Origin of the sequence: Sporosarcina gallistercoris (assembly GCF_050459885.1) — a bacterium.
Taxonomy (GTDB): Bacteria; Bacillota; Bacilli; order Bacillales_A; family Planococcaceae; genus Sporosarcina; species Sporosarcina gallistercoris_A.
This window is the reverse complement of record NZ_JBCMNO010000012.1, coordinates 57,672-114,497: the sequence shown is the minus strand read 5'-3', so window position 1 is coordinate 114,497 and position 56,826 is coordinate 57,672. Positions and strand designations below refer to the sequence as shown.

The 56,826-nt window shown below is 44.8% G+C and carries 61 protein-coding genes, 2 pseudogenes and 2 riboswitches (2 of these 65 running past the window's edge); of the genes and pseudogenes, 32 read left to right on the top strand and 31 right to left on the bottom strand.

What is annotated here, in order from left to right; all coding sequences use genetic code 11:
- Positions 1-582 carry the start of a dicarboxylate/amino acid:cation symporter gene (locus ABE021_RS07930; RefSeq protein WP_430287929.1) on the bottom strand. The gene continues 675 nt to the left of window position 1, outside the view, so only the first 582 of its 1,257 coding nucleotides appear in the window; its start codon is at positions 580-582; the stop codon falls past the left edge of the window.
- Positions 583-794: 212 nt separating this feature from the next.
- Here ABE021_RS07930 and pgeF point away from each other — a divergent pair, with 212 nt between their 5' ends.
- Entirely contained in the window at positions 795-1,553 is a 759-nt protein-coding gene (pgeF, locus tag ABE021_RS07925) for a peptidoglycan editing factor PgeF (RefSeq protein WP_430288184.1), read from the top strand.
- A 19-nt stretch (positions 1,554-1,572) separates the two neighbouring features.
- Here pgeF and ABE021_RS07920 read toward each other — a convergent pair whose 3' ends face one another.
- Positions 1,573-2,664 carry a CdaR family transcriptional regulator gene (locus ABE021_RS07920; RefSeq protein ID WP_430287927.1) on the bottom strand — a complete coding sequence of 364 codons (1,092 nt, stop codon included), beginning with the start codon at positions 2,662-2,664 and terminating at the stop codon, positions 1,573-1,575.
- A 129-nt stretch (positions 2,665-2,793) separates the two neighbouring features.
- Between ABE021_RS07920 and ABE021_RS07915 the strand changes: the two genes are divergently transcribed.
- The 3 genes from ABE021_RS07915 (at position 2,794) to ABE021_RS07905 (ending at position 5,783) form a co-directional block, all read left to right on the top strand.
- Entirely contained in the window at positions 2,794-3,933 is a 1,140-nt protein-coding gene (locus ABE021_RS07915; protein WP_430287925.1) for a glycerate kinase, read from the top strand.
- The gene (locus ABE021_RS07910; protein ID WP_430287923.1) at positions 3,934-5,280 is read left to right on the top strand and encodes a GntP family permease; all 1,347 of its coding nucleotides are present in this window, start codon (positions 3,934-3,936) and stop codon (positions 5,278-5,280) included. It abuts the gene before it with no gap.
- 101 nt (positions 5,281-5,381) lie between these two features.
- The gene (locus ABE021_RS07905) at positions 5,382-5,783 is read left to right on the top strand and encodes a hypothetical protein (protein WP_430287922.1); all 402 of its coding nucleotides are present in this window, start codon (positions 5,382-5,384) and stop codon (positions 5,781-5,783) included.
- Between the two features lie 46 nt (positions 5,784-5,829).
- Here the strand turns inward: ABE021_RS07905 and dacB are convergent, their stop codons facing one another.
- Positions 5,830-7,353 (bottom strand): D-alanyl-D-alanine carboxypeptidase/D-alanyl-D-alanine endopeptidase, encoded by a 1,524-nt coding sequence (gene dacB / locus ABE021_RS07900; protein ID WP_430287920.1) that lies wholly within the window; start codon positions 7,351-7,353, stop codon positions 5,830-5,832.
- 162 nt (positions 7,354-7,515) lie between these two features.
- Between dacB and ABE021_RS07895 the strand changes: the two genes are divergently transcribed.
- Both ABE021_RS07895 and ABE021_RS07890 read left to right on the top strand, forming a co-directional pair.
- Complete coding sequence (locus ABE021_RS07895; protein WP_430287919.1) at positions 7,516-7,830, top strand: hypothetical protein; 315 nt, start codon at positions 7,516-7,518, stop codon at positions 7,828-7,830.
- A 172-nt stretch (positions 7,831-8,002) separates the two neighbouring features.
- Positions 8,003-8,266 (top strand): hypothetical protein, encoded by a 264-nt coding sequence (locus ABE021_RS07890; protein WP_430287918.1) that lies wholly within the window; start codon positions 8,003-8,005, stop codon positions 8,264-8,266.
- A 47-nt stretch (positions 8,267-8,313) separates the two neighbouring features.
- Here ABE021_RS07890 and ABE021_RS07885 read toward each other — a convergent pair whose 3' ends face one another.
- A complete protein-coding gene (locus ABE021_RS07885) occupies positions 8,314-9,363 on the bottom strand; it encodes an LLM class flavin-dependent oxidoreductase (RefSeq protein WP_430287917.1) in 1,050 nt (349 codons plus the stop codon).
- Between the two features lie 183 nt (positions 9,364-9,546).
- Here ABE021_RS07885 and ABE021_RS07880 point away from each other — a divergent pair, with 183 nt between their 5' ends.
- The 3 genes from ABE021_RS07880 (at position 9,547) to ABE021_RS07870 (ending at position 11,817) form a co-directional block, all read left to right on the top strand.
- Positions 9,547-10,470 (top strand): ABC transporter ATP-binding protein, encoded by a 924-nt coding sequence (locus ABE021_RS07880; RefSeq protein ID WP_430287916.1) that lies wholly within the window; start codon positions 9,547-9,549, stop codon positions 10,468-10,470.
- Complete coding sequence (locus ABE021_RS07875; RefSeq protein ID WP_430287915.1) at positions 10,448-11,383, top strand: ABC transporter permease; 936 nt, start codon at positions 10,448-10,450, stop codon at positions 11,381-11,383. The genes ABE021_RS07880 and ABE021_RS07875 overlap by 23 nt, the downstream gene beginning before the upstream one ends.
- Before the next feature lie 269 nt (positions 11,384-11,652).
- Positions 11,653-11,817: a hypothetical protein gene (locus tag ABE021_RS07870; RefSeq protein WP_430287914.1), complete on the top strand. Its 165-nt coding sequence runs from the start codon at positions 11,653-11,655 to the stop codon at positions 11,815-11,817.
- A 142-nt stretch (positions 11,818-11,959) separates the two neighbouring features.
- Here the strand turns inward: ABE021_RS07870 and bioB are convergent, their stop codons facing one another.
- Together bioB and ABE021_RS07860 are read right to left on the bottom strand one after the other, a co-directional pair.
- Positions 11,960-12,958, bottom strand: a complete 999-nt coding sequence (gene bioB / locus ABE021_RS07865) for a biotin synthase BioB (protein ID WP_430287913.1) — start codon at positions 12,956-12,958, stop codon at positions 11,960-11,962.
- 200 nt (positions 12,959-13,158) lie between these two features.
- On the bottom strand, positions 13,159-15,252 hold the full coding sequence (locus ABE021_RS07860) for a 5'-nucleotidase C-terminal domain-containing protein (RefSeq protein WP_430287912.1): 2,094 nt from the start codon (positions 15,250-15,252) through the stop codon (positions 13,159-13,161).
- 291 nt (positions 15,253-15,543) lie between these two features.
- Here ABE021_RS07860 and ABE021_RS07855 point away from each other — a divergent pair, with 291 nt between their 5' ends.
- The 5 genes and pseudogenes from ABE021_RS07855 to ABE021_RS07835 all read left to right on the top strand — a co-directional run bounded on the left by ABE021_RS07855 (position 15,544) and on the right by ABE021_RS07835 (position 17,647).
- A complete protein-coding gene (locus tag ABE021_RS07855; RefSeq protein ID WP_430287911.1) occupies positions 15,544-15,948 on the top strand; it encodes a hypothetical protein in 405 nt (134 codons plus the stop codon).
- A gap of 19 nt (positions 15,949-15,967) precedes the next feature.
- A complete protein-coding gene (locus ABE021_RS07850; protein WP_430287910.1) occupies positions 15,968-16,258 on the top strand; it encodes a transposase in 291 nt (96 codons plus the stop codon).
- A 31-nt stretch (positions 16,259-16,289) separates the two neighbouring features.
- Positions 16,290-17,144 (top strand): annotated as a pseudogene (locus ABE021_RS07845) (IS3 family transposase); the annotation flags it as partial.
- A gap of 8 nt (positions 17,145-17,152) precedes the next feature.
- The gene (locus tag ABE021_RS07840) at positions 17,153-17,311 is read left to right on the top strand and encodes a hypothetical protein (RefSeq protein ID WP_430287909.1); all 159 of its coding nucleotides are present in this window, start codon (positions 17,153-17,155) and stop codon (positions 17,309-17,311) included.
- 60 nt (positions 17,312-17,371) lie between these two features.
- On the top strand, positions 17,372-17,647 hold the full coding sequence (locus ABE021_RS07835) for a hypothetical protein (RefSeq protein WP_430287908.1): 276 nt from the start codon (positions 17,372-17,374) through the stop codon (positions 17,645-17,647).
- A 189-nt stretch (positions 17,648-17,836) separates the two neighbouring features.
- On the opposite strand, the gene ABE021_RS07830 is transcribed toward ABE021_RS07835, so the two are convergent.
- Positions 17,837-19,279 (bottom strand): protein adenylyltransferase SelO, encoded by a 1,443-nt coding sequence (locus tag ABE021_RS07830; RefSeq protein ID WP_430287907.1) that lies wholly within the window; start codon positions 19,277-19,279, stop codon positions 17,837-17,839.
- Between the two features lie 150 nt (positions 19,280-19,429).
- Here ABE021_RS07830 and ABE021_RS07825 point away from each other — a divergent pair, with 150 nt between their 5' ends.
- Together ABE021_RS07825 and ABE021_RS07820 are read left to right on the top strand one after the other, a co-directional pair.
- Positions 19,430-19,978, top strand: a complete 549-nt coding sequence (locus tag ABE021_RS07825; RefSeq protein WP_430287906.1) for a sigma-70 family RNA polymerase sigma factor — start codon at positions 19,430-19,432, stop codon at positions 19,976-19,978.
- Positions 19,968-21,059 carry a hypothetical protein gene (locus tag ABE021_RS07820; RefSeq protein WP_430287904.1) on the top strand — a complete coding sequence of 364 codons (1,092 nt, stop codon included), beginning with the start codon at positions 19,968-19,970 and terminating at the stop codon, positions 21,057-21,059. Before ABE021_RS07825 ends, ABE021_RS07820 begins: the two co-directional genes overlap by 11 nt.
- Before the next feature lie 68 nt (positions 21,060-21,127).
- On the opposite strand, the gene ABE021_RS07815 is transcribed toward ABE021_RS07820, so the two are convergent.
- The 7 genes from ABE021_RS07815 to ABE021_RS07785 all read right to left on the bottom strand — a co-directional run bounded on the left by ABE021_RS07815 (position 21,128) and on the right by ABE021_RS07785 (position 26,697).
- Positions 21,128-22,276 carry a hypothetical protein gene (locus ABE021_RS07815; protein ID WP_430287902.1) on the bottom strand — a complete coding sequence of 383 codons (1,149 nt, stop codon included), beginning with the start codon at positions 22,274-22,276 and terminating at the stop codon, positions 21,128-21,130.
- A complete protein-coding gene (locus tag ABE021_RS07810; protein WP_430287901.1) occupies positions 22,269-22,790 on the bottom strand; it encodes a sigma-70 family RNA polymerase sigma factor in 522 nt (173 codons plus the stop codon). The genes ABE021_RS07815 and ABE021_RS07810 overlap by 8 nt, the downstream gene beginning before the upstream one ends.
- Positions 22,791-22,904: 114 nt before the next feature.
- The gene (gene abc-f / locus ABE021_RS07805; protein WP_430287899.1) at positions 22,905-24,566 is read right to left on the bottom strand and encodes a ribosomal protection-like ABC-F family protein; all 1,662 of its coding nucleotides are present in this window, start codon (positions 24,564-24,566) and stop codon (positions 22,905-22,907) included.
- Between the two features lie 425 nt (positions 24,567-24,991).
- A complete protein-coding gene (locus ABE021_RS07800; RefSeq protein ID WP_430287897.1) occupies positions 24,992-25,342 on the bottom strand; it encodes a rhodanese-like domain-containing protein in 351 nt (116 codons plus the stop codon).
- Positions 25,343-25,457: 115 nt separating this feature from the next.
- Positions 25,458-25,613, bottom strand: a complete 156-nt coding sequence (locus ABE021_RS07795; protein ID WP_191688819.1) for a hypothetical protein — start codon at positions 25,611-25,613, stop codon at positions 25,458-25,460.
- Between the two features lie 72 nt (positions 25,614-25,685).
- Positions 25,686-26,369 (bottom strand): DUF1129 family protein, encoded by a 684-nt coding sequence (locus ABE021_RS07790; RefSeq protein ID WP_430287894.1) that lies wholly within the window; start codon positions 26,367-26,369, stop codon positions 25,686-25,688.
- On the bottom strand, positions 26,356-26,697 hold the full coding sequence (locus ABE021_RS07785; RefSeq protein WP_430287892.1) for a PadR family transcriptional regulator: 342 nt from the start codon (positions 26,695-26,697) through the stop codon (positions 26,356-26,358). The genes ABE021_RS07790 and ABE021_RS07785 overlap by 14 nt, the downstream gene beginning before the upstream one ends.
- A 183-nt stretch (positions 26,698-26,880) precedes the next feature.
- Between ABE021_RS07785 and ABE021_RS07780 the strand changes: the two genes are divergently transcribed.
- From ABE021_RS07780 to ABE021_RS07745, 8 genes are all read left to right on the top strand, one after another.
- On the top strand, positions 26,881-27,630 hold the full coding sequence (locus tag ABE021_RS07780) for a GNAT family N-acetyltransferase (protein WP_430287890.1): 750 nt from the start codon (positions 26,881-26,883) through the stop codon (positions 27,628-27,630).
- Between the two features lie 71 nt (positions 27,631-27,701).
- Positions 27,702-28,481: a PAS domain-containing protein gene (locus tag ABE021_RS07775; RefSeq protein ID WP_430287888.1), complete on the top strand. Its 780-nt coding sequence runs from the start codon at positions 27,702-27,704 to the stop codon at positions 28,479-28,481.
- 77 nt (positions 28,482-28,558) lie between these two features.
- A complete protein-coding gene (locus ABE021_RS07770) occupies positions 28,559-29,050 on the top strand; it encodes a hypothetical protein (protein ID WP_430287886.1) in 492 nt (163 codons plus the stop codon).
- A 61-nt stretch (positions 29,051-29,111) separates the two neighbouring features.
- Positions 29,112-29,258: riboswitch (FMN riboswitch) on the top strand.
- Positions 29,259-29,380: 122 nt separating this feature from the next.
- The gene (ribD, locus tag ABE021_RS07765; RefSeq protein WP_430287884.1) at positions 29,381-30,496 is read left to right on the top strand and encodes a bifunctional diaminohydroxyphosphoribosylaminopyrimidine deaminase/5-amino-6-(5-phosphoribosylamino)uracil reductase RibD; all 1,116 of its coding nucleotides are present in this window, start codon (positions 29,381-29,383) and stop codon (positions 30,494-30,496) included.
- On the top strand, positions 30,477-31,124 hold the full coding sequence (ribE, locus tag ABE021_RS07760; protein ID WP_430287883.1) for a riboflavin synthase: 648 nt from the start codon (positions 30,477-30,479) through the stop codon (positions 31,122-31,124). The genes ribD and ribE overlap by 20 nt, the downstream gene beginning before the upstream one ends.
- 17 nt (positions 31,125-31,141) lie before the next feature.
- The gene (locus tag ABE021_RS07755; RefSeq protein ID WP_430287882.1) at positions 31,142-32,335 is read left to right on the top strand and encodes a bifunctional 3,4-dihydroxy-2-butanone-4-phosphate synthase/GTP cyclohydrolase II; all 1,194 of its coding nucleotides are present in this window, start codon (positions 31,142-31,144) and stop codon (positions 32,333-32,335) included.
- Between the two features lie 12 nt (positions 32,336-32,347).
- Complete coding sequence (gene ribH / locus ABE021_RS07750; protein ID WP_430287881.1) at positions 32,348-32,815, top strand: 6,7-dimethyl-8-ribityllumazine synthase; 468 nt, start codon at positions 32,348-32,350, stop codon at positions 32,813-32,815.
- 128 nt (positions 32,816-32,943) lie between these two features.
- Positions 32,944-33,345, top strand: a complete 402-nt coding sequence (locus ABE021_RS07745; RefSeq protein ID WP_430287879.1) for a GNAT family N-acetyltransferase — start codon at positions 32,944-32,946, stop codon at positions 33,343-33,345.
- 48 nt (positions 33,346-33,393) lie between these two features.
- Here the strand turns inward: ABE021_RS07745 and ABE021_RS07740 are convergent, their stop codons facing one another.
- The 4 genes from ABE021_RS07740 to ABE021_RS07725 all read right to left on the bottom strand — a co-directional run bounded on the left by ABE021_RS07740 (position 33,394) and on the right by ABE021_RS07725 (position 35,482).
- On the bottom strand, positions 33,394-33,900 hold the full coding sequence (locus tag ABE021_RS07740; protein ID WP_430287878.1) for a QueT transporter family protein: 507 nt from the start codon (positions 33,898-33,900) through the stop codon (positions 33,394-33,396).
- Between the two features lie 153 nt (positions 33,901-34,053).
- A complete protein-coding gene (locus tag ABE021_RS07735; RefSeq protein WP_430287877.1) occupies positions 34,054-34,809 on the bottom strand; it encodes a 3-oxoacyl-ACP reductase in 756 nt (251 codons plus the stop codon).
- A gap of 55 nt (positions 34,810-34,864) precedes the next feature.
- Positions 34,865-35,086, bottom strand: coding sequence for a DUF2829 domain-containing protein (locus ABE021_RS07730; protein ID WP_430288183.1), 222 nt, complete (start codon positions 35,084-35,086; stop codon positions 34,865-34,867).
- Positions 35,087-35,107: 21 nt separating this feature from the next.
- On the bottom strand, positions 35,108-35,482 hold the full coding sequence (locus ABE021_RS07725) for a winged helix-turn-helix transcriptional regulator (RefSeq protein WP_430287876.1): 375 nt from the start codon (positions 35,480-35,482) through the stop codon (positions 35,108-35,110).
- A gap of 137 nt (positions 35,483-35,619) precedes the next feature.
- On the opposite strand from ABE021_RS07725, the gene ABE021_RS07720 reads away from it, so the two are divergent.
- Positions 35,620-36,246 carry a nitroreductase family protein gene (locus tag ABE021_RS07720; RefSeq protein WP_430287875.1) on the top strand — a complete coding sequence of 209 codons (627 nt, stop codon included), beginning with the start codon at positions 35,620-35,622 and terminating at the stop codon, positions 36,244-36,246.
- 205 nt (positions 36,247-36,451) lie between these two features.
- On the opposite strand, the gene ABE021_RS07715 is transcribed toward ABE021_RS07720, so the two are convergent.
- Complete coding sequence (locus ABE021_RS07715; RefSeq protein WP_430287874.1) at positions 36,452-37,897, bottom strand: NAD(P)H-binding protein; 1,446 nt, start codon at positions 37,895-37,897, stop codon at positions 36,452-36,454.
- Positions 37,898-38,062: 165 nt separating this feature from the next.
- On the opposite strand from ABE021_RS07715, the gene ABE021_RS07710 reads away from it, so the two are divergent.
- Complete coding sequence (locus tag ABE021_RS07710) at positions 38,063-38,923, top strand: GNAT family N-acetyltransferase (protein ID WP_430287873.1); 861 nt, start codon at positions 38,063-38,065, stop codon at positions 38,921-38,923.
- Between the two features lie 48 nt (positions 38,924-38,971).
- On the top strand, positions 38,972-39,811 hold the full coding sequence (locus ABE021_RS07705) for an alpha/beta fold hydrolase (RefSeq protein WP_430288182.1): 840 nt from the start codon (positions 38,972-38,974) through the stop codon (positions 39,809-39,811).
- Positions 39,812-39,819: 8 nt separating this feature from the next.
- On the opposite strand, the gene ABE021_RS07700 is transcribed toward ABE021_RS07705, so the two are convergent.
- The 5 genes from ABE021_RS07700 to ABE021_RS07680 form a co-directional block, all read right to left on the bottom strand.
- Complete coding sequence (locus ABE021_RS07700; RefSeq protein ID WP_430287872.1) at positions 39,820-40,734, bottom strand: aminoglycoside phosphotransferase family protein; 915 nt, start codon at positions 40,732-40,734, stop codon at positions 39,820-39,822.
- Positions 40,735-40,799: 65 nt separating this feature from the next.
- A complete protein-coding gene (locus ABE021_RS07695; RefSeq protein ID WP_430287871.1) occupies positions 40,800-41,114 on the bottom strand; it encodes a DMT family transporter in 315 nt (104 codons plus the stop codon).
- Positions 41,114-41,455, bottom strand: coding sequence for a DMT family transporter (locus ABE021_RS07690; protein WP_430287870.1), 342 nt, complete (start codon positions 41,453-41,455; stop codon positions 41,114-41,116). Before ABE021_RS07690 ends, ABE021_RS07695 begins: the two co-directional genes overlap by 1 nt.
- 61 nt (positions 41,456-41,516) lie before the next feature.
- Positions 41,517-41,613, bottom strand: a riboswitch (guanidine-I (ykkC/yxkD leader).
- A 128-nt stretch (positions 41,614-41,741) separates the two neighbouring features.
- On the bottom strand, positions 41,742-42,464 hold the full coding sequence (locus tag ABE021_RS07685; RefSeq protein ID WP_430287869.1) for a GNAT family N-acetyltransferase: 723 nt from the start codon (positions 42,462-42,464) through the stop codon (positions 41,742-41,744).
- A 36-nt stretch (positions 42,465-42,500) separates the two neighbouring features.
- A complete protein-coding gene (locus ABE021_RS07680; RefSeq protein WP_430287868.1) occupies positions 42,501-43,118 on the bottom strand; it encodes an NUDIX hydrolase in 618 nt (205 codons plus the stop codon).
- A gap of 281 nt (positions 43,119-43,399) precedes the next feature.
- Here ABE021_RS07680 and ABE021_RS07675 point away from each other — a divergent pair, with 281 nt between their 5' ends.
- Positions 43,400-43,801 carry a hypothetical protein gene (locus ABE021_RS07675; protein ID WP_430287867.1) on the top strand — a complete coding sequence of 134 codons (402 nt, stop codon included), beginning with the start codon at positions 43,400-43,402 and terminating at the stop codon, positions 43,799-43,801.
- Positions 43,802-43,831: 30 nt separating this feature from the next.
- Here ABE021_RS07675 and ABE021_RS07670 read toward each other — a convergent pair.
- The 5 genes and pseudogenes from ABE021_RS07670 to ABE021_RS07650 all read right to left on the bottom strand — a co-directional run bounded on the left by ABE021_RS07670 (position 43,832) and on the right by ABE021_RS07650 (position 48,625).
- Positions 43,832-44,487: pseudogene (locus tag ABE021_RS07670) on the bottom strand (AAA family ATPase).
- Between the two features lie 86 nt (positions 44,488-44,573).
- Complete coding sequence (locus ABE021_RS07665) at positions 44,574-45,080, bottom strand: hypothetical protein (RefSeq protein ID WP_430287866.1); 507 nt, start codon at positions 45,078-45,080, stop codon at positions 44,574-44,576.
- Between the two features lie 121 nt (positions 45,081-45,201).
- Positions 45,202-46,830 (bottom strand): hypothetical protein, encoded by a 1,629-nt coding sequence (locus tag ABE021_RS07660; protein WP_430287865.1) that lies wholly within the window; start codon positions 46,828-46,830, stop codon positions 45,202-45,204.
- Positions 46,823-47,617 (bottom strand): ABC transporter ATP-binding protein, encoded by a 795-nt coding sequence (locus tag ABE021_RS07655; protein WP_430287864.1) that lies wholly within the window; start codon positions 47,615-47,617, stop codon positions 46,823-46,825. Before ABE021_RS07655 ends, ABE021_RS07660 begins: the two co-directional genes overlap by 8 nt.
- Positions 47,618-48,118: 501 nt before the next feature.
- On the bottom strand, positions 48,119-48,625 hold the full coding sequence (locus ABE021_RS07650) for a methylated-DNA--[protein]-cysteine S-methyltransferase (protein ID WP_430287863.1): 507 nt from the start codon (positions 48,623-48,625) through the stop codon (positions 48,119-48,121).
- Positions 48,626-48,759: 134 nt separating this feature from the next.
- Here ABE021_RS07650 and ABE021_RS07645 point away from each other — a divergent pair, with 134 nt between their 5' ends.
- Entirely contained in the window at positions 48,760-49,104 is a 345-nt protein-coding gene (locus ABE021_RS07645; protein WP_430288181.1) for a DUF3889 domain-containing protein, read from the top strand.
- Positions 49,105-49,267: 163 nt separating this feature from the next.
- Here the strand turns inward: ABE021_RS07645 and ABE021_RS07640 are convergent, their stop codons facing one another.
- Both ABE021_RS07640 and ABE021_RS07635 read right to left on the bottom strand, forming a co-directional pair.
- Entirely contained in the window at positions 49,268-50,818 is a 1,551-nt protein-coding gene (locus tag ABE021_RS07640) for a malate:quinone oxidoreductase (RefSeq protein ID WP_430287861.1), read from the bottom strand.
- A gap of 266 nt (positions 50,819-51,084) precedes the next feature.
- Positions 51,085-52,824 carry a dipeptide ABC transporter ATP-binding protein gene (locus ABE021_RS07635; protein WP_430287860.1) on the bottom strand — a complete coding sequence of 580 codons (1,740 nt, stop codon included), beginning with the start codon at positions 52,822-52,824 and terminating at the stop codon, positions 51,085-51,087.
- Positions 52,825-53,014: 190 nt separating this feature from the next.
- On the opposite strand from ABE021_RS07635, the gene ABE021_RS07630 reads away from it, so the two are divergent.
- The 3 genes in view from ABE021_RS07630 to ABE021_RS07620 are tightly spaced (at most 30 nt apart) and all read left to right on the top strand, a layout consistent with a single transcriptional unit that may run on beyond the window.
- Positions 53,015-54,367 (top strand): ABC transporter permease, encoded by a 1,353-nt coding sequence (locus ABE021_RS07630; protein ID WP_430288180.1) that lies wholly within the window; start codon positions 53,015-53,017, stop codon positions 54,365-54,367.
- 14 nt (positions 54,368-54,381) lie between these two features.
- Positions 54,382-55,878, top strand: a complete 1,497-nt coding sequence (locus tag ABE021_RS07625) for an ABC transporter permease (RefSeq protein ID WP_430287859.1) — start codon at positions 54,382-54,384, stop codon at positions 55,876-55,878.
- A 30-nt stretch (positions 55,879-55,908) separates the two neighbouring features.
- On the top strand, positions 55,909-56,826 hold the 5' portion of the coding sequence (locus ABE021_RS07620) for an ABC transporter substrate-binding protein (RefSeq protein ID WP_430287858.1). 891 nt of this gene lie beyond the right edge of the window; 918 of the gene's 1,809 nt are visible here — the first part of the coding sequence; the start codon lies at positions 55,909-55,911; its stop codon lies off the right edge, out of view.

Below are 56,826 nucleotides of genomic sequence, written 5' to 3'. Positions count from 1 at the left end.
TAAAATCCCTTTCAGGATGAAAAGCGATGCTTCGTTCAGCGCACTGATCGTTTTCAGCAAATGATTCCCAAGCTCATTCAACCCTTCTGAACCCCGCATGGCAGAAATTGCAATACCAAACACGAGGGCAGTGAAAATGATTCCTAACAAGTTCATCTCTGTGAACGCAGTGACAATATTCGAGGGGACAATGTTGAGTAACACATTGACGAATCCAGGATTATCCGGAACGTCAAATGTTTCACTACCGTCCAACTTCATGCCCGATCCAGGTTGGAAAATCGTAGCAATCGCGAGTCCTACAACAATTGCCACTGCAGAACTGATCGTGTAGTAGATGAAGACTTTACCACCCATTCGACCGAGGTTGGAAATCGTTGTCTGATTCACACCAACAATGAGCGTAAATAGTATGAGAGGGATGATCAGGAATGTCAGCAGACGGATCAGCAGATCACCAAGCGGCGCGAAAACGCTCGCTTGCTCACCCATCAGCAATCCGGCAGTAATCCCTAAAATCAGGGCTATCGTTATTTTAAGAATCAAAGATGCATTCGCGTATCGGTTCCAGAGTGCTTTCATGTCTATCGGCATCCCCTTTTATTCATTTTTCGATTAATTCCTATCTGCTTACTAGGGAATATAATAGTCTACAATAATGCACAAAAATTAGGTTGTCAATGTCTCTGCTCAATACGGCAGGGTGTATTCATTTCTTCCCTATCTGATGCACAAATAACCTCACTACGTGGTACAATTATTTGCAAACATCTTGAAAATAGGGGGTGAAGGAAATCAAAACAAAGAGATACGACATAAAAGGAAGCTCAATCTCTGGCATTACCTTGAAAGACCCTACTGCACCTGAAGACAACAATCTAGCGCTACACGCTTGCTTTACACCAGCGGCTGTCCTTCAAAACCGCGAAATGCTTGCATCTTCGATCGGGTACTCAACTGATGATTTTGTTTATGGTAACCAAACCCATAGTTCCAACTTCCACAAAGTAACCCGATCGGATTGCGGGCGCGGTGCCATAGATCAGGCAACTGCTATCCCCGATACCGATGCCCTTTATACGAACGAACGAGGCGTCGTTCTTGCTGGTTTCATGGCAGACTGTGTACCTGTGCTTCTTTCCAACGAACCCGCAGGCATCGTCGGTGTCGTCCATTCGGGCTGGCAAGGTACCATCAAAGAAATCACACCGAAATTGCTCCAACATCTCATTGAACAGGAAGGATGTCGTCCCGAAGACTTCCAGATCATGATCGGTCCTGCCCTTAGCCAAGAAAAGTTCGAAGTGGACAAGGATGTCTATGCGAAGTTTCATGCACTCGGCTATGCGGAACCATGGACTTTGTTCAATGAAACGACAGGCAAATACCATATCGATAACCAGCGGACTGTAAAAACTCAATGTGAGCTTGCTGGGATACCAAGTCCGAACATTACAATCGATCCGATGTGTACATTTCAAAGCAATGACGGGTTTTCATACCGTCAGGACAAGAAGGCCGGACGACATCTGGCATTCATCGGATTAAAATGACCGAGCGGATTTCGCTCGGTCATTTTATATATCGTGCGCCTTCTTTTAGCAACATAGCATAATGCAATTGCACTGCTGAGCTAAAGAGAGTCGGGTTCAATCCTGTAGTTTCAGTGATTCGTTTAAGCCGGTAGGAGAGCGTATGACGGTGAATTCCAAGCTCGTCGGAAGTATTCTGGACATGCTGCTCATTGTTCAAATAGGTTTGAAGTGTTTCTACTAGCTGCTCGTCCAGATTCCCTAACAGTTTCTCCACGAAATGTTCGTGCAAAGGTTGCTGGTAGGCTCCTACCAACGCACGCATTTCAATCATGTCAAAGTCGCTGATGATTTCATGCTTCGCACTGAACTCAATTGCATGGAGGGCCGACTCATAAGCCAATGCGATCTCCTCTTCGGAGAATACTGTTTTACCGATTCCAATCTTCAGGATTGAAAAATCATTCCGTTTATAAGCGTGTTCCACTCTGCTTTTCACTCTCTCCCGATCCACCTCCCATACTAGAAATGGCATGACGTGTCCATGATCTGCTCCAGGCAACACAGAACGAATGCCCATCGCTTCTGCCAGCCAATCTGCAAGACGATTGGGCGTACGTGTCGTCTCGTTTTGGTGAACAATCACAACTGTAAATGGACCCTTCAAAGATATTGACAACACATTCATGCGATCCTGTGTAGCCCCTGAAACTGGATGTCCGCTAACCAACTCTTTGAACACTAATTCCCGTGCAGTCCGCTTCCACTCCGATTCCGAAGTTAACAACGACTGATGGACCATCATTTCAGTTGTTAACTGGACAAGGGGCGCAACATCTCTCAGCTCTACCTCAGATCCTGTAATACCAATAACCCCAACTAGCCGCGTTTTATAATGCACGGGTAAATTCACACCTGGCTTTGAACCTGGCCATTCCTCTAAAGTCTCTTCGGATATCCATAATGATTTCCCTGTTTTTGCTACATGCGCTGCCCCTTCATGGATTCGGTCCACCCGGCCCATTTCTCCGGAAGCTAAAATCATTCCATTCGTATCCATCACATTCAAGTTCCTGGATAATCTAAGCATCGTTTGTTCAACGATTTCCTCTGCAAGCCGCTTTGTCAGCACATTTTCACCTCCATGTACAAAAATCTCTATGAATCTGTTTAATACTTATACAACCAGTCTAATGTATTTAGACTATTCTGTACATATAATGATAGACATCAACTACTATCCGATAGGAATGATATTTTTATGAAGATACTTATTGCACCCGACTCCTTCAAAGGAAGTTTGTCTGCTTTGCATGCAGCAGAAGCGATGGCTGAAGGAATTTGTGAAGCGGATCCTACTAGCACCATCCTATTACTACCTGCAGCTGATGGCGGAGAAGGGACGATGGAAAGTTTAGTCGGGGCGACAAATGGAAGATTCATCTCTCTTCTTGTTGAAGGGCCTCTTGGTCATCTCCTCCCAGCTCGCTACGGCATTCTAGGAGATGCCTCTACTTGCGTGATTGAGTTGGCGGAAGCTTCCGGTCTCATGCGTCTCGCCGAACAGGATCGGAATGCCCTTATTACGTCCTCCTTCGGAACTGGGCAGTTACTTGTACACGCGCTTAATGAGGGGTGCCGCAATTTTATTATCGGTCTTGGAGGAAGTGCCACAAACGATGGAGGTGCGGGCATTTTACAAGCGCTAGGTATGAGATTGCTCGACTCAAATGGGGATGTAATTCCTAAAGGCGGAGCTGCACTGCAACAGTTACATTCTATCGATTCGTCATTTTTCGATCCTCGAATTGCTGAGAGTCAGTTCCTGATTGCAGCAGATGTCTCGAATCCATTCATCGGACCTGACGGAGCTTCGGCAGTTTTTGGACCCCAAAAAGGGGCATCTCCCGCGGAGGTTGAACTCCTCGATAAATGTCTTGCCCATTTTGCAGACATAATCGAACGGCATACAGGGGTTTCTCTACACCATAGCGCAGGTGCTGGAGCAGCCGGCGGGGCTGGCGGGGCCTTCCAGGCGTTCTTTCCGAGTCTGTTCAAACCCGGTATAAGTGTTGTATTGGAAACTCTTCGTTTCCATGAACACTTGGAAACGGCCGATCTAGTCATCACAGGAGAAGGTCGTTCTGACAGTCAAACTTTTTCAGGGAAGACCCCTTTTGGGATTGCACAGGCAGCCCGGCTTGCAAATGTCCCCGTAGTCCTAGTTTCCGGCACCATTACTGAAGAAAGCCGAGCTGCACTCGGTGACTTATTTGATAGTGTGCACGCGATCACTTCAGCCAGCGTTACAGTAGCAGACGCCATGCTGAACCCGTTTAGATTACTGAAGGAAACCACGAAACAAGCACTTCTGAAGTGTAAAAATGAGGAGGAATGTTAAATGTTGTTTACGATGATCGTCTTAAGTGTTGCTCTCATTATCTTTTTAACAGCTGTCTTGAAAGTCCATCCATTCTTATCGTTACTTGCTGGAGCATTTTTCATCGGAATTACCTCTGGAATGCCGCTGCTCACAGTTGTAGATACTGTTAATGAAGGATTCGGCGGATTAATGAAAGGGATCGGGATTGTCATAGTCTCAGGTACAATCATCGGCGTCATCCTCGAGAAATCCGGAGCCGCTTACCGTATGGCCGAAGTCGTGTTACGAGTAATCGGGGAAAAACGACCTCAACTTGCAATGTCCCTCATCGGGTATATTGTTTCCATCCCTGTGTTTTGCGACTCGGGATTCATTATTTTATCCAGCTTAAAGAAAGCGCTTGCAAAAAGAGCAGGTGTGACAATCGCCTCGATGTCGGTCGCATTGGCAACTGGATTATTCGCAACCCATACACTCGTTCCGCCTACACCTGGACCGATTGCAGCTGCGGGGAACATTGGCGCAGAAAGTTACCTAGGCGTGATCATATTAATCGGACTCATCGTCGCCATCCCTGCAACCGTTGTTGGTTATTTATGGGCGGTCAAAATCGGTTCAAAAATTACGTTGCCGGAAGATGATGCGTCTGTGACATTCGACTACGATGAAATCGTCAAATCCTTCGGGACTATGCCTTCTGCACTTAAAGCATTCTTACCGATCGTCTTGCCGATTGTTCTGATTGGCGCAGGTTCTGTTGCGAAGCTGACTATGGGGGAAAGTGCATTCAGCTCATTCTTACAGTTTATAGGTTCGCCCTCTGTTGCATTATTGTTCGGGGTGCTAGCAGCATTTCTATTGCTGCCAAGATGGAACGAAGAGACACTTACCGGTTGGATTGGAGAAGGTCTTAAGGAAGCGGCTCCTATTCTTTTGATCACCGGAGCAGGTGGTGCATTTGGTAAAGTGATTTCTACGTCTGGTGTAGCTGAATTGATCGGGGAAATGAATTTCACTGCTCTCGCAGGCGGTGCACTCTTCCTACTCGTGCCGTTCTTCATATCCGCAGCTTTGAAAACCGCACAAGGGTCTTCGACTGCAGCGTTGGTCATTGCCTCAACATTAGTGGCTCCCCTGCTTCCCGCAATGGGAATTGAAGGCGCCATTCCACTTGCGCTTGTTGTCATGGCGGTTGGAGCAGGCGCAATGACAGTGAGTCATGTAAACGATAGTTTCTTCTGGGTCGTGACAGAATTCAGTGGTATGAAGGTCACAGATGCTTATAAAGCCCAAACGATGGCCACGTTATTGATGGGCATCACGACAATTGTCTTCACGATGATTTTGTGGTTGATACTCGTTTAACATTCCACGAACAAAAGAAACATACGTTCCCTTACTTCTTGGACTTTTTAAGATTTCGTTGTATACTTATAATACCAAGCAGTCGAAGGGAGCTACGCAGCATGGAAGAAAAAATCTTACAGTTGTTGGTAGGACTTACGGCAGATGTACGGGATATGAAATCGGATTTAGGTGAATTGAAATCCGATGTAGATTCTTTGAAATCCGATGTGGGCTCTTTGAAATCCGATGTAGGCTCTTTGAAATCCGATGTGGGCTCTTTGAAATCCGATGTGGGCTCTTTGAAATCCGGACTTGAAAACATGCAGACTGAGATGAACACACGATTTGATGAGGTGGACCACCGTTTCAATCGAGTGGATAATTCACTTAAAGGAATTGGTGGTCAATTTGAACGCCAAAAAGCACAGCGACTGGAACATGACGAGAGTGTAGCTAAAGAATTCATCGCAATCAAATCACGTATTTTCGATCTTGAAAACAAAGTGAATCGGGCGCAATGAGAAAGCAGATATTCCAGGGAGAGCCCCGGAATATCTGCTTTTTAAATTATAAATCCGATTCCGCGATTGCCGAGGCGATGGCATCTTCTATTTGTGTCACCGGTCCATTAATGTAATTATTTATCATAATCGAGAACACGAGAGGTGTTCCTTTTTTTGTCGTCACATATCCTGACAATGTGGATACACCCGTGATAGAACCCGTTTTTGCAGCTACATTCCCTTTCGTCGACTCCCCTTCAAGACGGTTGCGAAGAGTTCCGCCAACCATGCGTTCCGCTTCCCCTGCAAGTGGCAGCGACTCTCTGAATGCCGGATACCAAGATTCTTCTTGAGCTTGGACGAGAAGTGATGTCAATGTTTCGGAGGACATGAGGTTTTTGTGTGACATGCCGGAACCATCTCTTAGCAGAACTGTACCTTTTTCGATACCGAGCCCTTCAAGCGTTTCAGACATAACTGCAAGGCCGGCGTTCCAACTACCTTCCCCCTTTTCGACTCTTCCCATTTCTTTCACGAGCATTTCTGCGTGTCCATTGTTACTCAGCTTCATGAATGGAATGAAGATTTCATTTAGCGGCATGGACTTTTTGATTGCGAGTGTTTTAGCGCTTTTGGGTGTTACCGCACGCTGAAGTCCTTTTTTTCCATTCACTCGAATCCCTTCCTTCTTCAAGGCATTCTGGAATACATCGAGCACAAGTTCCGATGGTTGCCAAACCGCCGTCCATGAACGTGAACTTGAGGCACCGACCGGAATGGAACCTTCCACAATAATTCGATTTGTCCCATGTTCCCGGTGGATGGAAATCGTCTTTTTACCTTCTCTTCCAACAGTCGTGGCTTTATTCACAATAACGGATGTCTTTGTAGCAGGTGTTAACGAGACATCCGGAAGCTCGCCCGCTTTTGCTCCCGGCTTCACCTCTACAATGACTGTCCCTGTATCATAATCTTCATTCGGCGAAAGCGTGAGAGCCGATACTTGTGCCCCCACATAGTTGAATTCATCCGACCAGTTCAGGTCTTGAGAATACCGATCATCGTCATACCAGCTATCGTCAGCAAACAAATCCCCTTGAATGGTTTTGATGCCTTGTTGTTTCAACTGTTCAGCAAACTTCACAAGGTCGCTTTGAAGAAGGGTTGGATCTCCTTTTCCCACTAAATACACATCCCCTTGAAGAACAGGTCCCTTTTGCTTGCCCGTCGTTGCTACAACCGTTTCGAATCGATAGTCTGGTCCAAGCACCTCTAAAGCTGCGGCTCCTGTCAGCAATTTCATATTGGACGCAGGTCGCAATCGAATATCACTCATATGCGAATAGACCGATTCGCCAGTTTCCGCATTTTTGACACTCACTCCTGTAATCCCGCCCTGTAATTTCGGATCCGCTAGCAGGACGTTCAATTTTTTTGCTAGCGTAACGGATGCATTGGCAGGTGGAGTAATGAGTGCTGCAGAAGCGGCGATTGTTGGAAACGTCTGCTCATATGCGATGGGGAGATAGGCAACTGCGACTAACAAAGCAAATAAAAGAAGTTGTTTTCCATTTCGTTTGTTTAGCATTCAATACCAATTCCCTTCAAATTTCCTTTAGTATATCAATTTTCCAGTAGAATAAACTGTTATAATTAAGAATAGTGGGAATTTAATGAGTTAGTTACAGAACTTCAGGCTAGGACGTCTGTCCCACTACTCCTCCATTGTTAGAGTTTATGTGAATCTGCGGTGGCGTATGAACTGGACGATGCAGTATTATCTGTAGAGCTTTTGAATGTAGGGGGATGTGGATGGGGTGTTGTCCTCGGAATGAGCGGGTTGACCCCGGAAACGAGCGGATTGACTCTCGAAATGAGCGGGTTGACCTCGGAAACGAGCGGGTTGACTCGGGAAACGAGCGGGTTGACCCAGGAAATGAGCGGGTTACCCCCGGAAACGGGCGGGTTGACTCGGGGAACGAGCGGGTTACCCCCGGAAACGGGCGGGTTACCCCCGGAAACGGGCGGGATGGCCCCGGAAACGGGCGGGTTTCCCTGGGAATGAGCGGGTTTGCCCCGGCAATGAGCGGGTTGACCCTGGAAATGAGCGGGGTGGCCCCGAAAACGGGCGGGTTTCCCTGGGAATGAGCGGGTTGACCCCGGAAACGAGCGCGTTGCCCCCAGGAACGAGCGGGTTGACCCCAGGAATGAGGGGATATTATGAAGGGAGCGTTTAAATGATGAAAGAAACGACTCAAGACGAAGACGGAAATGAACCCCACGATGGAATTCATCTTGTTGCCATACTCGTCATTGCAAGTATCGGCGGGTGGCTGCACTTGTCCGAATGGCTGATTTCAGGAATTGAGGCAGCCTATTTTGCACTCATCTTCCTCTTTGTCGATAAAAAAGAATGGGGGAATTTAGTGAAATACGCAGGGGTTCTTCTTATTCTCTGGGTGACTCAGAAATGGTTATTTGGGGTAGCCATAGTATCCTGAACAGAATGGGGGCGACAGTGATAAACACATTGTCGCCCCCATTCTACTCAAGCTTCTGTTTCCCACTCTGCAATCGCTTCCCGGACTCGAGGTGCCACTTCCGCACCAAGCAAACGGATTGCGCTCATCACCTCATCATGTGGCATGGAACCTACTGGAACGTGAAGCAGGAATCTTGTGATCCCAACTTCTTTACGCAACTTGATAATCTTTTTCGCTACATAATCTGGATCACCTACATACAATGCCCCTTCCAGACTTCGTGCATCATCATACGCATCCCGATCATACGGCGCCCAACCACGCTCTTTGCCTATTACGTTCATCGCATATTGTGTGGAAGGGAAAAATGCATCTGCAGCTGACCGAGTCGTTTCCCCAACGAATCCGTGCGAGTGAGAGGCAATCTTTAATTTTGACAGATCATGCCCTGCTGCAGCCGCGGATCTCTTGTACAACTGCACGAGTGGTGCGAATTGTGTTGGACGCCCCCCGATGATTGCAAGTACAAGTGGCAGTCCTAACTTCCCTGCACGTACGACAGATTCAGGGTTTCCCCCACTGCCAATCCAGACAGGTAAAGGATCTTGTACAGGACGCGGGTACACTCCTCTTCCGTCAATAGCCGGACGATGTTTTCCATCCCAAGTTACCAATTCCGATTCACGCAATTTCAGTAATAACTCCAATTTTTCATTGAACAGTTCATTATAATCCGAAAGGTCTTGCCCAAATAGAGGGAACGATTCGATGAATGATCCCCGACCCGCCATAATTTCAGCTCGTCCATTCGAGATCCCGTCAAGTGTCGCAAAGTCTTGAAATACGCGTACTGGATCAGCCGAAGACAATACTGTCACTGCACTCGTCAACCGGATATTAAAAGTTTGCGAAGCCGCTGCGGCAAGCAATACCGCTGGTGACGAGGCTGCATAATCTGCCCGGTGATGTTCCCCGACACCGAATACGTCGAGCCCCACCCGATCTGCGAGCACAATCTCCTCCACCACTTCCCTTAAGCGTTCTGCATGACTCTTCAGCTTTCCTGTTTCCGGATCAGGCGTCGTCTCAACGAACGTGCTAATTCCTATCTCCATCGTTTCTTCCTCCTAAATGCATCGTCGATTTTCTTCATTGTACTCGTGATTAAGCCAAAATGGTAAAAGTAACAACCGTTTATGTATCATTCCCAAAAATATGAAACTATATGAACTTCTATCCGTACACCTTATTATGGACTTCATTTTACCTATCAAGTACGAAACAAAGGAGGAAATAACATGAAATCCACTCCTATCGTGGAGTTAAAGAATTTATCCAAAACGATTCGCGGAAAGAAAATTATCGATGACCTGAGCTTACAGTTATACCCTGGTCAGATCACTGGCTTTCTCGGTCCGAACGGTGCAGGTAAAACAACTACCATTCGCATGATGGTAGGACTGATGAAAAAAAGTGGCGGAGAAATTGTGATTGACGGGCAAACGCTTTCCGCAGACTTTGAAGAAGCACTGTCTAAAGTAGGCGTCATCGTCGAAAATCCGGAAATGTATAAATTCATGTCCGGGTACAAAAACTTGCTGCACTTTGCGCGCATGCAAAAAGGGGTAACAAAAGAACGTATTGACGAAGTCGTGAAGCAAGTGGGCATGCAAAATCGTATCCATGAAAAAGTCGGTACCTATTCGCTCGGGATGCGTCAGCGTCTTGGTCTCGCTCAAGCCTTGCTCCACAGACCTAAATTCCTGATTCTGGATGAACCTACTAACGGCCTGGATCCTGCAGGGATTCGTGAATTCCGGGATTACTTGCGCCTCATCGCTAAAACGGAAAACGTTTCTGTTTTCGTATCGAGCCACATGCTGTCAGAAATCGAACTCATGTGTGACCGGATTGCTGTCATTCAAAACGGCAAGCTAGTCGATATGCGCGATATGAGTGAGACACAAGAATCCCACTATTACCTGGAAGCTTTTCCTGCTGATCAAACCTTTGAACTCCTTGGGTCACTTGGATTCAAGACGGAAAGTGTCAATGAAGGATTCGTGATCCAAGCGGAAAAAACACAAATCCCGGAACTCGTCAAGGCTTTGTCAACCGCCGGGCTAGAGCTGTATGCAATCCAACCGCATCGTAAAACACTTGAGGACCAATTCCTCGAATTGACTGGAGGTGGCCAACTTGCTGAAACTGCTGCAAAATGAGTGGATGAAATTGTGGTCGAAAAAAGGCACTTGGATCATGGCCGGCTTGATGGTCGTACTCATTATCGGCATGGCAGGAGTCGTGAAATGGTCTGGTAGTCTAGCAGATGACGAAACCGACTGGAAAGCTAACATGCAGGGCAAGTTGGAGATGGAGAAAAGCTCTTTGGAAATGGACGCCCTAAAAGGAGAAAGTAAGCGCCTTGCCGAAGACAATGTTCAAATCTATGAATACCGACTTGCAAATGATGTTGAACCACTCAAAGATATTAGCCGTGAAAGTATGATTTACAATCCATCAGTTGGGAGCATTGCACTGTTGCTTACCGTCATTGTAGCTGCAGGCATCGTTGCATCCGAGTTTTCACAAGGAACGATTAAAATGCTGCTGACGCGTCCTGTAAAACGGTGGAAAATCATGACGTCCAAGTATCTAGCCATCTTGTTATTTGGAATTTTGCTGATGCTCATCGGTTTTATCACTACTATCCTAAGCGCATTCATATTCTTTCCATCAGAGGGCGGGCAAGCTCTCGCTATATCTGGCGGCAACGTCGTGGAAGTTTCCATATGGAGCCACGGACTCTATATGTTACTCCTCTCATTTATCAACGTAATCATCACTGCAACATTTGCGTTCATGATTGGAAGCGTGTTCCGCTCAAGCGGGATGGCAATTGGGCTGTCCTTATTCATCTACTTCACGGGAAATGTCATTGTCAGTCTTTTGAGCCGGTTTGAAATCGTGAAATACTTGCTATTCACACATATGGATCTTACGATTTACGAGTCTAATTTCGTCTTGAATGATGATATCACCTTGCCCTTCTCGTTAGCTGTCTTAGCCATCTATCTAGTCGTATTCTTAATCGTCAGCTATACAGTATTCACTAAGCGGGATATTACAGCATAACTTCAATGCATTCGAACAGATTTACAAATTCAAAGTGAATAAAACAAAAAGAAACCGACTACACTTCTAATAAAAGTGAGTTGGTTTTTTTGTATGGAACAGGTTCTTCATCAATGATAAGGCAGTAATTATCGGTACGTTAATGAGCACTGGACAATTATACGTCATCACGTTGTAACAATTGACACAGTGTTTTTCTTGAATTCTTGAAAAATTAGTTTACCCCTGGTGTCAACCGGGTAAAAATGCTTATAGAGGAGGGACAGAATATGCAGACAGAGTGTGAAAGTTATGTGATGGTACGTGAGCTACATCACCTCAACGAAGAATATCAACTTGCGCCCACTCAATTGAAAACGGTAATCCTCACTGACATCCGCCTGATCGAAGACGCCCTCAGCCTTTTGAATGTAGACACTACTCCACCGATGTAAACCTTTCTTGCCTTTTTCATACCCGAAGATAATAAAACGTTTCTTGTACCTCCTAACAGATTATTAGAGCTTGGAGCTTACAATAGAAGACCAGCTCCTTCGGCAGTTAGAAATGCCGGTTAGAAGCTGGTTTTTTTGTATTTTACGAGTGGGCAACCAGTGCTTGCTTTTCAGTAAGTTCGATCTCGAATCCTAGGTCCTCCAACATATGAAAGTCTGAATTGTCCTCTTGGCCATCTGTTGTTAAGTAATCCCCAACAAATATACTGTTAGCAGCATACATCCCCATTGGTTGAAGGGATCGTAAATTGACTTCACGGCCGCCTGAAATCCTGATTTCCTTCGTAGGGTTCATATAGCGGAATAGCGCCAACACTTTCAAACAATAGCGTGGATTCAGTTCATTCGTCCCTTCAAGCTTCGTTCCGTCAATTGCATGCAAAAAGTTCACAGGGATAGAGTCTGCGTTTAACTTGCGAAGGGCACGGGAAATATCGACGACATCCTCTTTCGTCTCTTTCATCCCGATTATGGCTCCTGAGCACGGAGAGATTCCGTACTTTTTCGCAATTTCCACTGTGCCCACACGATCTTTGTACGTATGCGATGTTGTAATGAATTCATGATGACGTTCGGAAGTGTTCAAGTTGTGGTTATATCGATCGACGCCCGCTGTTTTCAGCTGCTCTGCTTGTTCTTCTTTCAAGATTCCCAAACACGCGCACACGGTCAGTCCATACTTTTCCTTTATTTCCTCAACAGCTTCACTGACGACCCGTACGTCTTTTCGAGTTGGACCTCTCCCACTAGCCACGATACAATACGTTCCGATATTGTTATCAAAAGCCCGTTTTGCTCCTTCTAGAATTTCCTCTTTTGAGATGAATGGATACTTATCAATCGGCGCAGTGGATTTAGAAGATTGAGAGCAATATCCACAATCCTCTGGACAGAAGCCACTCTTTGCATTCATAATCATATTCAGTTTTACCTTTTTTCCAAAATAATGACGTCGAATCCTATAGGCTCCATCCAACAGGGATAAAACCTCTTCGTCACTTGTGTTCAAAATCGACAATGCTTCTTCGTTTGAAAGCTCTTTTCCATCAATGACTTCTTGTGCGAGTGTTTCCCAGTTCATGACGTACTCCCCTTTAACATCTTGTGTTAACCTGATTTAAAATAAGGTTAACACAAATCAAGCGTTTAGTACATAAGCCAATAATAGTTGGCAAAGGGGAAAGAATTGTTTTATTGAAAGAGAATGCTTTTCCATGATGGACGTAAAAGAAACCGGCACGAAGACAAATAACTTGTCCTCGTGCCGGTGATTGGGAGTGTTTACTTCTTTAATGCAGTCAAACGCTCATCTAGAACTTCTGATGCATCAATCGTCGTTCCTGCTGCTTTCATTGCACGGAAGTAGTCTGCGAATAATTCCCGTTGGAAATCTGGTGTCGACGTCCATTCTACTTCTCCAAATGTATCAAAACCATCTCCTTCGCCTGTTCCTAAGAAGTTGTTTGTTACAACTTTCACCTTCACGTCCGCGAATTCACCATCTTTGTATAGAGAAGTTCCGTCATTTAGAGTAATGGATAGGATTCGATCTCCGTGAACTCGTTCAGCGTCAAATACAACTTTCAATCCGCCAAATTGAATTGTTAAGAAGTTCGAACCGTTTTTCAACGGGCCTTCCAATATCGCTTTGATTTGTTGGGGAGTCATTTCGGAAACTACATTGTAGTTATCAAAAGGAATCACACTGAATACATCTCCATACGTAATATCGCCGCTTTCAATGTTGGCACGGATGCCTCCGATGTTCTGGAATGCAACTTGTGTATCCGCTTTTTGCATCATTGCGTCACTGATCATGTTCCCTAACTGGCTCACCCCATACTTCCCTTCGGAAGGCGCGCGCGTCAAGTCTCCTGTCGTATTGCTCACAACTTCTGCTGCGATTTCTTTAACTTGTTTTTGATAACCGGATACAATTCCTGCGACTGCTTCATCTTCCTTCGTAAGCCCTACTTTAGTTTCCAGAATTCCGGATTCCGATGAATAGACTTGTTTCGTCTTTTTGTCGATGAACAACTGGATGTGGCCCATTGCAGCGGTATAGCTTTGTGCCTCTACTACCGGAATGTTGTTTACGTGTCCAGCTACACGTTGATGAGAGTGACCACCGACAATGGCATCCAAACTTCCTTTAGACTCCATTGCAAGATCAGTTAACTCTCCAATAATTTCATCAGAGTCTTTAGCACGCTCTCCCGGTAAATGCGATGTCACAATTACAAAGTCGGCTCCCTTTTCGCGGAGTTCCGCTGCAAGTTCTTTTGCAATGGGTGCTGGCGTCGGGAAAGAAAGGCCTTCTACATGCGTTGCAAGTGTAGTAGCTGGGGTTTGAGGTGTCGCAAATCCAATGATCCCAATTTTATAACCACCTTTTTCCACCATTGTATATGGTTCTGTCCAATCTACACGCTTGTTCGTTTTTTCATCATAAACATTGGCTCCCATTACAGGGAATTTCGCCTGTGCAATACGATTCTTCAGAACGCCTACTCCCCAATCGAATTCATGGTTTCCGATTGCAGCCGCGTCATATTGAATCGCGTTCATCGTATCAAAGGTAGAAGCTCCTTCAAATGAGTTTGAAATGAGTGTACCTTGGAAAATGTCTCCGCCATCTACAACAACTGTACCGTTAGGATTCACTGATCGGAATGCATTCACCAAACCCCCAATGATTGCCATGCCTCCGTTTTGATACTTCTCGTTAAACTCAATATTCCCATGAATATCGTTTGTTGTTAGGAAATCGATTACGTCAAACACCACTGGCTTAAACGCTTTAGAAGCTTCTGCACGTGTAATCCCTTTTTCGTAGTCAAACGGTTGGCCATATTCAACGTCAAAGGCACCTCCAAGTATTGCGTACGCAATGTATGGCTTTAAATATGCCGGTATTTTGGATGCATCTGTATAGTTATTAAGAATTGATAAATCCACTGAAGGAACTTTCCCGCCCGTTTCGCTCAAAGTGAAAATCGTAGCAAATTGTCCTTTTGTAAGAGAATGATTGGGTTTGAATGATTTCTTGGTAAAACCGCTTACTAACTTCGACTGAACGGCTTTAGAGACAACGTCCTGATACTTTCCAGGAACATCTGTAAAGGACAATTTAGCTTTAGATCCTTCCAGTTTCCCCGCCCGCTCCAACATCATCAGCATCTCTACACGCTGAAGGGCGTCATTCACTTTAAGGTCGCCACTGGGAAGCCCTAACAAAATCCCTTGGTCCCGCATAAGTTCTGCAGGGTCTTTCACCACTTTATCAAAATTGGTGTTCGCCTCTGCTTGTCCAGCTCCGAGCAGCGATAATGCAGCCACGGGTGCTACTAACGCAGCAAGAACTTTTTTCTTCATTCCCTCTCCTCTTTCCCTTATGGTTTCGAATCACGCCATTGTCTCTCTTGTATGTTTTACATAAAAACAGATATGTAAGGGTTTACATTATATGCTGTATATACGGGAGAAAAGACAGTGGGCTATCTCGCTAACGATACCAACTATTCTCATTTTAGGCAATGGGATTCTTTAAAGATATATACACAAAAGGCCCCCACTAAGTCAGCCGGTCTGCCCGATGATTGCCTGAGTCTGGAATTATTTCTGTGTAGGACCTCTGTCAAGTCCCTTATAAAGCGGTCTGTACAATTGAATGAATCAAAACTGGACGGGATTGCTGAGGGAACGGGCGGGTTCGCTGTGGAAATGAGCGGGTTCCTCGTGGAAACGAGCGGGTTCCTCGTGGAAACGAGCGGGTTCCTCGTGGAAACGAGCGGGTTCCTCGTGGAAACGAGCGGGTTCCTCGTGGGAACGAGCGGGTTCCTCGTGGGAATGAGCGGGTTCCACGTGGGAACGAGCGGGTTTACCGCGGAAACGAGCGGGTTTCTCGTGGGAACGAACGGGTTTCTCGTGGGAACGAGCGGGTTCATCGTGGGAACGAGCGGGTTCCTCGTGGGAACGGGCGGGTTTCTCGTGGGAACGAGCGGGTTTCTCGTGGTGAGATATTTCTTCAAAGTAGACAGTATAAGAACACGCTCCATTAGGACAGGTTAGAACCTAAGGAGATGATTTCATGGCGACAAAATCTATGAGCACCTACTCTTACGAGCTGAAAAAGAAAGCGGTCGAACTTTATTTGGAAGGACACCCTGCAGTAGAGATAGCGGAGGAACACGGGATTAAAAATCGTAGGCGTATTACGGAGTGGGTAGAGATTGTAAGAAAAACTGGAGACTATAACTCATTACACTCACGACGGGGTCATGCCAATGCAGGAAAAGAAAGAGTACACGAAATGACACATGAGGAGGAAAACGCACGTCTACGTTTAGAGATTCATTATTTAAAAAACTTTTGGAACTGAAAGCGAGGGGAACGGAAAAGAATTAGCTTTCCGCTATGTAGAAACGCATCGAGAAATGTATCCCATCACATTCTTAACTAAAACTGTCGGGGTATCGAGAGCTGGCTATTATAAATGGCTAAAAAGCGGACCGAAGATCTCACAGGAAGAACGAGACAAGCCCTTATTAATCAAAATGCTTTCCCTCTATCACACGCATGGTGGCAACTTAGGGAACGAACGATTTATTAATGAGTTAAATAGTAAGTATCAAATCGTTATCGGTTATAAGCGTATCACTAGGATGCGTGAGCGTTACTTAATGCCCCTCAAGACCAAGCGACGGAGACCGCGCAAAAAGGATCAAATGCCGCATATCACCATTAAAAACCTGTTGAATCGAAATTTCAAAGCGATCAAACCAGGGATCAAATTTTGTGTGGATATCACCTATTTGGAAGTTATTAAACCTAGAAAAGATTTTATGTATCTCTGTAGCATTATGGATCTTTACAATAATGAAATTGTTGCTTACAGTATCGGAGAGTACCAAGACCAAGGCTTAGTCAATCGTGCCTTGAATTGTCTAGCAGAAAAAGGGTACAAAAAAGGAGCCCTCCTGCATAGTGATCAGGGCTCCCAATTTACAAACTATGGCTACTGTAGCCGTTTAAAAGAAATGCGGCTGACCCAATCGATGTCCCGCAGAGGCAACTGCTGGGATAATGCATGCATCGAAAGCTTTTTCGGTAAGCTTAAAACGGAAATGCCAGGCTTCAGAGTACCTGAAACAGCAGAAGAGATGAACCAGGCTGTAGAAGACTATATTGCTTATTATAACCATGTCCGTCCACAATTAAAACTGAAGATGAGTCCGGTGAATTACCGAGTCCAGAGTGCTGCATGAGCGAAAGAATGGAAAGTACGACGCAAGCGACTTTACGTGGAGAGGCAGGCATGATAGCCTATTCCGGCGAAGTCAGCTGGTTCGCCATCGGATTGCCTGAGGAAGAAATTATCCCTGCAGAGGCTCCGTGTCAAGTCGCTTACAGAGCCAAACTAAGAAACGAATGAATCGAGAAAAAGTAAAAACTGAGCGGGTACTTAAAGTGTCTACTTGTAGGAAACTAAGTCATGGGAACGAGCGGGTTTCTCGTGGGAACGGGCGGGTTCCTCGTGGGAATGAGCGGGTTCCTCGTGGATACGAGCGGGTTTCTCGTGGGAACGAGCGGGTTTCTCGTGGGAACGAGCGGGTTTCTCGTGGGAATGAGCGGGTTCAATGCAGAAACGAGCGGGTTCCTCGTGGATACGAGCGGGTTCCTCGCAAAAACGAGCGGGGATCTATCGCTAGAAGCATGGATGTGCATCAAAACCCCCGACTCTCCCTATTATCCGGTGCTGCTTCATTAGTTGACGCTCCATCCAAGATATTGTTAAAGGAATAACCTGACTCACTTCTTGAATATATGAATCCAGCTCCTGTCTTTCTATTTTCATACTAAATTAAACATGGCTAATATTGGGCAACGACTTTCCCCCTCATGAATATTTCCCATATAAAAAGGACGCTTCAAAAGCGCCCGCAGTTCAATTGCTCAATTATGTTCCGCAGTATGTTCGATAAGGAACTGATGAATCCGGCGGTGCTGCATATGCCGCCTGCTCCTCTGAATACGAATAAGGAGAAGCAAGAACCCGGATCAATTGGTTCAAGACACTCATGTCTCCGTTCTCTGCTGCCTGGATCGCTTCTTCCACACGATGATTTCGTGGAATCACCGATGGATTGCTGCGTCTCATCAATGCATACGAATCACTGATGGATGCACTTTGTTGCTTCTGCCGCTTCATCCATTTGTTTCTCCACTCGCAAAAGGCATCTTGACTAAACCAATCCGGCTGCTCTCCACATTCATCTGTCAATGCTCTGAATGTATTCGTGAAGTCTGCTTGAGCCTCTTTCATCAGCAACAACAACTCTTTTGAAAGAGCTTCATCTTCATCTTGTTCATCCAACAAACCTAGCTTCGCTCGCATCCCATTCAGCCACTCACGCTCAAAAATCCCACCAAACCGGGCGAGTTGTTTCTCCGCAATGTGAATGGCCACTTCTTGTTTCTCATCAAGCAGCGGCAATAAGGTTTCCGCAAACCGCGCAAGGTTCCACGATGCAATCCCCGGCTGATTGCCATATTTATAACGCCCATTCACGTCAATGGAGCTGAACACAGTCGCTGGATCGTATGTGTCCATAAATGCACAGGGTCCATAGTCGATGGTTTCCCCGCTAATCGTCATATTATCGGTATTCATGACCCCGTGGATGAATCCGACTAGCTGCCACTTGGCAATCAATACTGCTTGTTGCTCGATAACCTTTCCGAGCAGCAGTTCATATGGATTTTCCCCTGAGGCAACTTCTGGGTAATGCCGCTCTATCGCGTAATCCGCCAACACCTTCAAATCCTCAGGTACTTGACGAGCTGCTGCGTATTGGAACGTACCCACACGTAAATAACTGCTTGCAGTCCGCACAAGAACAGCCCCGGGTAATACCGTTTCACGAAGTACGTCATTGCCCGTCAATGTCACCGAAAGACTCCGTGACGTAGGAATGCCCAATGCGTGCATGGCTTCACTAATGATATACTCGCGTAACATAGGTCCAAGTGCTGCAAGACCATCTCCGCTTCTTGAAAATGCTGTGGGTCCAGATCCTTTTAAGCCAATATCCACTCGATTTCCTGACGGGGTCAATTGCTCGCCCACAAGCATGGCACGTCCGTCACCAAGCATCGTGAAGTTCCCAAACTGATGCCCAGCATACGCCTGGGCGATTGGCGAAGCGCCTTCTGGCAACTCATTTCCTGAAAGCAATTCCGGACTTAGCGCCTTTACCTGCAGCCCAAGCGATTCAGCAAAGCGCTCATTCACCAAGACCACTTTGGGAGAAGCAGCCTTTGCCGGAGTCGCTTCTGCAAAAAAAACTTCTGGTAACCGACTGTAGCTGTTGTCCAAGTTCCACCCTGTTTCTGAAATCACGTGATCACTCCCTTCACCTGTATACTACCCCTAGCTTGACGATTAACGATAGAAAAATGAATTTTTTGATTGGAAAATGAAACGGTGGTGCTTTTTCACTCGTCTTTAAGGTACACCCGGGTGGAGTGCACTGAGAAAGGATGGATTGGCATGCCCCGTGATAACAAGCCCCTTCCAGAATGGAAGCAGGATGAGTGGCTCGAACAATTGATGGACCAATATGGAAATCGATTGACGAATCTTGCATTCAGTTACCTAAAAGACTGGGGACGTGCTCAAGAAGTTGTCCAAGATGTATTCGTGACTTGTTTTCATCGAGCTCATCAGTTGGATGAAATTCGTTCCATGGAAGCGTGGCTATATCGTATTACAATCAATCGATGTAAAGATGTGTTGAAAAGCTCATGGTTCAAACGTGTAATTGTCGGGAGCCCGCTCTTTCAATTTCTTCGATCTAAAGAATATACTCCACATGAACGCATGCTTCAAAACAGTGAGGATGAACAGTTGGCGCAATGTGTGCTCGCACTACCGCTCACGTATCGTGAAGTCATTTTGCTCTATTATTACGAGGATCTGACAGTACCTGAAATCAGTGCACTGCTAGACGTGAATCAAAACACCCTTCGCACCCGACTAAAGAGAGGTCGCGAACAATTAGCACAACTGCTGGAAGGCGGGGATCAGGATGAAAGATAAGGAGAAAAAAATTCGTTCCGCTTTTGACAAGACTGTTTTCCATAAAGAATCATTTACCCAACAGCACAAACACGTTGTCAGACAAAAAATTCGCCGTTCACAACGTCCAGCTCGATTTGTTCCTGCTATAATTGGAACAATTGTGGCGATATCTTTGGTATTCATAGGTATTTTTCTAGTAAAAGGTGAACTGTTAGATTCTACAAAACAGGCGGGGATAGCAGGCAAAGATGCGAATAATTCAGGGATGTTCACTTTAGAGAACATTTCAACAGGACCATTTCTGGCGAATGAAACCTACTACATTGTCATGCCCATAGTGTGGGATGGGAACAGCCCAGCGACCATTGATTCCATTGAACTGATCAAAGAGAATCAGCAACCCCTTACTACATCTGATGGGATTTCTTATTCATTCTATCGTGCAGACAGTATGAAAAATTCTGGTGTTTATGGTCGCGATCAAATTGGAGAAATCGATGATATTCATGACGTTGTAATTGAAGATGAAAGCAGCTTAATTTTAGAGGTGTCATTGAAAAATGTAGTTCCTGACAAAACGCGTACCATAAAAATTTCATATTCCGTGGACGGTGAAGACAAAGAACAACTCCTGGTAGCAGGCGTCATACAAGGCTTGGGAACGCTGCCTGAAGATCAGGTTAGTGAACAGTCTGCCATTGGATTGAACACTTCAGAACAGAATGTATACACTGCATTCGAGAAAGATTTAGATACCCAACATTTAGCGGGGTTATCACCAATGAGCGTTGCAAAACTCTACATTCATGCTTCATATTCAAGGAATTATGAGGTCGTCTATGCACTTTACACTGACCGCGAAGAATACGTTCACTGGAGTAAAGAGGAAGATCAAGCAATCCCTGAATCCGATCGCGGTACACTTGAACAATTGACTCAACAGTACAGGAATTTTGAGGAGGGGCGATTTCTTCAGACAAGTAAAATTGAAGGATACATTGAATATTATCCAAAAAGTGAAAACGAACCACCTTCTGGATTTCAACTGGTCAAAAACGAAGACGGCATTTGGCAAGTAGCATTCATGCCTATTCAATAAATAGAGAAAACCAGTGGATTGATTTGGAAGAGCTCCCTGCTCTCCGATGGATCCGCTGGTCTTTAATTTCACTGCAGTTTTTTTGTGTCTATAAGATATAACGGCGTCTCCGGTCCTTCTCCGTTCACGATGAGTTTGCCGGATTCATTGAAGCGCGGTTTAACGAGTCTTTCACCAACACCATTCAACGTCTCAATTGGTTCTGCAGTGTCCTCTTTCAGGTGAAATAGTTTCACTGTATCGCTTTCTTCTTTTGTCACACTTAGAGCCAAATAATTATCATAGATTGCATAAGCGCTATTTTCAGGGACATCCAATATATGAACTTTACCAGTAGCTAAGTCCAGGTAACCTAGTGATAAATCACTTCCATTGGAAGAAAATTGACCATAGATCCGATCGTCATCAAATGTTAGATAAGAGATGCTTTCATAAGGTACCGTATAGGTTTGCCATATCTTTCTACTCTCTAGAGTATAGATGGATACGTGAACCGATGAGTCAGTTTTCTCTCCTAGCTCTTCCACTACAGCTATTCTCCCATTCCGTACATCCGTGAAACTGCTACCGTTTCCTTTTAAATCATGGAGTTTCATTTTTTGATCGGTTGCCAAATCATAAAGATAATATACAGGCATGTCGTCGAATCCTAAATACAGGATTTGATTTCCTATCAATTGAACGTCTATATAGTCTTCTAGTAGTACACGCTCCTTACCGGTTGCCCTATTTAATATGTGGATTTCACTATTCCCCCATATAACCCAGTTTTCATTTGCCAATAATGACACACTTGAAAACTCAATATTCTCAGTTGGTGACACCAGCACCGTCTCCGTCTGATTATCGATGGAGTACGAATATATCCCTCTTTCATCCGTATGAATGATTTCATTATTTTCTTCCACATAGATGGAATTGATTAAATTCGGGTATGCCTCATTTGAAATGATAACTTTTTGAATTGTTTCTTGAGATATGGCTTCTTGGAAAGCTCGCTCCTGCTGCTCTTGCTGAATGTAAGGAACTGTGATAACACTTGCCACGAAAACACAGGCTGCAGCTGTCATGATTGGTTTTTTAGTTGAACGCTTAGGAGACTGCTTGGTTTCGAGCCGTTGATGAGCTTGATGAAGGATACGTTGCTTCACCGTGTCTTCCAAAACTAGTCGTTCCATCAATGTTGAGTCCAATTGGTTCTGCACATCATTAGTCATCAGCATTCTCCTCCTTTAAAATTCCTTTTACAAGTCTTCGCGCACGTGCCAATCGGGTTTTCACTGTATTGACAGAACAACCCAGTACGTCTCCTACTTCAGAAACCGACAGTTCCGCATAATAGTGCAGCCAGAGTACTTCTTTGTACTTTAATGATAAACGATTGATTAGTTGTTTCAACTCTTCATTCGATTCTTTATGCATCATTTGTTCTTCAGGATTTTGAAGGGATACTAGCAACTGGCCAACTTTATGGGAGAGCTCTAGCTTCCGGTAATGCCAGCTTTTAAAGAGGTTGTGGCATTGGTTCATCGCAATCCGATATAAGTACGTTTTAACTGAGGAACGATGCTCGAACTCATCGATATGTATGTAGTATTGAATGAAAACCTCTTGGACTATATCCTCCGATTTGGTCTTCTCTTTCACGATTGCGTACACAACACGAAGTAAATAATCGCCATGTATATTCATCGCATCAGCAAGAAGCCTGTCACGTTCGTGTCTTTCCAATCCGCCACCTCCACTTTCTCTCTATCTGTTAGACAACGCATAATTAAATTTGGTTTCATCTTCATTTTACTGCAAAGAAAAAAGCAGAGCATGGGTGTCTCTGCTTTTTAGTTTTCAGCTATTCAATTCCCTCAGTAACCGGGTTAACTCAAAAAATTGCTGATCTAGTTTGCTGTATTCCGGATTCTCAGGGGTCAGCAGGCTCAACTTACCTAATACCGCTTGCAATTCCGTTTCGAGCCGGAGTTTTTCTTGTTCAGAAGATATAACTGGAGCAGAGGAATTCCGTCCTTCCCATTCCACCAAACCATACGGTACTTTACGAACGGTTCCTTTTTCAAATAACAGCAATCCATCTGCCATACGCTCAGTGAAATATCGATCGTGGGATGCAAACAGCAATGTGCCCGGATATGTTTCCAGGGTGCGCTCCAGCTCTTCACGCGACGGTAGATCCAAGTGATTCGTCGGTTCATCCAGCAATAACACATCCGTTTTCCTGCGGATGAAACCAAGCAATTTCACTTTCAGCCGCTCGCCTTGACTGAGTGCACCGAGAGGCAGCTGCCAGTGATCCGCAGTAAAACCCAAGTTAGTCAATTGAATTCTTAAGAGTCCTTGCTCCTCGTAAGACGGCGAATAAAAATACTGGGCCATCGTCTGGTCATCCGGTAGATCAAATGCGCTTTGACGCAAATATCCGAGTGTCATACCCTCTGATAACCAGACATCTCCATCGTAATCGAGTTCTCCTAAAAGCATTCGGAACAGTGTCGTTTTCCCGGAACCATTCGGTCCAAGTAATGCAATCCGTTCACCTGCCTGCACTGTAAACGAAGCATGTTGAAAGAGCTGTTTGTTGCCAAACGCTTTACCGGCATCTTTCAGCTCCAATACGCGCTTCCCTTTCTTCTTTAGCCCCTCCAGTTCAAACGAAACCGACGTTTCTGCAGTGGGCGCCTCTACTCGGTTTTTCTTAAGTTCTGCTTCCAATCGCGTTTTCTTGGAACGGATTTGAACGTTCCGCTTTTTCACCTTTTTACGGTAATACTCTTTAGCTCCTCCTCGTTTCGTGGACATGGCATGCCCTTTCTCTGACCATTTATCAAGCTGCTCGATTTGCCCTTCTATTTCAGCAATGTATTGTTGCTGTTCATCATAATGCTTTTGCTGTACGAAACGCTCATGCTCTTTCTGCTTGTGATAGTCTGTATAATTCCCTTCATAAACCGTCAGTTTACCGTTTTCAATCTCATAAACGATATTTGCAAGATGATCGATGAAATACCGATCATGAGAGACGAACAGCAGGGTGCCTTCACGTACTTGAAGTGTTTCAATGAGCCGTTCCACACTTTCCGCGTCCAGATGGTTGGTCGGTTCATCCAGCAACAAGAGTTCACGGTTTTCAGCCAGCGTAGCGGTAAGTCGCAGTTTGACTCGCTCTCCACCGCTTGCATGAGCATATTCTACTTCTTTCGGGAGGTGCCAGTGGCTCCGTTTTTGAAAGAGCTCAGTTTGCGTCCAGTCCAAGAGGTCTTCGGTTTCAGCCTCTTGTTTGTAATAAGAGATGGAAGGTGCTCGACCGATCCATTCCATTCTTCCTGAAGAAGGTTCTCGTTCTCCTGCCAAAATGGACAAAAGCGTCGTTTTGCCTGCCCCATTCGGTCCGACAATTGCTATTTTAGCTCCTTGTGGAATTTCTGCGCTGAGTTCGTTAAAAATATGCACATCTCCATATCCCACTGATACCTTGTTTATTATTCCTCGTAACATCTACATTCCTCCAGATGGAGGGGAACACAAAAAAGACCCCTCCGTAAATTAATCGGAAGGATCGGTTCTGTCAGCATCTCAAAAAAGCCACAACTCTCCTGATGAGCATCATGATATAGACTCAGCAAAGGTTGAAAGTGGTAATGATAAATGGACAGACCAATCCTGTTTTTCCACACAACGAATCATTCGTTTTGAGAAATCAGGAATTAGTTATCCATCAGCCACACTCAACCCTTTCTGTCAGTTAGTCTCACTAGTATATCAAATTTAGAATTGTTTGCAAGTTGTTGGGTACATCTTATTCATTATTAACTTTCGATTATTTCCGGGGAAATAATCTTCATTCCGACATCATGAAGTAATGATTCACACAGATAACTACGGAAATTGTCAGTTTGTGCTAAGTAGATATTTCTACTCAATTACTGCCAAGCGCTCATCCCGCCTTTAACATTAATGACATCGGAAAATCCTGCTTTCTTCAGCATTCCTGCTGCGCGGGCACTTCGCATACCGCTTTGGCAGATTACATACGTTTCTTTATTTTTGTCGAGCTCACTCATACGTTTCCCTAAATCATTTAGAGGAATATTTTTAAACTCCTTTACGTGGCGGCCTTTGTATTCACCAGGTGTTCGCACATCTACAAATTGCTTCGATTTATCTTTCGTCAATGCCTTTACTTCAGTTGTGGACATCGTACGGATTCCTTTTGCCGGTTTCATGCGCCACACAAAGAATGCAACAATTAATAGGATTATGATCCAACTCATCTGAAACGCCTCCAGTTGTTTTCTATTTCCACTAATATACCTCCGCGGGTATACAAAATCAATGAATCTGCCCATAAAAAAAACGCAGCACCCATAGGTCTACGTTTAGTATAGGTTATCTCTTCTCCGATAGGGCTAAAAAGAAAGTGGCCACTGGGCCCAGCAGAAGGGATAGCAAGAACCAGTTGAATCCTGACCGGTTTTTCCCTTGTGCCAATACGGCATTGATCAGCGCGAGCGTTCCCCATCCGACGAAGTAGCCTTCATTCATAACAAAAACCTCCCGATCCGTCTGTACTTCTATCTGTACTACGGATTGCGAGTCCATTCGGTTTCATTTTGTTCAATAAGTGCTTTCATTTTTACGGGCAATCCATTGACTTACAAGTAATAGTACAAAACCTGCTAGTAAAGAAGCTAACCAAGGAAATTCAATAGCAGGACCTCTATCTTTTAAGAAAAAGGCAATCCCCATAAACAATCCGAATACCAAGACCCCAAAAACCCCTCCGACAAGTGTAACTTTCCAAGTACTTTTCTTTTTTTCAAAGGCAGTTTTGCTTACTACTTTCATAAGCGATACTAAACCAGTTATGACGATCAAAAGTACTGTTAAAAGCAAAGCAGTAGTTGAAACTAGAAATAGGCGTTCGTCTACTGGTTGAAAAAATGACATGATGCCCAAAATAGCACCACGGGTCAAAACCATCCAACCTAATACACCGACTACTACCTGTATCCCGAACAAAAGTTGGTTTTTCTTCTTCTCTTTTGGCATCTGTGCAATCACTTCATCTGCATACGCTCTTGGATCTCTTCCGTATATTTCCTCTGCACTCTTTCCATCTTGCTGGCCTTCCAATAGATGCTCAAGCATTTCCATCAACAACTCTTCTGTTGCTCGTTCAGACAGCAAGAACTTAGAACGGATGTATACAAGCATATTGGAATAGTACCGTTCATTTTCCTCCGTCAACTGTTCCCGCTTTTCATTGTTCTCTTGAATCAGTTCCTTAGTGGTCACCATGCTCAACCTCTCCTTTCAATAACGCAGTTACTGGCACCGCAAGTCTTCCCCATTCACTTCGAATGAGTTCCAATGCCTCTTCGCCATCTGCGGTCAATGTATAATATTTCCTTCGAGGTCCTGATTCGGACGCCCGCATCTCCCCTACTATCCAATTATTTTTCTGTAACCTCAGCAATACAGGATATATCGTACCTTCGCTCACATCGTCGAGTCCGACTTTCTGGAGCTTAGCGGAAAGCTCATAGCCATACACTGTCTCTTTTTCGATGATGGCAAGCACACAGCCGTCTAAAATCCCTTTTAATAACTCACTTCTAACCGACACGCGACCACTCTCCATCCAGTATGTTGCCTTACAAGATAGCTTTGTAAAAAATAACTACCTTGCGACGCAAAGTAGTAATAGGGTTAGTATATTCCTGTCTTTTTTATATGTCAACCAGAATGTTCAGATAAGTGCATTCCCTCTCTAAAATATATGATAGGATATCAGAAGGAGGGGTCATCTATGATTAAAGTTACATTTGAACATATTTATAACGCAGGGTCTGCAGCTGCGAGATCTGATACATATATCCATTATCATCTACCTGAGATGCCACTCTATTATGACAGCAATTTCATCGCTTTTAAAAAGATGCCCACTGTCACGGAGTTTCAAAAAGCAGAACGGGACTTGAAAATCTATCATACCGCACGCGGGCAACATCATCTGAAGTTTACATTCCCGGAGAATGAATCTATTTCAAAAGAAGTGCACGCTTATTTAAATCGCCATGGCTATGAGATCGGTTTTTTAGAATTATATGCACTTCAACCAAAGGATTTTCCTAGAGTTTCACCGTCTTCAGCTATTAACGTCCAACCCGTGACTGCAGACTATCTCGAAGAGTTCCTTCACTTACAGCGAACAATTGATGAGCAATTCGGGAAAGAGTTTGCAACACAAAAACAGCTGCAGCATAAAAGAAACTTCTCAGATCCTGATTTTGTTCAGCTTGTTGCATATTTCGACGGTGAAATAGCTGGTTCCGTAGATTTAATCGTTAACGAACAGACTGTTGAAATTGACGGGTTGCACGTGTTGGAAAAAATGAGACATAAAGGTATTGGAAGTCATTTGCAGCAATGGGTGATGGAAATGTTCGCTGATAAACTTGTCATTTTGGTCGCTGATGGCGACGACACCCCTAAAGACATGTATCTTCGTCAAAACTACAAGTGTATCGGATACCAATTTGAAGCAGTGAAAGCTTGACTGCTTTTTTGCAAATAACTTCCTCTCTCATGATAAGCTAGTGGTAGTCAGTATTCTAAATAGGTCAGGATGTGAAGCAGTTGAATAATCTCACACAATCTATACAGACACAATTATTAGAAGCCATGTTGGATGGCAGCCGGGTGGCGACGCTAGTCACAGACGCATCTCAACCAGATAATCCGATCATCTATGCAAATCGAACATTGGAGACGATGACGGGTTACCCATTATCTGAAACAATCGGTCGGAATTGTCGGTTCCTTCAAGGTGAAGATACAGATCCGCTTGCGATCAATCAACTTCGTGATGCAATCCAAGCTCAGGAGCCGATTACGATTACACTGAAAAACTATAGAAAAGATGGTACCGAGTTTTGGAATCGTCTTTCTATAAAGCCTCTTCAAATCGAGGATCACTTATTTTTCATCGGAACTCAAACGAACGTTTCGGTTGAATATAAGCAACGAGATGAACTTTCAAGTAAAGCAATTGAAATTGAACAACTGATGCTTCCGATTATGATGATACAAGACAATCTTGCCGCTGTGTCACTTATTGGGGAAATGAGTGTCCAGCGATTCAACTTATTAACACAAAAACTTTGTGAATTTGTTCAACATCATGGAGTAGATCATATCATCCTCGACATTACGGGCTTGTTCTGGAATCATGAGTCTCCGATGACAGGCTTGCTAGCCATTCAGGACGTCTTGAAACTTATGGGCACTCAGTTATATGTCACCGGTATTTCTCCGAAAGTGGCTCAGTCATTCGTAAGTGCGCAAGTGTCAAATCAGCATCTTCTAACATTCTCAAGCATTCGGCAAGCAATTGATAAAATCCAATAATATCCTTAATTAAAGCATTTTGTTAACACACACGTGAATGCATCGTCTGTCCTAGTATTTAATTAGGGGGACTTATTATGTTAACCAGAAAAATCCTAGCTGCTTCTCTAACGGGTGTACTGTACTTCATATTACTTGGTTTCTTGTTCCCCAGTCCATTCGGGGAATCGATCACTTCAGACTCTAAGTACTTCGAATCGGTGTTGCTTAGTATTTCTGGCTACCTTCTATACGGAACGCCAATCCTATTTTTTTACGGCATCACAAGTTCAATTGTCATTGAAAAAATAGTTGAATTAATTAATGAAAAAACAACTTTCAATCGTGCCGATCTTATTCTCTCCGGACTGTTGCACGCAAGTTTCGGTTTAGTGTTTTCAGGATATGGTCTAGTCGCTTCCTTGCTGTTCTTTACCATAGATCGTATGATTTACAATAGAAAAATTACCGCCTCACGTAAGCGACTCATCCTAGCACTAGTTTTACCAATCGCAGTATACCTCCTCTGTCTAGGCACTCTTGCGGCGGCAGATTTTTTCGGTGGCGGCTGGAAAGACTTGCTCGTTTAAAAACCAATGTACGGGTTGCAAGCTGGCCAATGGCTGTGCTAGACTTTGAGACAATCGAATAGTATTCCTTCGGGGCAGGGTGAAATTCCCTACCGGCGGTGATGAGCTTATGTTGCTCTTAGTCCGTGACCCGGCTGCATGTTTGCAGACGGTGGATTTGGTGAAACTCCAAGGCCGACAGTTAAAGTCTGGATGGGAGAAGGAATGGTGCGTTTTTCAAATTTTTCATTTGACTGACGCTTATTTTGTCATGCTTACCCAGCCCCGCACATTCGTTGCGGGGCTTTTTTTGTTACATGAGGAATCTATAATTCAGGAGTGTTGTTCACGTTGGAAATTGAACACTATATGCAAATCGCTTTTTCAATTGCTCAAGGTGCGGTAGGACAAACTTCGCCGAATCCACCCGTCGGTTCCGTTGTTGTGAACCATGGAAGGGTTGTCGGAATGGGTGCTCATTTGCGTTCAGGTGAACGTCATGCAGAGCGTATCGCTCTTGATATGGCAGGTGAGCACGCCCGGGGCGGGGATCTGTACGTCACTTTAGAACCTTGTTCGCATACGGGGAAAACGCCGCCGTGTACCGAAGCGATTATGCAAGCCGGTATCACTCGTGTCTTCGTTTCGTCACTCGATCCGAATCCCCTAGTTGCAGGTTCGGGAATCCAGACGCTTCGAGATGCTGGAATCGATGTGCAAACCGGAATTTGTCCGGAGTTGGCACACGAATTATATCAACCTTTTTTCCACTTTATACAAACCCAACAACCTCATGTAACGGTAAAAACAGCTATGACATTAGACGGTAAAATCGCAGCTTTTTCAGGACACAGTAAATGGGTGACAAGCGAGCACGCGCGGCTTGACGTCCATCGTCTTCGTCATGTCCATGATGCCATTTTAACCGGCAGTAAAACGATTCTTCATGACAATCCCCTTCTCACCACCAGATTGCCCCAAGGTGGCCTTCATCCTATTCGAGTTATTTTAGATACGCAATTAGTAACGCCTATTGCGAGCCAGATCATTCAAAATGCGGATGCCCCAACATGGATTTTTTGCGGTAGCACCGCTTCAAAAGAACGGGAATTCAACTTGTTAACGTATGACCACGTTGAAATCATCCGCATGTATGACCCTGATATTGCAATATCCGCTGTACTTGAGGAACTCGGCGCACGCGGCGTTATGACGCTCCTTGTAGAAGGCGGCGCTGCGGTAAATGCATCCTTCTTACAAGCAAATGCCGTCAATCGGATTATCACGTACATTGCTCCGAGACTTCTCGGAGGTGCCGGTTCCCTGACACCTATCGGCGGAACAAATCCTGCCCTGATGAGCGACGCAAAAGAGTTTGTTTTTGTAAAAACGGAACAGCTCGGTCCAGATTTAAAAGTTACGGCTGTGCCAAAAGGAAGTGATCGACATGTTCACAGGAATCATTGAAGAAATCGGTACCTTACGAACAATCCGCTCGTCCGGCCAATCGATGGAACTCACTGTAGCGGCAAATGAAATACTGAAAGATGTCCGTCTAGGAGACAGTATCGCCGTTAATGGCACGTGTCTCACCGTTACCTCGTTTACGGATGAACAATTCACCCTAGATGTGATGCCAGAAACATTCCGAGCGACCTCGTTACACAATGCGAAAGCCGGTACTGCGGTGAATCTGGAACGTGCTCTTCGGGCGGATAGTCGTTTAGGCGGGCACTTTGTAACCGGCCACGTTGACGGAACCGCAGTTGTCCTGAAGTGCCAGCATGTCGAGAATTCCCTTGTCATGCATTTATCGCTTCCACCAGAGGGCTTGCCCTATGTCCTGCCGAAAGGATCGATTGCACTCGATGGAACTTCTTTAACCATTTTTCAAGTGATGGATGATTGCATCTCGATTTCGCTCATTCCGCATACTCAAAAGACAACCATCCTAGCGAAGCGGCAACCGGGAGACCGGGTCAATGTGGAGTTTGATATGCTCGCAAAATACACGTTCAACATGTTGAAGCGGCAGCATTCTTCTGCTAACCAACCTTTGAACAAGGACTTTCTACAGCAAAACGGATTTTTATAAAGAGAGGGTGTTGGCTCATGCTGGATACAATCGAAGAAGCAATTGAAGATTTGAAAATTGGAAAACCGATAATTGTCGTGGATGATGAAAACCGTGAAAACGAGGGTGATTTCATCTGCTTAGCGGAGTACGCAACCCCCGGGATGATCAACTTCATGGCGACAAAAGGTCGGGGTCTCATCTGTACACCGATTACCGAATCGAAAGCAGCTCAACTCGGTCTGCCGATGATGACTGCACATAACACGGATGCACACGGGACCGCCTTCACAGTAAGCATTGACCATGCCGACTCCCATACCGGGATTAGTGCATTCGAACGTTCTGAGACAATTTTAAAAATGTTGGATCAGCAGTCAGCACCCCAAGATTTCAAGCAGCCTGGTCACGTCTTCCCACTTGTTGCACAAAATAACGGAGTGCTTAGTCGAACAGGTCATACTGAAGCCTCAGTCGATTTAGCAAGGCTTGCGGGCAGTGAACCCGCGGCAGTTATTTGTGAGATTATGAGCGGGGATGGCTCGATGGCACGTTTTCCTGAATTGCGTCAGCTGGCGGATGAAGAGAAACTGAAATTGATCAGCATCGAAGATCTGGTCCAGTACCGCCTTGCAACTGAAACACTCATTACTCGGGAAGCTCAAGTCTCACTGCCAACGTCATTCGGACAATTTGAGATGATCGGCTATACTGAAAAACTGACAGGAAAAGAACACGTTGCACTCGTGAAAGGTGACCTGACCAGCGCGGAACCCATACTAGTCAGAGTACATTCGGAATGCTTAACGGGGGACGTCTTCGGTTCTTCCCGCTGTGATTGTGGTCCGCAATTACATGCTGCAATCGCAAAAATCGAGCAAGAAGGCCGTGGTGTGTTGCTTTATATGCGTCAGGAAGGTCGTGGAATCGGACTCATCAACAAGCTGAAAGCCTATGAATTGCAAGAGCAAGGTTTGGATACCGTTGAAGCGAATGCTGCACTCGGTTTTCCTGACGACTTACGTACCTATGGAATCAGCGCTCAAATCTTACAGGATTTATGCATTTCTGACATAAGGTTGTTAACGAACAACCCTAGAAAGTTGGATGGACTAGCGGAGTATGGGATTGTGATTTCAGAACGTGTTCCAATTGAGCTCCCTGCTCGTCCTGAAAATAAGCAATACTTGCAAACGAAAGTAGAAAAACTCGGTCATTTATTGACCCTATAGGAGGCAGTCAAAATGGGAACTGTATACGAAGGACATTTAGTTGGCACAGGATTAAAGATAGGTATTGTAGTCGGCCGGTTTAATGAATTCATCACAAGCAAGCTGCTTTCAGCTGCACAAGATGCATGCAGACGTCATGGGGTTTCCGAAGAGGCTGTCGATGTGGCATGGGTGCCCGGTGCTTTTGAAATTCCAATGATCGCAAAAAAGATGGCCGACTCCGGTAACTATGATGCAGTCATCACACTCGGCACCGTCATTCGCGGAGCAACGCCTCACTTCGACTACGTATGCAGCGAAACTGCCAAGGGTGTGGCGGCAGCTGGAATGCAATCCGGGATCCCCGTCATCTTTGGTGTGTTGACAACAGACTCAATTGAGCAATCAATTGAACGCGCAGGAACGAAAGCTGGAAACAAAGGCTGGGATGCTGCTGTTTCCGCTATTGAAATGGCGAACTTGAACAAACAGTTTTCATAAGTTGGTTTGCATATTCCTTTCAAAAGCGGGTTGAGTTGTTCTAAAGTAGGATATAGGAACAACTAGCAGGCTGATGCTTTTGAAAAATGAAGCAGAAGTCCAATACTTGCTGTAGGAGGAATCCACCGATGTCCATCGAATACACATTTAAAACGGATCAGTTGACGAAAGACAATATTCAACAATTGTTCCAGTCCGTTGAATGGGAATCCGCTTCCTATCCAAATGATTTATACAATGCTATCCTCAACTCCCACTCGGTTGCAACTGCCTGGGACAATGGGCGTCTGATTGGACTAGCTAATGCAATGTCCGATGAAGCGATGACCGTCTACTTCCATTACGTTCTTACAGATCCAGACTATCAAGGCCAAGGTGTCGGCAAAGAGATCATGACGATGATGTTGGAAAAGTATCAGGAGATGCACACGAAAGTACTCGTTTCCTATCCAAAAGCGGTTGGATTTTATAAGTCACTCGGCTTTGAATCAGAAGAATCCAGTACACCGATGTATGTATTCTCAAACTGAATCCATATGAAAAACGCATCCCTTATCATAACCCGGGATGCGTTTTTTTCATTTTGTGAAATCTATTTTTTTTGAAAGAGCGAGCATGATGCTGCCGCCAACGGTCATTGACAATAGTTCGCCAGCGCCTACTGTGAACCAAGTGATCCAAAATGGTGCACCGTACAATAAGGTCAACTGTCCAGCGACGGTGAACATGGAAACGGCGAAAATTACGGCAGTCCAGACAAATTTCAGTTTGTCCGACTTCAGTTTTCTCGTGGCAGCCCGGCTGATGAGAAGCACGAGAAACGTGGCGACTCCACCAATCGGTACGTCCAGGAACCAAGTTGGCGAGAAGAAGTTCGCTAGCACTACTCCTGCTGTCACAGCGATGATATATCGCTTGTGAAACAACGCCAAGTAGTTGAACATCTCAGACAGCCTTAACTGGACCGCGCCGAAACTGATGACCGCAAGCGTGAGCGTGACAGCAACATAAAGTCCTGCCACCACCGCCATTTTCGCAAGTTCTCCGACCGCGATCCGCGGACGCTCTTTTGCGAGTAACGTCATATATAGTCCTCCTTTGTAAAACAGCAAAACAGCTGTTTTAGTAGTAACTGCGACCAAAGGAAGAAAGAGCCGATTGCTCCGTCAAAAAGTGCCGCAGTGCAGGCAAAAAGTCTGCCTGTCTAGTATAGCAGAATTCGTGCGTCCTGAGAATGGTCACTTCGCCGTCCAACCACCATCGATTGGAATGACCGTTCCATGGACATAATCAGAAGCAGCTCCAGCTAAGTAGAGTGTCAGTTTTGCGACTTCTTCAGGCTGGGCCCAGCGTCCCGCAGGTGTCTCCTCAGCGACCCACTCCGCCATTTTTCCATCCCCAGCAAAATCGTCAGCATTCATAGGCGTCTGGATCGCACCGGGTGCAATTGCGTTTGCCCTTATTCCTTCCCGGCAATAATCGAGATCGACCTGTTTCGTATAGCCGACAACCGCATGTTTGGACGCGGTGTATGCTGCTCCCCCGCCACCTCCTACGATTCCTGCAATGGAAGCCATATTCACCAGTACACCGGATTTCCTCTTGAGCATATGCGGCAAGATTGCATTCGTTACGAAAAACATGCCTTTTACATTCGTATTCATAATCCGATCCCACAACGCTTCATCGGTATCTAACGTTTTGGTATATCCATCAAGCACGCCTGCTGTATTGCACAGAATGTCGATACGGCCAAATAATTCGATTGCCCGGCTCACCGCCTCTGTCACCTCAACTCGGTCAGTCACACTTCCTTCGCTATAACGAAAGTGACTTGGATGCTCGCTTGCCAGGTTCTCCAAGTTCGTTTGAAGAATATCAAACCCGTAGACAGACGCACCTTGTTCAAGGAACGCAAGTGCTTGGGCATGCCCGATTCCTGAAGCTGCACCGGTGATGAACACCGTTTTCCCCGCAAACTCGCTTTGTGCCATCGTTGAATTCCTCCATTCAAAAAGCCCATGATTGCTCATGAGCTGTTGTGTTTGTTTATTCTACAATCGACCAGTCTTCTGCTAATAGATCACACACTGTCGGTGTAAACATCGTGTACCCTTCACCCGTTACATTAATAACGAAATAAGGATTCATCTTTTCCCCATCCAACGATTCAGCTTCAACTAGTTTCACGTAAAGTTCTGCACCGCCCCAACCATTCCGAATGACGTTGTCGCCTGCTTTTAGTCGCGGTAATATCTCTTCAAATGTCATCATCCATCTATCCTCTCAAACTTAAGATTCATTTTCTGCGTTCGACTGCGTACAGCCGCCGTTCGATTTCACCCACGTCAAAATCGAGCGGATGATTGGATCGAATGCTAACCCTTGCTCTGTTAGCTCGTATTCCACTTTACGGGAAGCGGGTAACGTCCTCTTCACAGCAAAACCATGCGCTTCCAATTCTTTCAAACGCTCTGTCAGCAGACGGTCTGAAATGCCTTGGATTTCCGCTGCTAATTCATGGTAACGCTTTGGTCCATCTAATAGATGGTAAATAATAATACCCATCCATCGTTTACCGATAAATTCTATTGTCGCATGAAAACTATCGCATGCGACTTGCCCATTTGGTGATGGAGATTGAATAAGTTCGTCGGTTTTTTTCATCGTCAAAACCCCTATTCTTATGTTAATTCCACTCTACCACAGTCATAGTTGACAAACAAGCTTACCAATAGTAAGCTGTGTTATGTACTTACTAAAGGTAAGTTGAATTCAAATGTATCTACAAAGGAGTTTTTCACATGACAGAATTATTTGCCCCACTATCAGAAGTCATTCACGCTCGTAAATCCGTCCGGAAATTCGAGTCGGATTATCATATTGCACCCGAAGTGATTGAAGAAATGTTACAAGAAGCAATACTTGCCCCTTCTTCGAGCAACTTACAGCCTTGGCGGTTTATCGTCATTCAAGACCCAGAAGCCAAAAAGAAGATTAAAGAATTCTCATTCAACCAAGAGCAAATGGAGACGTCTTCTGCCATCATCGCAGTAATTGGCGATACAGAAATGTATCATAATATTGATGAGATCTATGGTGCCAACTTACAAGCCGGTTATATCGATGAAGTCAATGTCCAAAGGCAGATCGATAATGCAAAGGCCCTTTACCCGAGTGCCCCAACAGCCGCCCGCTTGACGATTGCTGCGTTTGACGCAGGTCTCGTTTCGATGCAATTGATGTTGATTGCAAAGGCGAAAGGCTACGACACGGTCCCAATGGGCGGTTTCGATAAAGCGCAATTTGCGAAAGAATTCAACCTGGAAGACCGTTACGTTCCACTTGTGCTAATCGCACTTGGAAAAGCAGCTGCCCCAGCATATGGGTCGTCTCGTTTACCGCTTGAGAAAATCACAACATTTGTATAAGGAGTAGACAAAACGCATCCTCAATCCGGGTGCGTTTTTTGTTTTGCGGATATTGGATTTAGATCACAGGTAACGCGAGTCCTGATATGGCAGTAAACCTGTCGACTTGATCGTGCCGATGGTTCCATCCATATTGCTGATTCGTCATTCCCCTACACTAAAACTGCCGACCCCATCAATCGATGTAGTCGGCAGGATGAATCGGTTAACCATCTTCAACTGTTAAGTTTCTGACATACTGGCGATCTCGCTCACTTACGCTCAACCGGTGCATATGTTTCCTGAACGCACTCATGACGAACGCATGCATATTCGCTTGTGTAACATAGTAAACAAACCAAGGAAGCGATGGCAGGTAATCATGAATCGCTATTATCGCTTCACTCGCTCCCGGTATTTTACGGAACTCCATCCGCCCTCGCTCATTCGTTTGGTCATCCAGTAAAAACCCACCTGTAATGTAGTAGAGCGCCCGGTCTTCAGTACTTCGCTCTCCTGAATAAGATAATTCCAGAAGCGTGCGACTTCCGAGGAATCCGATTCTACAATTCAACTCGCTGTCTACCGTCGTTTGGACCCATGGATTCAAAAATGTCTCCAACCATTTCACGTAATAACGTGCGGCTTCATCCGCCGTCCATCCAGTTGGCAACTCAACCCGCTGAACAGAGCGGACATCTTGTTTCAGAGGACCGAATACCGGTAAAAGGGATGTAGAGCGTTTGTCTTTTTGGGCATCTGCGTCCATGGCGATTTGTGCAGCTTCCTTAAATGGGGTTTTTCCATTGCTAATCCCTTCAACCGTATACCTTTTGTGGACAACCATCGGATGCTTTAAGCTTTCCAAAAGTGGATACACCATCTCTTTCGGGGTATTCGTGACGAGTCTGAGCCATAGTCTGGAGAGGGTTATCGAGAAGAACGGTACATTGAGCATCTTGGGGTTTTTCCCCATTACATTTGCCGTTGCCTTCATCATCGTTTTGTATGTCATCACATCCGGCCCGCCAATGTCAATGGAACGATCTTTCAAGTCAACGTCCATGATAATGGAGGTCAATGCAGTCAATACATCTTTCAAAGCGACGGGCTGTGTTTTAGTGCTCGTCCATTTCGGGAGGACCATGATCGGCAATCGCTTCACAAGCTTTGATAGAATTGGAAAAGAGGAACCTTTAGGACCGACTATCAAGCCTGCTCGTAAAGCGGTCACTGGTACGTCATACGCCCGCAATACTCGTTCCACTTCCAACCGGCTTCGCAAGTGCTGAGAAAGTTTTGACTCGTAGTCTTCCGGAATAATTCCGCTCAAATAGACAATTTGCTGAATGCCTTGACGCTTTGCGGCTTGTGCAAAGTTATCCGCCAAAATCACATCCATATCTTCAAAATTTCCTTGTGTCAGCTTTGCGGATTTCAACATCGAATGGACCAGATATACTGCAATGTCAGCACCCTCTACCCCTTTTTCTGCATCCTTCATAGAAAACAGATCACATGAGCGCCACTTTACATCTTCAGTATCTTTACGCCGTCCGCCATTTCTGGATAATGCAATGACTGTCGCTTTCCCTTTTAAGTATTCCAGCAAGCTATTCCCGATATAACCGCTTGCTCCCGCTATCGCTACCACCGGCTTTCTTTCTGCCATTCATTCCGCCTCCTTGGTCGTTCCTTTTATGCTTTCTGTACCCTTGTACCCGTTTCCCTAAGCCCTCATCGCTCTTCTATCGAACTTGTATTGAATCACTCATAAGTGATTGAAAATTCACTTTCCAATAAGTATAATCAATTCATCACGAGAAGGGGTGTCTCCATGGAAATACTTTTTTACGAAGATCCACTGGCATTTGCTGCCAAAGCAGATCCGATTTTATCAGAAGGGGAGGATGTTTTCAGCCTGTTCAATGGTGTCTTACAATCCATTAAAGCCGGCATGGTAAAAGAGCCGTTGATGGCAACTGCGGAACATCATGGCAACGTGGTCGCTTTGTTTCAAATGACGCCGCCTTTCCCGCTCAACATGATATTTACAGATGAACAGCAGATGGATGCGGCAATCGATCAGATAATTGACTACATCCTCTCCAACGACTTGGCATTACCTTCGATCATTAGTTTGAAACCATGGGCCGAGCGATTCGCAGCTAGATGGAGTGCCCAGACCAATCAACCCTACAAAACGATAATGGACCAAGGTTTGTATCGATTAGATAAGGTCGATGAAACCCTCGAGAAAAGTCCCGGGACATTCAGGTTAGCCCAGGAATCCGACAAACCGCTGCTTAAAGAATGGCATATCGGATTTATAGAAGATACCCAGATGCCCGAAGTGACCCCAGAACAAGCAGCAGAGTGGGTAGCGCGCTCAGTTGAGCGTGAGGAAATAGTGTTGTGGGAAGACAACGGAATTCCAGTGGCATGTGCAAAGCAAGCAAGACCTTCGCAAAACAGCATCACAGTTTCCTTCGTCTATACACTGGCTGAACACCGGAGGAAAGGCTATGCACGGACCCTCGTCGCAGACTTTTCTGCCAAGTTATTAAACAACTACGAATTCTGCATGCTGTACACAGACATGACGAATCCAACGTCTAACAAGATTTATCAGGAAATAGGATACAAGAAAATTGCAGATTCTGTGCAATTGGGATTTGAAGTGAAGGAGGATCGTTAAGTGGATAAACGATATAGCATCACACCAGAGGAGAAAGGATTGGGTACGATGTGGAAGCAACAAATGATTACGACAGAACGCGGAGATTTCGAGCTATTTACGAAAGGAAGCGGACAGCCCCTTTGCGTCACTCACTTATACAGCGAATTCAATAAGAACGGCAACCTTTTTGCCAATATCTTCACAAAGAGTGCGACAGTTTATCTTGTGAATTTGCGCGGTTGTGGAAACTCTTCACCACAAAGTGAAGACTATACATTAGGAATGGACGATGCAGTGAAGGACTTGGAAGCAATACGCAAGTCTCTCTCCATCAAAAAATGGATATTTGCCGGTCATTCAACTGGTGGTATGCTCGCCCTTAAGTATGCTACGCGATTTCCAGATAGTTTAGTGAAAATCATAGCAGGTGGCTTATGCGCATCGTCAGACTATATGAAAGACAAGGGGAGTATATATTGTTCTCAAAATCCGAATAACCCTCGTCTATTGGAAATATTAAACATCTTAAAAGATCGCGCATCCACAGATGACCAGCGACGTGCTGCCGGGAAAGAGTGGTCACTGATGTCTCTTTATAACGAGGATACCTATGATGAAATGAGTAGAAGGCCAAACAGCGGAAAGACGGTACCCGCACGCTTAGATTACTTCTCCTATGAAGAACTGCCAACGTATGATCTAAGAGCTTCACTTATGGATGTTTATGTTGAGGCGCATATCTATTCTGGCCATCATGATGCTCAATGTCCTCATCATTTTTCCAAGGAAGCGGCAGAATTGATGCCCAACTCAACGATGACCACTTTTGAATACAGCAATCACTCACCCTTCATAGAAGAAGAAAAGGAATTTGAAAGGTTTGTTCAAGATGAAGTATTTTCGTAAAATACGCTTCAACGAATAGCTTCTTCCAAAAACTCATTAAACCACTGAGCGCACTGCAATCTCTCGATCCAAGCCGGATGCTTATCTTCAACAAACCAACAAGCATACAACATAGACATTGCAATTGCCGCTTTTAATAAACGCCTCTTATCAAGTGCAAGCAATTCGCTGATTCGTTCAACCCGATAACGCAGGAGTGTTTTTGGATCAGGCTTTTCAATTAAATCATTTAACATGAATTGTATGAGGTCGAAGTAAGGATCTCCGACAACCCCCTTTGGGTCAATTGCGAGCCACCCTCGCTCTTGACTGTATAAAATATTCCCGTGATGTAAATCGCCATGCAGCAAACCTAGTGTTTCAGTGGTATCCCACAGTTCGCGGAAATAATGAAGTGCCTGACGGACCCTCTCGTTCGGAAGGTCTCCGTCTATAACCAAATGGTGTTTTTGGTAGTCTTCCAGTGTGACTGCCCAATCCGTGATGAGCGGCAGATCACAGGCCTCTGGCACATCTCGGCGGAGTTTCTTCCATACACGTATGAATTCCTGGACAATTACCTCTTCGTCAGAAAGATTACAGAGCATATGCCCAGGAGTAAGGTTCTCCAATAACATGGCCCCTCGTACCCGATCCTCCTTCACCAATTGTGCACATCCATAGCCATCGTATATTCTGAGAGTGGCCATCTCGTTGCGGCAGTCCACATCTGGTAATCCTAACTTTAAAATGAGAGGATTTTTCTGCGAGTCTACCACATTTGTGACATAGTGATAAGAGAGACTGTGAACCGGTTGCTTAACGGTCAATCTCCAGTGCTCCGCAAAGTAGTTCACTCGTTCTTCCAATGATTCCAGCCATACCTCACCCTTTGTTCCGAAACTATCCCGGATCCTTTGTTCGAACTCCATGGGTAACTTCATGTGTGTCCCCCTTCCCCTTTAATCGAGTTATCAGTTCATAGACTTCTTTCTGCACCTATACTCTATCAAGACACAAGCTTTAACCCTACTGCCGCCCCTAGTACCATCCCGATGAACAGCAAGCGTTTCCACTCTTTCGACTCTCCATATACGAGCATTCCTAGTAAGGCACCGCCGGATGCTCCAATCCCTGTCCAAACCGCGTAAGCAGTACCCATGGGCAACGTTTCCATGGCATTTGCTAAGAATAGAAAACTCGCGCCAAATCCCGCAACCAGCAGTACGACTGCCTGCCAATTCCGATCCTTGTGTAACTTACTGATCATTAACACACCAAACATTTCAAACAAACCTGCCACCACTAATGAAACCCATGCCATTACGAGTCCACTCCTTCAGTTTCAGTGTCCGGAGTTACAACTTTTAAACCGATCACTCCTGCTAACAACACTACAATCAAGATCACCTTTACCATTTTAAATGGCTCTCCAAAAAATACGATATCTGAAAAGACGGTCCCCGCTGTACCAAGACCTACAAAAACGGCATAAACCGTTCCGACGGGTAGTTTTCTTCCTGCCATAATCATCATATAAAAGCTGATGGCGATGGCTAAAACCGTCCCACTCCACTCTAAAAAACCGTCCGCATGCTTTAACCCAACTACCCAAAACACTTCAAATACCGCTGCAATGACGACCTTCATCCAATTTGCATTCAAGTTACGGGCACCTCCCTATTTTTTAACAGAAAAAAAAGCCCGAGAGATACTGAAAACAGTGATCTCCCAGGCTTTTATCCTTCCGTGACACAGCAAAGCTGTGAGTTTTCTCTCGGTCCAGACTAACAGTTCGTTACGGAACCCTAGAAAACATGAGTATGCAATTAAGTCTCATTATACCTACTCAAAAAGCTTTTTCAAGTAGTGCACTCTTGTTTATTCATGTAAATAAGGTACTGCACATGCCTATCCTACTTCGTTGGGTTTCTTCTTACTCTTCCACTTTTCAAACAGTACGTGGTCGATCGATCCGATAAACGCCTTTACGGTCTCTCAACACACAGCCATTGTTCTCAAAAATCCGGATCATCCCAGCATTTGAAGCGTCGGTACTTCCTACATAATACGTTGCACCAAATCCTTTCAATGCCTCCAGGGAATGTTGATGGCACACTGTCCCTACTCCCTTGCCTCGCCATTTTGGTAACATACCAAAGTAAAATAGCCTGCCTTCCTCCAGCGTATCTGGTTCAATATGAGGGATGCCGATGCCTACCGATTCGCCTTCTCTTTGGAAAATCATGCAATGAGATCTCCAATCGGGACCCAGTTCCAATTCGAAAGACTCCATGATTTGTTCAATTGTAAATAGGTTATTTTTATTGGCGGAGCCACTGCGACATTGCTCATATAAGTGCGCAAACGTTTCATCGGTCATTTCGGAGTCTGCTAAAATCATTGTAGAAATATCAGATATTTGCATATGAATTGTATGTAAATCCACGGTATATTCCACAATTACAGATACCTTATGGAAACCTTTTTTTAGCAGCCACACCTCAAACGTCTCATCCATCAATAAGGATAGGTAGTCCACTTCCTTGTGATCCCATTCTCTCAATAGTTCTTGGAAAGTTTCTTCATAGTCACGTTCACTTACCACAGGTTGTTTCACCTGGTCTACCAGCCAATACTCTTTTTCTTTCTTGATAGTGCTGAACAGTTTCATCTCTGACCCTCCTTTCTGTTAAACACGTTCTCTTTTCTAGTCAATCCATGTTTTTTTATGAGGATTACGATTGAATTCGAAAAGGATGTGGATCTGTTCTGTAGTATTGCGTTTCACAGAAAGCTCCGGGAGATTGTTTTCAGTGAAAAATCCGATTTCCGCTGTCTCGATTCCGGTGATCGGTTGTCCTCCACTAATTTCGCATTGGATGAAGAGTTTATAATAGTGAAACGCTTGGGGTATCGATGCGTACTTATTCATATCCATCAGTGCCAGTAATTTTCCCGGTTCAACGACGTACCCTGACTCTTCTCGTATTTCTTTCACCACATTTTCTGCAGCAGACAATCCTACTTCACAAAAACCGCCTGGCAACGCCCATTTCTTGTCGTGTATTTCTTTCACGAGTAAGATTTGATCGTCTTGAAACACAACACCTCTAACATCTATCTTAGGAGTCGGATATCCCTTTTCCTCCAGAAAAAGATCTTGAATTTGTTGCATGTCCGTTTTTGTATGAGACGCCATAATTTCTGCGCTAATTACTTGTAATTCCTCATAGCGCTCCCGATCGAATGCATCATTCGAAAAAGCCAGTCCGGCCTGGGAGATCGATTGAATTCGTTGTGCCCATTCCAACCATTTGTAGCTCATCTCATTCCCTCCATTTTAACGCTTATCTAGTTATCAATAATAGATTACTCAGATACTTCTTACCAGTAATCGGATGTAAAGCTGGGTAGCTCACTTCGCTTCAATTCCTGGAAACCTAGCTCAAAACGCAGTCAAAATTACTGTTGCGATTCCAGACTATGTTCTACTTAAGAAAGTTGCAGTGATTAAATGAATTTTAAAAAAGCCAAACTCCAATTGGAATAATGGGAACTTAATGACCTAAATAACGTATTAGTAGAAACAATTTGTGGAGGAAGGTTTTGTATTTGAAGAAAGTATCCCGATGGGGCTTCACGTATGTTGTGCTAGTTTTCTTAATCGCACTGAGCATTCATAACGCTATGTATCATCCTATGGATTATGAAGTAGTAGAGATTTCTGACCTGCCATCGGGAGTACAGCAGGGTATGAAAGAGTCTAACCGTCAACAAGCGTTCAGTACATTTGAACACGGGGACCATACCTACGTCGTCTATCACTTGAATGAGTCCAACTCCTACAGCTCGCTAGATCTCAAAGCGCATAAACGGTTCAGTCAACCGATTATTACAGCTACGATCACTCATGCCGTAGATGATCCGCTTGTTGAAAGTGAAAAAGCCATCAAAATGATAACAATCCATGAAAAGGAATTTAAATTTCAAGTAGTAGATGAACGATGATAGGATACAAAAGCGTATCAACTCAAGCGTTTACCCTTCCTCGAATAGGTCTTTTAGATATTTTTGTCGATGATCTAAGAAGTATTTCGTTACTTGATAGTGATGGGTCTGCTCATAGTCAATTGCGTGGATTTCTTCTTCATCGAAACTGAGTATGGATGCTTCCGGATAACCAAGCAGAATTGGAGAATGCGTTGCTATGATGAATTGACAGTTTTTCTCTTCCATCAGCTTATGGATAATCCTCAAAAATGTTAATTGGCGCTGTGGCGATAATGCCGCTTCTGGTTCATCCAACAAATAGAGTGCTCGCCGTTAAAGCGATTGAGGAATAAGGAAATGAATGATTCGCCGAGAAATTGATGATGCAAGGATATCCCGCCATAGGCATTAATTATAAGTACCTATTTGGTACACGAGAGATGCAAATTGATAAAATGATTCAGCTCGTAAGAAAAATCCATTTGTCACTTTAGGCATCTGTGATAATTTTAAATACTCCGAGAGATCTCTCCTCGCTGCTTCCACTTCATACTGATTGTTACACCCCCCCCGCCAGCGAGATTAAACCCACATACACCCGCTATCCCTTCCATTAACGTTGACTTTCCTGAACCATTTTCTCCAACAAAATACGTAACAGGATTTGTTAACTCTAGTTCTATCAATGACTGAATGACCGGTATGGTGAACGGATACTCTTTTTTCTTTTTTCATTTTGAAACATAATGTTTTGTAGAAAAATGCTTATACATCCGTCCTTATGGTCCCACTAAATAGGTGGAATGAAGAACATGATAATAAGCAGAATAAGCACGGTGCAGTTGGCAGAATAGACGATTAAGTCCTCCGGCGTCCTTACCTTACCGTAGCGCTGAACTACCGATAGAACAAATAAATACATTAAAGCTAAAAAGTATAGCAGGACCACGTCAATTTGCCATTGCTGATCTTGAGTGATCGATGCAAATACAGTGATTCCCAGAACGACAAATCCAATAAATGAAAGCACAAAGAGGACTCCTAAGAGAACAGGTAGTATTCTCCAAATCTTATGTGTGAAAAATTGCCCGTTCTTGCGCGCTTGCCAATATACAACTGCTGCAATACTCCACACTGTACCGATGATGCTAACAAATGTAATTGCAATAATAGGGTCTATCCAACTTGGTAGACTTTCAAGCGACTCATGAATTGAACTTATGTAATAATGCTTACCGACCAATCCTAAGATTACTGCACACGCCGTTGCTAACTGATAGCCTGTCCACTTTAACAAATCATTCACTCCTTTTCCATATTACGAAAGGAAGTAAAAAAAGTTTCGATACTTATTAGATCTTTCTTGAAGTGAAAATGGACCTACCCAGCATTATCTACCAAGTAGGCCCATTTGTTATTCATACATAATGACGCTTAATCGGAAGCAGCGTCTTCCAGCCGACCAGACATCCCAATACAATCACGACTAAGTAAATCGGAGTCCCATATGGAATTTTATTCATCAGAATATGAATCCCTACAAAGACTCCAATGAGCAGCATGAGGATAATCTGTTTTGCTGTACCCGATTGAACAGACTCACCCATTGGTAGCGAAAATGGCAATGTACCTTTTGCACCTATCGCATAGCAAATGGCTGCATATAGGACAGCTGAAAACAAGACGACAATAAGATCGGGGACAATTCGCCAGCCGAACAACACCGTAAATACTACCGCCTGCATGATAAAGACTGGCAAAAACAACTGGGCTAGACTTGCTTTTAAAGCTGCTCTGTCAACACGTGAAACGCTCGTTATGGGAGCGACGGTAAAGATCCATGCCCCTTTGAATTTACCTGAATAACTTAACATGATAGCAAGTGGCCCAATGACGATAAAACCAAAGTAAATCATGAAATACGTACTGGAGGTTATCATGTCTTGCCTTGTTCCATCGGATAGAAAGATATATAAAAAGAGGAAAGGTGCAACGAATCCGACCCCTAACGATGGATACACTTTCAGTTTAAAATCACGTTCTCGTTTCATCAACTGCCATGAAAACCGGAAACTTGCTCGTTCTTCGCTGTTTCTGCAGAGCACCCACCCCCAGAACCTCATCAATACTGCCTGTTGTTGTTTGCCGCCTCTTGTTTCAGTCATTAGTTTCTGAAGGTCACGTTCAAACAACGGCATTTTACGGATGTACATCCAAATCGCGAATACGGGAATGATAACAGCAGTTATCGAGAGCATAACGAGCGGTTGACTCCCATTGCCCCCTAGCAACCATTCGAAAGGTGCTGCAAACCATAGCGGCGGTATCAGGATATGCCACCAGCTGAACTCATACGAAATGGTTAAACCGACGAAGTCAAACGAGCGGATCAGAACTTGATATCCAACAAAAACCCCTACTGATAATAGGATCTGTACGTAATTGATCATATCTTTTAGTCGTTCACCGTCGAAAACACGCAGCATCACCATATAGGTGATCGCTGTAAGTGCGATGATGAACAGCATCAGAAAAATCATCATCACTAGAAACAATAAAAAGAACAGTATCCCTTTGGACACAAGTATTACGATTGAAGGAATGCCGAGTAAAGAGAGTGCAATCAATGTTATGTAAATACTGATATGGACTAGCTTCGCAGCATTTAGCGTCCGATCATCCACGGGTGCAGCAGCCAGCAGAATCCGATCTCTCACGTCCAGGAGCACACTGGAAAAGTCAGCAATGAGCGACGTCATGATCATGAACATCGCAATTCCGAAACCAATCCCCATCTGCAGCATGACGCTGTCGCCAATGAACAGGAAGGGAATAATCACTAGACCGTATAGCACATACAATCCAAGGGATTTAAGAAATTGGTTGCCTTCTTTCAGTTTCGTTTGAGAAAATACAACAGGGATGCGCCGTTCATCCATTGTCAGCTTCAGCCCCACAATTGTTCGCATGGAAGGATAGTGGATTCCAAACGTTTGAAAGAGACCTTTAAATAAGTCCATCACACGCAGTGATCGGAAGTTACCCATCCATTTCACCGCCTATAACGAGCTCTACAAAGCGCTTCGCCGTTTGCTGATGTTCATTAAAACCGGTCAACTGATTAAATAACATTTCAAGAGATCCTGCTTCACCCTGACCTCTTAATTCTTCAAATGACCCGTCGGCTGCAATTTTCCCATCGTACAGAAGCACAATGCGATTACTGATTTTCTCTACGACATCCATTATATGTGAGGAGTAAAAAATCGTTTTCCCGCTTGCCGCAAGCATTGCTAAAATATCTTTGACCACCATTACGCTATTAGCATCAAGTCCGCTTAATGGTTCATCTAAAAATAATATGTCCGGATCATGCAGTAAGCTCGAGATGATGAGCACTTTTTGCTTCATACCCTTGGAGAAGGAAGAAATCCGAGTGTGCAAAACGTCCCCGAGTCCCAGCTCAGTCATCAGCTGCCGTGCTTTTTCCTCGACCGTTGTGCGCTTCATACCATACAGCTCACCAATGAACGTCAAATATTCCATAGGTGTCAGCGTATCGTAGATCTCCGCATTCTCGGGCACGTAGCCTATTCTGCGTTTAACGTTCTGGTCTTCGTTACGTAAATCGTTTCCAAAAATCTCAACAGTCCCTTTGTAATCTCGAAGGAGTCCAAGTAAGATTTTCAGTGTTGTACTTTTTCCAGCTCCATTCGGTCCGATGTATCCGATGATCTGTCCTCGATACACGTCAAGGGAGATTCCATCTAGCACTCGTTTCCCCGGAAATTCCATCGTGAGGTCTCGCAGTGAAATAATTGGTTCTGTTGGCATACGGTAGTTCCCCCTAGCTCTCTCTGTTTGCTTAAGCGTAACAAGTTGCCAGGGAAATTCCAATAACTTTTCGTATAATAAAGAAATTAGAGATAATTTTAAGAGGAGTTATGGAGAGAGTGTGGGTGGGTTGACTTGTTAAATGAGCGGGTTGACTGGCTTAACGAGCGGGTTCCCTCGTCGAAACGAGCGGGTTCCCTCGCTAAACGGGCGGGTTCCCTCGCGAAACGGGCGGGTTCCTCGTCGAAACGGGCGGGTTCCCTCGCTAAACGGGCGGGTTCCCCCGCGAAACGGGCGGGTTCCCTCGCGAAACGGGCGGGTTCCCTCGCGAAACGGGCGGGTTCCCTCGCGAAACGGGCGGGTCGTCTTGCGTTAGAGTTTTCACCTGATCACACGCCTCGTTTTTTAAAGGTAGTGTGCCCTGGTGCCAAAACGCTATTCGAGGAGCATTCACATTATGATTTTCAGTCGACCAGGCGCATTCCCTGCACTTCAAAATCTTTACTTATTTTTTTGTTCATGCGCTAGCAGCCATTCTTTCCTCCACAAGCCACCTGCGTATCCTGTCAACGTTCCATTCGAGCCGATAATCCGGTGACACGGAATGATGATGCTCAGCTTGTTTTTCCCATTAGCCGTACCGACTGCTCGCACTGCCTTTTCGTTGCCAACCGAACGTGCAATATCTCGATAAGACGCAGTTTGTGCATAAGGAATATCCGTTAGTGCTTGCCAAACAGTTCGTCTGAATTCGGTTCCAGCGTTTTCATAAGGAATTGTAAACTCCTTACGAGTCCCATTAAAGTACTCATCCAGCTCGTTGTAACAGTCTTTCACTACTTGAAAGGTTGAATCCGTCAACCCTGTCTCGACAACCTCAGTATCTGTAAATAAAATCGAAACAATCGCTTCTTCTGTTCCCACAATTTCAATCACACCGATTGGCGATTGATACTCCGCTTTTGACATGTTTGTGTTCAGGTCTGCTTGGTAAATTGAGGGTTGCATATTGACTAAATCCTCCCCGTACTTCATTTTCTATAGTGTAACGAAAAAGTAAACATGCTGCTACTTCATTCACGTCATTTCTGTATAATACAAACGAAAAAACGCATCCTACCCAAAAGGAGTGATACGTTTTGATGATTAAAATTGCGATTGCGATCGGACTTTTCATCGTCTCTAATTCACCTCAAGCACCGATTTCTGAAGTGGTGCAAGAAGGTGCCCCTGCGTATGCGGAATGGTCAAGACTAGCTATTACTCAAACGCAATCGAAGTATCCGAAAGCCAGTATTGTTGACTACTTGTATATGGGAAGCGCCGCAAATAATGGCTCCACTGTTGCCACATTCCGCCTCTGGCTGCGTGAAGGGAACCGGGAATACGGCGTTGTCGTTCGCGTAACGTATGTCACGGAAACTGAAAAACTGGAGAGTGTGTCGTTCCACGAAATTGTACCGCCTGGCAGAAGTGAAGAGCAATGATTCTCACTTCTTGTTTAACCTGCCGCGATGCTTACTCCATTTGATGATTCGTAATAATTCAAAAGAAGAAGCCCTCTTACTTTTTAATCGATTACATAAATAATATACCACCAACATATAAAACCCCCTTACCGAATGTCAGTAAGGGGGTAAGTTAGAGGTATTAGTTCTCTTCCGGTAAGATTTCCGGTTCTTCCACACCAGTTACAGGAGCATCGATGACCACTTGCTCCGCGTCCAGCTTCAATGACTTCGCAGTTGCCACTTTCACATCACGAAGCATATCCGGATTTTCCACCAATGCTGTACCGTACGAAGGCACCATTTCTTTGAACTTCGCTTCCCATTCATTTTTACGATCTGGGAAACATGTATTGAGTAGATTGATCATGACATGGACTGCTGTTGACGCTCCTGGGGAAGCTCCGAGCAATGCAGCAATTGAACCATCTGCAGAGTTGACCAGTTCCGTTCCGAATTGGAGGGTCCCTTTTCCGCCTGCTTCAGTTTCTTTGATAACTTGTACCCGCTGACCTGCAACAACCACATCCCACTCATCGACCTTCGCATTCGGGATGAACGCGCGTAATTCCTCAACTTGCTGTTCTTTCGAGAGCATGAGCTGCTGAATGAGATACTTTGTCAATGACATCTCTTTCACACCAGCAGATAGCATGTTGAAGACGTTGTTCGGCTTTACTGACGACAGTAAGTCCATCATCGAACCTGTTTTCAGGAACTTCGGTGAGAAGCCAGCAAACGGTCCGAACAGCAAGGACTTCTGGTTGTCAATATAACGAGTATCCAAGTGAGGGACAGACATCGGGGGTGCTCCGACCGATGCTTTTCCATATACTTTTGCATAATGCTTTTCCGCAACTTCCGGATTGTTACATACTAGGAACAGACCGCTGACAGGGAAGCCGCCTATTCCTTTCCCTTCAGGAATGCCTGACTTTTGCAGCAAGTGAAGGCTGCCGCCGCCTCCGCCGATGAAAACGAACTTCGCCGTGTGGCGCTCGACTTCCCCGCTCACTAAGTTACGAACTTTCAGCTCCCAGCGTCCGTCACTTTTCTGCTTCAGATCCTCGACGCTACGTCGGTATTGGATATCTACGTTTTCACGTTGTAGATGGTCGAATAGCATATGGGTAAGCGCACCGAAATTGACATCCGTTCCTGCGTCGATTTTAGAAATCGCGATCGGTTCAGTTGATGTCCGGCCTTCCATCATTACAGGGACCCATTCTTTTAATACTTCACGATCTTCTGTGTACTCCATATCTTGAAACAGTGGATTTTGTTTCATCGTTTCATAGCGCTTCTTTAAAAACGTCACGTTGTCCTTACCTTGCACATAACTCATGTGTGGGAGTGGACGGATAAAATCTTCAGGACGTTGAATTCTTCCGTTCTCTACTAAAAATGACCAGAACTGCTTAGATACTTGAAACTGTTCGTTGATTTTAATCGCTTTGCTAATATCAATGGAACCGTCTGCCTTTTCCGTTGTATAGTTCAGTTCGCATAATGCTGCGTGACCTGTACCGGCATTATTCCATTCATTCGAACTCTCTTCCCCTGCACGGTTCAGCTTTTCAAACACGGTAATATTCCACTCTGGGGCAACTTCCTTCAGCATCGCTCCGAGCGTAGCACTCATAATGCCGGCGCCAATCAAAATAACGTCTGTATTCGTATCTCTGTTGCTCATTTGACCCATCCTTACACACTGAATTTGCAAAAAAAATGGAGGGGAACGTTCCCACAGCACCTTTTTTGTATTACTGACCTTTGTCTGCATCTATACGTTTTGATTAATTAATAAATAATCGTGCTTTACCTTCCCAATTATAGACTAATTCAAGGAGATACAAAAGGGAGATGTTTGAGGGTATAGACAATTCATGAACTTATAAAGATCATCGTACAGTAACGCATGAATTGAATCGTTTTTACAAGGAAATCTTACCCCTAAGATTACTCGAGTGCCTTTGCTACCCAATGCCCTTCAGACACTTCTACAAGTTGTTGGTTTTGCACATCAAACTTTCCTTCACTAGTGTCTTCAATAGTTAGGTTACGGTTTTTGTTCCTCTGCACTTTAGGGTCAGGAATCGGAATTGCGGATAGCAGCGACTTGGTATAGGGATGTAATGGGTTATTGTATAGTTCTTCGCTTTCTGCCAACTCGACAATCTTGCCCGCGTACATGACCGCCACCCGGTCACTGATATGCTTTACCATCGACAAGTCATGAGCGATGAATAAATATGTGAGACCTAGCTTGTGCTGCAAATCCTCCAGAAGTTTCACAATCTGTGTCTGAATCGATACGTCAAGTGCGGAGAGCGGTTCATCACACACTATGAAATCCGGCTCAACTGCCAATGCACGTGCAATTCCAATTCGTTGACGCTGACCGCCTGAGAATTCATGCGGATAGCGCATCGCATGCTCCGGCTCTAGTCCTACCATTACTAGGAGGTCTTCCACTCTTTGCTTCCGCTCCTTTTTATTCTTACTCATCCGATGGATATCCAGTGCTTGCCCGATAATGTCGAGTACTTTAAACCGCGGGTTCAAAGAGGAATAAGGGTCTTGAAATATCATCTGCATATGACTTCGCATCGCTTTCATCTCTTTTGCGGAGAAACGGTTAATGGCCATCCCTTCGTAGAGAATCTCTCCTGCGGTCGGCTCATTCAATCGAAGGATGGCGCGGCCTGTAGTCGACTTCCCCGAGCCCGATTCCCCTACGAGCCCAAGCGTTTCGCCAGGTCGAATGTGAAAACTGATATCATCCACCGCCTTGGTCACTTCCCCTTTTCCACTGTCGAAATGTTGTTTCAAGGATTTCACTTGAACAAGCGGGATAGTTCTGTCGATTCCTTCCCGAAGTTGAGATACCCGTTTTTCTTTCTTCCTTTCATCCAAACGAGGCAGTGCATGTAATAACCTTTTAGTATAAGGATGTTTGGGACTTTCAAAAATGTCGGACGTTGTTCCAGTTTCAACGATTTCCCCGTCTTTCATGACTGCTACGCGATCACACATTTCCGCTACGACCCCTAAATCATGTGTAATGAGAATAATCGACGTGCCGAACCGCTGTTGAATGTCTTTCATCAGCTCTAAAATCTGCGCTTGGATCGTTACATCCAGAGCAGTGGTCGGCTCATCTGCAATGAGTAATGCGGGCTTACACGCGAGGGCGATCGCAATCATCACACGTTGACGCATCCCTCCCGAAAACTCATGCGGGTATTGGTCGTAACGCGCTTCACTGTCTTGAATGCCGACCAATTTCAAGAGTTCCACTGCTTCTTTTCTCGCTTCTCTTTTGGAGACGTTCATATGTTTAACTATACTTTCGGAAATTTGATTTCCGATTCTTTTAGTCGGGTTTAAAGAAGTCATAGGGTCTTGAAATATCATGCCAATCCCATGGCCGCGAATGCTTTCCATTTCTTTTTCTGTCTTCAGGCTCAAGTCGTCCCCAAGGAATTCAATGATGCCTTCCTTTACATATGATGGAGGAGAGGGTAACAAACGCATGATTGAACGCGCCGTTACACTTTTCCCACTCCCTGATTCCCCTACGATACCGAGTGTCTCCCCTCGATTGACTTCGAAACTTACGCCACGCACCGCGTTGAAATCTTCCTGCCTCCCGGTAAACGACACGTGTAAGTCCCTTATTTTTAAAACCGGTTCCATAGCATCAAGCTCCCTTTGTCATAATTTTCGAGTTAAAAAGATAGAATTGACAAACATTATCTAGTATTTTATAGTCTAGTATACCGATCGGAATTAAACAATATAAAAGGTGGTGTAACGGTTGGCACTCACTCTCGCTTCACTTTTCGAAAGGTCTTTCAGTAAGGCTCAGGGCAAAACATTGGTTAACATGCTCCTCGTGCTAGCAGGTTTTCCTCTCCATCTTGTCACTTATTTTATTTATGTAAGAAAGCGAAAAGACCACAACTCCATTAAAATGATGGAAGTTGTCCGCGCGGAACTGTTGGAGGCGAAATGCAAAGAAACATGGATTAATGAATTTACAGATCAGCTCGATCGGAAGCGGAAGTTCTTCAAGACACACTTGAAGTCTGAAGAAATACATAGGGAGGCGGAGAGGTTAGCTGAAGAAAAACTGAGAGCGGAAACTTTGCGCCTCAGTGAAGTACGGCTCGCAAGAAATGGAATGCATAAACAAACGTACTCCTTTTACTTTCAGTCCTTGCTTACACGCCCGACATTTTTGTTGGTTTCTTTCGTACCTGGCATTTTCATGTATGGATTATTGCTACTTTTCAGCAGTCCGTTCATAACGTACGTCGCAGAACGTCTTGTCCAAAGCTTGTTTGTGATTACAGGCGTTGCAGTGCTGGTATTTACGATCCTGTACATTTCTCCTTTCGATCCGGCATCCAATATTTTAGGAGAATCCGCAACGAAGGAACAAATTACGGCATTCAATCGACTGCATGGTCTCGATTTGTCTTACTGGCAGCAATTGTGGAATGCATTAAAGGGGATTGCAACTTTCGATCTCGGTTCCTCTTTCGCAGGGAATGAGGAGGTTGCAACGAGTATCGCTAACAAATTTCCAGTGACACTGACCATTGCCTTGTTATCCGTTATCATGGCCATCGTCATAGCCATTCCAGTGGGGATCCTATCTGCAACCCGACCGAATTCGTTTTTAGATTACTCCTTTATGTTCATTGCGTTGCTCGGTCTTTCTATCCCAAATTTTTGGCAAGGTCTCATCTTCATTTTAGGATTCTCCATCAATCTGAATTGGCTTCCTCCCACATATAGTCCCGGCAATGCGCTTTCTCTGATCATGCCTGTTGTCGTTCTTGGAACTGCTCTTACTGCATCCATCGCAAGAATGATGCGCTCATCGCTTCTAGAAATCATCCATGAAGACTATATCACCACGGCTCGGGCCAAAGGCTTAACCAAGAGTCAGATGCTCTGGAAGCATGCTGTTGGAAACGCCATGATTCCTGTCATCACCGTTATCGGGCTGTTGTTCGGGGGCATGCTTGGAGGTGCTGCTGTAACGGAAAAAGTATTCAATATTAGAGGGATTGGCAGTTATATCGTCGACAAACAGTTCATCCCCGATATTCCAGCGATTATGGGCGGTGTCGTCTACATTGCGATTACAATTTCGTTGATCAATTTACTGATTGATATTTTGTACGCATTTCTAGATCCAAGGATCCGTTCAAAGATCAACCAATCATAAGGCAGGTGTAAATCATGAAAGAAACTCTGCGGAAACGTCATGCCCTATCCATTTCAACCGAGTATACCCAAGCAAATTTCACGTGGATTCTTTCGCTGGTTTTTTCAGGGATCTTCTTATGGAACTGCTTCTCATTTAAAACCGGTGATCTGCACCCCGTTGTATTCATCTTTTTCTGCATCTATGCTCTGACGACTCTATTTCAGCTTTTCATCACTTGGAGGATGAAAAAAAATCTGCTCGAAACAGGTGAAATCCAGCAAGCTACAAGACGTCTAGGCTATGTGCAATTGGTCAGTTTACTATCGGGTAATATCTTTGCAGCTGCTTTCGCATTCAATTTAATCAATCAAAGAAAGACTGTGGAGTATACGTTTGCAGTGTATATGTTGTTGACGCAACTTGCAGTTATGGTCATAAGTTCAGTGAATCTATTTAAACCGTACGTCAGCGATACTTTTTTACTTGCGATGGGAAGTTTGCTCATCATTACTCTGTTTCATATACTGGTTCTCATCCTGACGATTTACTTTGTTAAGGAATACGAAGCGCCGAAATGGATGACGATCGTTGCACTATTTTTAATAGCGACAGCGGTGACAGGGAACTTGTTTGCACTTCTTTTAGGCTGGAGCATACTTATGAAGTCCAGGGGATTCGACTCATCACGATTGTTGAAGTGGAATGTGATGTGGGAGAAAATCACGCGGAATTCGACCGCTGTTCTGGGAATGTTCTTCATTCTCCTTATGCTTACGATCTCCGTCACGAGCCGATTCACATTCGATTATACGCTTGCAGTGGAAAATAATTACGGCGCAATTTTACAGACTCCGAGTCTTGAATATCCGTTCGGAACCGATAACTTTGGCCGAGATGTATTCTCAAGAATTGTATTCGGTGCCAGGATATCACTACTCGTCGGATTTGCCGCAACAATTTTACCCGGAGTTATTGGCGGTTTTCTGGGGGCTATTGCTGGATACTATAGCAACCGCATAGATAACTGGATCATGAGGTTACTGGACATATTGTATTCAATTCCCGGGATCTTACTTGCGATTGCCATTATTGCCGCATTCGGAGCCAATACAGTCAACCTGATTATCGCCCTCAGCGTGGGAGCCATTCCGACTTATGCACGAACGATGCGGGCAAATGTCCTGATGGTGTCCAACTACGATTTCGTAGATTCCGCTAAAGCGTTAGGCGCATCAGACTTCTCTATATTATTTAAACAAGTTGTTCCGAATTCTTTAGCACCCATGATTGTAAAATCCACGTTAACAATCGGTGGGGCAGTGATCGCAACGAGCAGTTTGAGCTATTTAGGCCTCGGTGTCGAGCCCCATATTCCGGAATGGGGAAACATCTTGAAAGTTGGAAGTACGTATCTGGAGTCGAATTCGTACCTTGCAATTTTTCCGGGACTTGCAATCATCCTGCTCGTTCTCTCATTCAATTTCTTGGGAGATGGGTTGCGGGATGCGCTAGACCCGAAGCTTGACTGATAACTAACAAAAACTTGGAGGGATTCACCCATGAAAAAGAAACTGTTAACGCTGGCCTTACTGTTCGTTCTTGTGCTTTCAGGCTGTGTCAAAACTAAATCAGAGGTTGAGAGTGAAGGTAAAGACAACGATAAGGGTGGCTTGAAGGAGAAAGTGCAAATTGAAGTTCTCGGAATGGGGTCAGGCGAAGAAGACTTGAATATTGTGCGTGACCAACTCATCAAAAATGGCTTTGATGTCAAACTGAACATCCAACCGGATTACGGGACATTCTCCGCACAAAAAGATGCGGGAAACTTCGATTTGGCGCTGTCGAGTTGGACGACAGTCACTGGGAATCCTGACTACGCCGTACGTGCACTATTCAAATCCGATGGTGCAAATAGCATGGTTAAGGACACTAAAGTGGATGAATTGATCGATCAAGCGAGCACAGAGACCGCCGACGAATACACGAAAACATACAAGCAGCTGGAACAGCAGCTCGTTACGGAAAAAGCATTCATCGCACCCCTTTACAACTCTTTTAAAGCACAAGGAGTAAACAAAGAAATATTGAATCCCGATACAGTGCGACTTGCAAAATCCCGGGCCATTCCATGGGAAACCATTGACTTCAAAAAGACTGAACAGCGTGCGACCGAGCCGCTCGTGACGCAACAAGCAATAGGCGATTTGACTTCACTGGATCCTATTAAAGGGAATGACGGTTCTATTAATACACTCAACACAAATATGTACGTCCGTCTTGTCAACTTGACGGATGAAGACGAAGTCGTATCAGACGGTTCCCTTTCTTATAACTATGCAATGGCTGAAGGGAGTTCCGATTACTACTTCCTTCTTCGCGACGACATTCACTTCGCGGCTGTTTCAAATGAGAAAGCAGTCGACACTGGTGAACGCGTCGGAGCAGAAGATGTTGTGTTCTCTTTGGATCGTGCAAAA

Bases quoted from the DNA above. Each gene is read 5' to 3' on its own strand.
- ABE021_RS07825 (WP_430287906.1), top strand. From the start codon at position 19,430: ATGCCCCGTGATAACAAGCCCCTTCCAGAATGGAAGCAGGATGAGTGG.
- ABE021_RS07645 (WP_430288181.1), top strand. From the start codon at position 48,760: ATGATTAAAATTGCGATTGCGATCGGACTTTTCATCGTCTCTAATTCA.
- abc-f (WP_430287899.1), bottom strand. From the start codon at position 24,566: ATGTTACGAGGAATAATAAACAAGGTATCAGTGGGATATGGAGATGTG.
- ABE021_RS07685 (WP_430287869.1), bottom strand. From the start codon at position 42,464: ATGAAACTGTTCAGCACTATCAAGAAAGAAAAAGAGTATTGGCTGGTA.
- ABE021_RS07905 (WP_430287922.1), top strand. From the start codon at position 5,382: ATGGAAGAAAAAATCTTACAGTTGTTGGTAGGACTTACGGCAGATGTA.
- ABE021_RS07625 (WP_430287859.1), top strand. From the start codon at position 54,382: ATGAAAGAAACTCTGCGGAAACGTCATGCCCTATCCATTTCAACCGAG.
- ABE021_RS07630 (WP_430288180.1), top strand. From the start codon at position 53,015: ATGCTCCTCGTGCTAGCAGGTTTTCCTCTCCATCTTGTCACTTATTTT.
- ABE021_RS07915 (WP_430287925.1), top strand. From the start codon at position 2,794: ATGAAGATACTTATTGCACCCGACTCCTTCAAAGGAAGTTTGTCTGCT.
- ribH (WP_430287881.1), top strand. From the start codon at position 32,348: ATGGGAACTGTATACGAAGGACATTTAGTTGGCACAGGATTAAAGATA.
- ABE021_RS07705 (WP_430288182.1), top strand. From the start codon at position 38,972: ATGTGGAAGCAACAAATGATTACGACAGAACGCGGAGATTTCGAGCTA.
- ABE021_RS07795 (WP_191688819.1), bottom strand. From the start codon at position 25,613: ATGAATGAAGGCTACTTCGTCGGATGGGGAACGCTCGCGCTGATCAAT.
- ABE021_RS07680 (WP_430287868.1), bottom strand. From the start codon at position 43,118: ATGAGCTACAAATGGTTGGAATGGGCACAACGAATTCAATCGATCTCC.
- ABE021_RS07850 (WP_430287910.1), top strand. From the start codon at position 15,968: ATGGCGACAAAATCTATGAGCACCTACTCTTACGAGCTGAAAAAGAAA.
- ABE021_RS07635 (WP_430287860.1), bottom strand. From the start codon at position 52,824: ATGGAACCGGTTTTAAAAATAAGGGACTTACACGTGTCGTTTACCGGG.
- ABE021_RS07725 (WP_430287876.1), bottom strand. From the start codon at position 35,482: ATGAAAAAAACCGACGAACTTATTCAATCTCCATCACCAAATGGGCAA.
- ABE021_RS07660 (WP_430287865.1), bottom strand. From the start codon at position 46,830: ATGGGTAACTTCCGATCACTGCGTGTGATGGACTTATTTAAAGGTCTC.
- ABE021_RS07700 (WP_430287872.1), bottom strand. From the start codon at position 40,734: ATGAAGTTACCCATGGAGTTCGAACAAAGGATCCGGGATAGTTTCGGA.
- ribE (WP_430287883.1), top strand. From the start codon at position 30,477: ATGTTCACAGGAATCATTGAAGAAATCGGTACCTTACGAACAATCCGC.
- ABE021_RS07640 (WP_430287861.1), bottom strand. From the start codon at position 50,818: ATGAGCAACAGAGATACGAATACAGACGTTATTTTGATTGGCGCCGGC.
- ABE021_RS07695 (WP_430287871.1), bottom strand. From the start codon at position 41,114: ATGGCATGGGTTTCATTAGTGGTGGCAGGTTTGTTTGAAATGTTTGGT.
- ABE021_RS07745 (WP_430287879.1), top strand. From the start codon at position 32,944: ATGTCCATCGAATACACATTTAAAACGGATCAGTTGACGAAAGACAAT.
- bioB (WP_430287913.1), bottom strand. From the start codon at position 12,958: ATGAACTGGGAAACACTCGCACAAGAAGTCATTGATGGAAAAGAGCTT.
- ABE021_RS07770 (WP_430287886.1), top strand. From the start codon at position 28,559: ATGTTAACCAGAAAAATCCTAGCTGCTTCTCTAACGGGTGTACTGTAC.
- dacB (WP_430287920.1), bottom strand. From the start codon at position 7,353: ATGCTAAACAAACGAAATGGAAAACAACTTCTTTTATTTGCTTTGTTA.
- ABE021_RS07740 (WP_430287878.1), bottom strand. From the start codon at position 33,900: ATGACGTTACTCGCAAAAGAGCGTCCGCGGATCGCGGTCGGAGAACTT.
- ABE021_RS07860 (WP_430287912.1), bottom strand. From the start codon at position 15,252: ATGAAGAAAAAAGTTCTTGCTGCGTTAGTAGCACCCGTGGCTGCATTA.
- ABE021_RS07880 (WP_430287916.1), top strand. From the start codon at position 9,547: ATGAAATCCACTCCTATCGTGGAGTTAAAGAATTTATCCAAAACGATT.
- ABE021_RS07800 (WP_430287897.1), bottom strand. From the start codon at position 25,342: ATGAGTTGGATCATAATCCTATTAATTGTTGCATTCTTTGTGTGGCGC.
- ABE021_RS07820 (WP_430287904.1), top strand. From the start codon at position 19,968: ATGAAAGATAAGGAGAAAAAAATTCGTTCCGCTTTTGACAAGACTGTT.
- ABE021_RS07755 (WP_430287882.1), top strand. From the start codon at position 31,142: ATGCTGGATACAATCGAAGAAGCAATTGAAGATTTGAAAATTGGAAAA.
- ABE021_RS07655 (WP_430287864.1), bottom strand. From the start codon at position 47,617: ATGCCAACAGAACCAATTATTTCACTGCGAGACCTCACGATGGAATTT.
- ABE021_RS07835 (WP_430287908.1), top strand. From the start codon at position 17,372: ATGGGAACGAGCGGGTTTCTCGTGGGAACGGGCGGGTTCCTCGTGGGA.
- ABE021_RS07815 (WP_430287902.1), bottom strand. From the start codon at position 22,276: ATGACTAATGATGTGCAGAACCAATTGGACTCAACATTGATGGAACGA.
- ABE021_RS07870 (WP_430287914.1), top strand. From the start codon at position 11,653: ATGCAGACAGAGTGTGAAAGTTATGTGATGGTACGTGAGCTACATCAC.
- ABE021_RS07730 (WP_430288183.1), bottom strand. From the start codon at position 35,086: ATGACATTTGAAGAGATATTACCGCGACTAAAAGCAGGCGACAACGTC.
- ABE021_RS07885 (WP_430287917.1), bottom strand. From the start codon at position 9,363: ATGGAGATAGGAATTAGCACGTTCGTTGAGACGACGCCTGATCCGGAA.
- ABE021_RS07780 (WP_430287890.1), top strand. From the start codon at position 26,881: ATGATTAAAGTTACATTTGAACATATTTATAACGCAGGGTCTGCAGCT.
- ABE021_RS07910 (WP_430287923.1), top strand. From the start codon at position 3,934: ATGTTGTTTACGATGATCGTCTTAAGTGTTGCTCTCATTATCTTTTTA.
- ABE021_RS07840 (WP_430287909.1), top strand. From the start codon at position 17,153: ATGGAAAGTACGACGCAAGCGACTTTACGTGGAGAGGCAGGCATGATA.
- ABE021_RS07715 (WP_430287874.1), bottom strand. From the start codon at position 37,897: ATGGCAGAAAGAAAGCCGGTGGTAGCGATAGCGGGAGCAAGCGGTTAT.
- ABE021_RS07650 (WP_430287863.1), bottom strand. From the start codon at position 48,625: ATGCAACCCTCAATTTACCAAGCAGACCTGAACACAAACATGTCAAAA.
- ABE021_RS07710 (WP_430287873.1), top strand. From the start codon at position 38,063: ATGGAAATACTTTTTTACGAAGATCCACTGGCATTTGCTGCCAAAGCA.
- ABE021_RS07890 (WP_430287918.1), top strand. From the start codon at position 8,003: ATGATGAAAGAAACGACTCAAGACGAAGACGGAAATGAACCCCACGAT.
- ABE021_RS07790 (WP_430287894.1), bottom strand. From the start codon at position 26,369: ATGGTGACCACTAAGGAACTGATTCAAGAGAACAATGAAAAGCGGGAA.
- ABE021_RS07735 (WP_430287877.1), bottom strand. From the start codon at position 34,809: ATGGCACAAAGCGAGTTTGCGGGGAAAACGGTGTTCATCACCGGTGCA.
- ABE021_RS07720 (WP_430287875.1), top strand. From the start codon at position 35,620: ATGACAGAATTATTTGCCCCACTATCAGAAGTCATTCACGCTCGTAAA.